We start from the raw sequence: 44988 nt of genomic DNA on the forward strand, positions 1-44988 counted from the left end.
AGATTGAACTCGTGCGCGCCCACGACACGTTGCGGGAGAACCAGGTGCTGCGGCGCACCTGCTACGCGGACCTCAACCGGGACGCCCGGCAGTTCACCACCGCACTCAACCGGCATCTGCACACCATGCGGGAACGCGGCGTCGAGGACGCCGACCGGGTCGCACTGGACGCCGCGAAGGACGCCTTCCGCGACCGGTACTCCGAGGCGCAGATGATCGCCCCCGATCCGGTCCTCGCGCCCGCGACGCGGGTCCACCAAGCCCTGACCGCGGTCTACGGGCAGGCGAAGCGGCTGGAGCGGGGCATGCCGGACCCGGGGGAGTCGACGGAGTCGGCCGGCGAGGCCCAGGATGCGATCTGGGTTCCGCTGCGCGAGATGCGGGCGGCCATGCGCGCGGACCTCGGCGTGAGTTGAGTCCGCCGCCGTCCGCGCGCGAGGTCCGAGCCCCGAGCAGGTGGAGGCCGTCGTACGGGACTCCGCCGCCTCGTCCCCGGCAGGCAGCTTCCGTTCGCCGGGCGTCCGGTCGATCGGGCCGCCCTGGTCGGCGTGTTCCTGGCGCGGCCCGCGGCCCGCAGCCCGCAGCCTGCGCTGAGCGGACCGCCTCCGCGTCAGCGCGTCAGCTGCGGGCCGGCGATGACCACCTTGCCGACGTCGCACCCCGCTTCCACCTTGAGCCGCAGGCGCAGGGCGCCGCTGACATCCACCCGCTTGGTGAGGGGACTGCCCAGCGAGACCAGCTCGGAGAAGGCGGCGGGCTGGCCGTCGAGCGCGATGGTGACCCGGCCCTTCTCGTGGGTGGAGCCGTCGTCGATCCCGGCCGTGAAGTCCAGGTACTTCCACTCGCGGTTGAGGTCGAACTCGGCGGTCGCGTCGCCGTTGCAGCCCAGGTCGGCGATGAACGCGGCGCCGTACTGCTTGGTGTTGATCTTCGCCGCGCCGACCGTGAACTCGCCCAGTCCGTTGACGGCGTTCATCACGGTCAGATCGGCGGCGTTGACGCCCGGAGCGACGCCCCCCGGGGGCTTGGAAGCCGTACCGGTGGGCTGGGTCAGGGGCGTGTCGTCACCGGTCGCTGACGGGCTCGGGGACGAGGAGGCGGACGGGGTCGGCCGGTCGGGGGCGCTCGAGCCCGCCGCGCCGGCCGGCTTGTCGCTCCCGGCCGCCCGGTCCGCCCCCTGGTCCTTGTCCTTCAGCAGCTGTACGCCGACCACCGCGAGGCCGGCCAGCACCAGCACCGCGGCCACCGAGCCCAGGACCAGGCCGGTGCGCCGCTTCTTCTTCGGGCGCGCGGGCTCCGGGGAGGGGGCGGGGGCCGGGCTCAGGTTGTACGTCGGCCCGTGCCCCGCGGGCACCGCGGACGGCTCCGGCTGCGGGGCGGGGACCGGGGCGGGCGCCGAGGCGGTGGCCGGCCCCGACTGCGCGGGCTGCACCGGCTGGGCGGTCGGGGTGTACGCGGGCGGCGCCGCGGCCACCGGAGGGCCCTGCGGAACCGCCGTGGGTGGCGGCGCGACCGGCTGCGGCGGGACCACCGGCATTGCGGCCGCCGGCGGTGCGACCACCGGCGGCGGGGCGGCCGGCCGGGGCGGGGCCCCCTGCGCCGCCTGCTGCGAGGTCGCGGTGGTCGTGGACACCACCGCGCGGCGGACGTCCTTCATCCAGCCGGCCAGATTCACCGGCCGCTTCCCCGGATCGGCCGCGTAGATCGAGGCGATCCGCGCCCGCTGCTCGGCGTCCAGCACGGAGATCTGCGGCAGCGCGGCCAGCGCCTGCGCCAGCTGCTCCGGAGTGGCGGGCGGGGACTGCCCGCTCAGCAGGAAGTACGCGATCGCCCCGAAGGCGTACCGGTCCGTGCCCGGGGTCCGCTTGCCGTCGAAGACCTCCGGCGCCGCGTAGCCGGGGGTGAACCACACCTCGGCCGTCTGGTGGTCGGCGGTCAGTTTGCTGAGGCCGAAGTCCACCAGCGTGGCCTGGCCGTGCGCGTCGACCATCACGTTGCCGGGGGAGAGGTCGCCGTGGACGACCTGGCGCCCGGACGGGGTGGCCTTCCCCGAGTGCAGCCAGTCCAGTACGTCGGCCAGCTGCTCCAGCGTGCGCATCACCTCACGCCGCTCGGCGGCGGTGGCCAGGGTCCGCTCGGCCCGCCAGTCACGCAGGTCGAGCCCGTCGACATGGTTCATGACGAGCACGAGCGCCCGCCCGGTCAGGGTCGAGGACTCCCCGGGCCGGTGGATCGGCGGCCCCTCGAAGTGCTCGCGGACGCCCACGACACCGGGGCGGTGGACGAACCGCAGCAGCTCCGCCTGTTCGTTCCACTTCTGGCTGATCCGGTCGAAGATCTCCGGCGTGATGGTCGTCTTGGAGTCGAGCACCTTGACGACCACGGGCTCGGATCCACCGGCGAGTTCGATCTCCGCGAGATAGAGCACGGCCTCCCCGCCGCGCCCGATCGAGCGCAGCAGGCGGTACCGGTCGGCCGCCGAGTCCGGACCGATGTGCAGGTTCTGACTGGTCAATGTCCCCCACCTCAAGGTGCTTTGAGAGGGCATCAGCTTCCCGGGGGGAGGCGCGCGAGGTCAATGGGAATCGGGAATCCCCGTGGGTGTTCACTCTTTTCGTCCGCGAGCCCGGGGAGCGCCCGCGTCCGGACACGCCGCCGGGCGCCCGGCTCGCGGAACCACCCGGTGGGCTGGTTCCGTTCGCCGGACGCCCGGTCGAAGGGGCGGTGCGGGTCAGGCGGTTGCCGACGCGGCCCCGGGAGCGCTGAAGAAGGCCAGCCGGGCGGGCTTGGCCGGGAGGTAGACCTCGGGCAGGTCGATCTCCGGGAGGACGACCTCCGGTCCGAGCACGAAGCCGGTGCGCTCCATGCGGGCGATGGCCTTGACGTTGCGGGCGTCCGGTTCGACGACCACCCGGCGCGCGGAGCCGTCGGCGAAGACGAACCCGATGAAGGCGGCCATCAGGGCGCCGGTGAAGCCGCTCTCGGCAGCCCCCTCGATCGGGCCGATGAGAAGGTGCACGCCGACGTCCCCGGGCTGGACCTCGTAGCACTCGCTGACCCGGTCCTCGGCGCAGTCGTACGTCTGGAACAGTGCGACCGGCGCGCCGTCGCGGCTGACCATGAAGGCGTGGTGGGTCGTGCGGCAGTCGACGTCCTCGTAGATCTCCTGGACCAGTTCGCGGCTGGCCTCGCCCATGCCCCAGAAGCGGGCGCGCTCCTGCGTGACCCAGCTGTGGATCAGCGCGGAGTCGGCGGCCGGGTCGACCGGGGTGATGCCGACGGTGCCGAAGCCCTCGACGACCTGGCTGTGCACGGGCGCTCTGACGGAGGGGGCGGAGGTCATATCGATTCCTTGGTGAGACGGGTCCAGTCGGTGACGACGGGGACGAGTTCGCACTGTGCCCACAGGGGCAGCTGGTCGCGGTGGTGGGGTGAGCCGGTGACGCCGTCCGCGCCCAGCGGGACCGCCCAGAGGCTGTCCTCGCGGCGGGCGAGGTCCCATACGTAACGGGCCGCCGACGCGCGGGCGGTGAGGTCGGTGAAGCCGGGGACGGTGGAGGTGGCGTTCACGCAGTCGTGGTCGCCGCCGAGGCCGGGCCACTGCGGCGCCTCCGGGTCGGGCACGGCCTGCCACGGGGTCAGGCGGTGCACCTGCGACCAGGGGGTGTCCGGGGTGTCGGCCGCGGCCGTCTCCTCCAGGGCGGCCCGGACGCGCGCCGCCCGGTCGAGGCCGGGGACGAGGGAGGTGGTCAGCAGGCCTTCGAGGGCGTAGCCGATCTTCGGGACCAGGTACAGCCAGGGGTGGAAGACGGCCGGGCCGGTGGGCGCGCCCCACAGGCCCTCGAAGACGGGGTCGGCGGCGAAGCGCCGTACGGTCGCGCTGCGGAAGGCCGAGAAGACCGTGGCATCGGTGCTGTCGGCCGCCATGTGCCGGTCCCAGGCCAGCAGCCGGGTCCGCAGGGCCCGCGCCGCCGGGGTCAGGCCCTCGAAGCCGGGCAGCAGGGCGAGCAGGGGCGCGGCCGAGGCCAGGTGCGTGTCCCGGTGTACGTCGGCCATCGCCTTCGGGGACCAGTCCGCGGAGCCGCTGAGCAGCTCGCGGATCCGGTTCGCGCGGTGCGGGGGAGCGAACTCCACGCCGAGCGGAGAGGCGATCCCGCGCGCGTTCGCCATGACGGCGAAGCCCTGCACCGGCTCGGCGGGGGTCGGGGCCCAGCCCTGCCAGGCGTGCTGCGGGTCCCAGGCGGGCACGGGGCGCAGCCGGTTGGCGCGGTGGCGCAGTGGCACGGCGCCCGCGACGCGGTGCAGCAGCCCGCCCTCGGTGTCGGCGGCGTGGACGACGTTGACCGGCTCGGCCCAGTCGTCGAAGGCGCGGTCGATGTCTGCGACGGTACGGGCGCGCAGGAGCGCGGGGAGGGCGGCGAAGCCGAGGTCCCGGCGGACCCGGGGCGGGTAGCGCAGGGAGAGGGTCTGGGCGCTGCCGTCGGCGTGCGCGTCGGCCCGGGCATCGGCCCCGAGGTCGCCGTCCGCGTGGATGATCACGGGGCCGCGGGGGGTCTCCAGGATCTCCACCTCGATGTCCTCGCCGTCGGAGACGGTGATGGTCTCGGTGTGGCGGGCGACGGGCTCCCAGGCGCCGTCCGCGCCGAGGGCCTCGACGGCGCCGTCGTCACCGCGGCGCAACTGCTCGACGTACAGGTCCTGGTAGTCGGACATCGCGTTGGTGATCGCCCAGGCGGCGCTGCCGGTGTGCCCGAAGTGGCCGAGCCCGGGGACGCCGGGGACGGCGAGGCCGAGGACGTCGTAATCCGGGCAGGAGAGACGTATCTGCTGGTAGACGCCCGGGTCCTCGATGAACCGGTGCGGGTCGCCCGCGATGATCGCCGAGCCGGAGGTGGTCCGGTCGCCCGGCACCAGCCAGCCGTTGCTGCCGGCGGTGCCGGGGCCGTCGGTCGCGAAGAGGGTGACCGCCTCGTGGCCGAGGGCACGGGCGACGCGCTCGCGCCACAGCTTGGTGGCGAAGCCGGCGAACAGGATGTGCGTGGCGATCCAGATGGCGAGCGGAACCCACGGCTCCCAGGGGGCGGGGGTGAGGCCGGTGCGGGCGAAGCGCTCGTCGCGGGCGGCGCCGGCGGCGAGCCCGTCATTGACGCCGTCCACGTAGGCGCGGACCCAGGCCGCGGTGGCCGGGTCGTCGGCCTCCATGGCCTCGTAGCAGCGGCGGGCCGTGTCGGCGAGCCGGGACTGGCGGGCGAAGCGGTCCCAGGTGACGGCCTCCGCCCCGAGGAAGGAGGCGCTGGAGCCCTCGGCCCGGTGCCGTTCGACCTCAAGCTGCCAGGCGCGGTCGAAGGCGGTGACGCGGCCCTGGGTGTGGACGAGGCTCAGTTCGTCGGCGGCGCGGAGGTGGGGGATGCCCCACTGGTCGCGGTGGACACCGTAGGATTCCGGGGTCTGCGCGCAGGGCTCGCCCCGGTTCATTCCGCAGGACTGGGCGTCGCCGCTCTCGCTGCTGGCACTGCTCACGCTGCTCACACTCTTCCCCGACGTGCGTTTAGGTTAGGCTGACCTAACTATAGGGGTGTCGGGGGAGGGGTTGGACATGGCTGTCAGCAAGGGCTGGGAGGGCGTGGTCCTCAAGCTCATGCGGGGCAAGGACTTCACGTTCACGGTCACGGGAGCGGAAGACGTGACGGAGGACTACCGCCGGGTGAGCTTCACGGACGGCGGGCTGCTCGCTGCCGCCGGCGAGTCGCTGCACCCGACGATGTGGGTGCGCGTGTGGTTCCAGGGCGCGGGCAAGCCGCACCAGCGGGCCTACACGCTCGTGGACCCGGATCCGGAAGCGGGCACCTTCAGCTTCGAGTTCGCCCTGCACGACGGCGTCGCCAGTGACTGGGCGCGCGCCGCCAAGCCGGGCGACACGGTCGACGCGACCGTCCAGGGCACCGGCTTCACCGACCCGGAACCGTCACCGGAGCGGCTGCTCGTCATCGGGGACGCGGCGTCCCTCCCGGCGATCAACTCGCTGCTGGACACGTACCCGCAGACGCCGGCGACGATCTGGTTCGAGACGCAGCACGACTCGGACGAGCGGCTGCCGATGCGCGTGGAGCAGGGCCGGCACGACATCCGCCGGGTGCGGCGGGACGGTACGGCCCTGGCAGACCGGGTGCGTGCCGAACTCCCCGAACTGGCCGGGGACCCGGAGTCGGCGTACGTCTGGCTGGCGTGCGACACCGTGACGACGCGCGCCCTGACGGCGTACCTGCGCAAGGATCTCGCACTGCCCAAGCACCGGGTGAACGGGCTGGGTTACTGGCGGCCGGGGGCCTGAAACGCCCTGCGGCCCACCGGCCCGTCCGCCGTTCCTGGGGTGTGGACGGGCCGCAGAGCCGTCGGACCGGCTGCCGGTCGGGCCGAGTGCGGCCGCGACGGCTGCCGCTCGGACGGGCTACTGGATGGACACCTTGCAGGCGCTCACCGCGGTTCCGTTGGTCACACCGCCCTTGGTCAGGCCGCTCACGCACGTCTCGTGCTCACCGGAGTACCCGGCGGAACACGCCGCGCGGACGGACTCCGGGGCCTCGCCGCCCTGCAGTTCGCGCTCGACCTGGTTGATGCAGGCCGAGACGTCCGCGTGGGCGGCGGGGGCCGTGAAGGCCGCCCCGCCGAGCACGAGGGCCAGGCCGCTGAGGACACCTGCGATACGGGTCGACGTGCGCATGGGACGCACCTGCTCTCCGGGATCGTCGCGCGGCCCGGGACCCGGAGGTGGCGGATCCGCACGGAAACAGCGCCGAGCGCACGCGGCCCGCGTACGGCCGCAGGGGCCGGACCCTGGGCCCGGACCGGCTCGGCAGGGATTCCCCTCCTCCGTCCGACGCTAGAGCAGCCCCCTGCCCCACGCACCCGGTGAGTTCGTTTCCCCCGGTCAGAGCGGTCCTGCTGGGCCGTCTCCTCCGGATCTTGCCCGACCGGCAGGATCCGGAAGAGAAGACCTACGCGCCGGTCGCGCCGTCGATCGCCTCGCGGAGGAAGTCGGCGTGGCCGTTGTGGCGGGCGTACTCGTGGATGAGGTGGAGCATCACCAGGCGCAGCGAGGCCTCCTCCTTCCAGCTCGGCACGTACCCCGTCACGTCCAGGGACTCGGCGGCGGCCTCGATGCGGCGGGCGTGCGCGACCTCGTCCTGCCAGGCGGTGAACGCCTCGTCCCGGCCGGAGCCGCAGGCGTCGTAGGCGGCCTGGAAGTCGTGGGTGTCCGACCACAGGTGGGGGAGGTCCTCGCCGTCGACGACGCGGCGGAACCAGTGCCTCTCCACCTCGGCCATGTGCCGGACCAGCCCCAGCAGGGACAGGGTCGACGGGGGTATCGAGGCACGGCGCAGCTGCTCGTCGGTCAGGCCCTCGCACTTCCATGCGAGGGTCGCCCGGTGGTAGTCGAGGAAGATCCGGAGGGTCTCGCGTTCGCCGCCGGTCAGGGGCGGGCCGATGCGTTCCATGGGGCGGTCCTGTCTGTTGGGTCCGAGCGGGAAAGGCGCCGGCCGTTCCCCGCCGTCGGTCGTGAATCCCGGCACGGCGCACAGCGCACCGTGCACCGCTCTCCCGCGTTACGAGGCGGCGGAGGTCCACATGTACGGCACCGTCACACCCAGCACCCCGAAGCCCAGCCGCTCCAGGATCGGACGGCTGTTGTCCGACGCATCGACCTGGAGGTACGGGATGCCGAGCTCCGCCGCCAGGCGGGCGCGGTGGGCCACCAGCAGCCGGTAGATGCCGCGGCCGCGCCACTGCGGGACCGTACCGCCGCCCCAGAGGCCCGCGAAGGACGTGCCCGGCCGCATCTCCATCCGGGCCGCGCTCACCGGGGTGTCGCCCGCCATCGCGAGCACCGCGGCGATGGTCTCCGGCTCCTCACGCAGCCTGCTCAGCAGCTGCTCCCGGATCCGGGGGCGCTCGGTCCCGAAGGCGCCCGCGTGGGCCTGCATCATCAGGTCGACGCCGGCCTCGTCCGTCACGACGCGCAGCGTGATGCCCTCCGGCGGCTCGACCGGCAGCTTCGCGAGCTCGGACGTCAGGCCCACCATCAGCGTCTCGGGCGGCTCCGGGACGAAGCCCGCCCTCCGCAGCCGGTCCCCGAGGTCCGCCGGTCGGTCGTGGCCGTACAGCTTCCACTCGAACTCCGGACAGCCGCGCCCCTCGAAGAACGCCACCTGCGCCGCGATCTGCGCGTCCGCCGTCTCCTCGTCGAGGTCCGACCAGAGCACGGCGTTCCACCCGAGCCCGGACACCGTGTGCCGTACGACGGCTCCCGCGCGCTCCACGGTCGCCTGCGGGGCGTCCGCCTGCGCACCCTCGCGCACCTCGGCGTCGAAGTGGGCGCGCACCTTCATCAGTTCATCACGATCTATCGTCATAGCCCCAGCTCACCAGTGTGGGGGCGGCTGCGACAACTGCATTAGCCTCACCCCCGTGAACCACGACTCCGCCATCTACACCGGTAAGGCCACCCCCGATGCCGCCGCCGACCGCGGCTGGCTCCTCGGCCATTTCAAGGACCCCGCCGATCCCCGCCACAGCGAGGACGTGGAGATCAAATGGGGTGTTCATCCGAAGGGCGACGAGCGGGAGCGGTGGGCGACCGCCGAGCGGCGCACCGCACTGCTGGTGCTGATCAGCGGCCGATTCCGGCTGGAGTTCCCGGGCCGCACCGTCGTCCTCGCCGAGCAGGGGGACTACGTGCTGTGGGGGCGCGGAGTCGACCACTCCTGGTACGCGGAGGAGGACGCCGTGGTCCTCACCGTGCGGTGGCCCTCGATCCCCGGCTACCGGGTGGACGAGCCCGAGGCACGAGACGGGCTCGAGGCGCGGGATGAGCTGGACGCGCGGGACGCGGACGCGCACATGGACGCGCGGGACGCGGACGGGCACACGGACGCGCACGGCGCGCTCCAAGAGCGGTGTGAGGCCGGGTGCTCGGGCCTCCCGGCGCTGTGACGATGACCACGAAAAGGGCCAACGATCACAAAACGCTGAGATCGTGGAGGGTGTGGACCATCTGTGCCGAACCGCCGCGGGGTGATCCCCCGGACCCCTCGGCCGGGCCTTCACGCGTTCATGCGTTCTTTGCGGCGGGCTGACTCCCGGTAAAGATCCGAACCACCAGGGAGCACCTCCGTTGGCCGTAATCGCACGCTGGTGCATGCGCCACCGCCTGCTCGCCGTGCTCATCTGGCTGCTCGCACTGGGTGGGAGCGCGGCGGCCGCGGTGAGCGCCGGATCCGCGTTCTCCAACGACTACGAGGTCCCCGGCACCGAGTCCGGCAAGGCGAACGCCCTCCTGCGCGAGGGCTTCCACGGGCAGGGCGGAGACACCGACACCATCGTGTGGCGGGCCCCGGACCGGCAGAGCGTGCGCGCCCCGGACATCGAGCAGCGCATGACCCGGGCACTCGACGCCGTCGCCGAACTCCCCGGCGTCGGATCGGTCGCCGGACCCTACGGTCCCGACCCCGAGAACGCCGCACGGATCAGCCCCGACGGGCGCACCGCCTACGCCGTGGTGACCTTCGACCAGCAGGCCGACTCCGTGCCCAAGGCCCGGGCCGGGGCGGTGGTCGACGCGGCGAAGAACCCGACCACCGAGGCCGGCGGCCTCCAGGTCGAACTGGGCGGCCGCGCCATCCAGCTCACCGAGGCCCCCACCGCGCACCTCGCCGAGGTCATCGGCGTCGCCGTCGCGGCCCTGGTCCTCTTCCTCGCCTTCGGCTCGCTCGCCGCGAGCCTGCTGCCCATCGCGACCGCCCTGGTCAGCGTGGGCACCGCCTATTTCGGCATCACCCTCCTCGGGCACGCGATGCCGGTCGCCGACTTCGCCCCGATGCTCGGCACCCTCGTCGGCCTCGGCGTGGGCATCGACTACGCGCTGTTCATCGTCACCCGGCACCGCAAGGCCCTGGCGCGGGGCAGCACGGTCGAGGAGGCGGCCGCGAACGCCGTCGCCACCACCGGCCGGGCCGTCGTCTTCGCCGGCGCCACCGTCTGTATCGCGCTCCTCGGCATGCTGGTGCTGCGGCTGAACTTCCTGAACGGCGTCGCGATAGCGGCCTCCGTGACGGTGGTCCTGACGGTCGCCGCCTCGGTCACCCTGCTGCCCGCCCTCCTGTCGCTCATAGGCATGCGGGCCCTCTCGCGCCGCGAACGCCGCAGGCTCGCCGCCGAGGGCCCGCGCTCCGAGCAGACCTCCGGCTTCGCCGCCCGCTGGTCCGCCTTCGTCGAGCGGTACCCCAAGCTGCTGGGTGTGGTCGCCACCGCCGTCATGCTGGTGCTGGCCCTGCCCACCCTCTCCCTCCACCTGGGGACGTCCGACCAGGGAAACAACCCGGCCACCTCCACCACCCGGCAGGCCTACGACCTGCTGGCGGAGGGCTTCGGCCCCGGCACCAACGGTCCGCTCACCGTCGTCGCCCGGCTGGACGGCGCCGGCGACCGGCTCGCCGTGGACCAGCTGGCGCAGGCCCTGCGGACGACCGAGGGCGTCGCCTCCACCGGCCCCGCTGTCCTCAACCGCAGCGGCGACACCGCCGTCCTGACCGTCGTACCGCAATCCGCGCCGCAGTCCCGGGCCACGAGCGACCTCGTCGACACGCTCCGCCGGGACGTCATCCCCCGCGCCGGGCAGGGCAACTCCATGAAGATCCACGTCGGCGGTGTGACGGCCGCCTACGACGACTTCGCCGAGGTCATCGTCGGGAAGCTGCCGCTCTTCGTCGGCGTGGTCATCGCCCTCGGCTGCGTGCTCCTGCTGCTGGCGTTCCGGTCCATCGGCATCCCCCTCAAGGCGGCGGCCATGAATGTGGCGGCCGTGGCCTCCTCCTTCGGTGTCGTGGTCGCGATCTTCCAATGGGGCTGGGGCAGCGAGCTGCTGGGCCTCGGCAGCGCCGGCCCGATCGAACCCTTCCTGCCCGTGATCATGGTGTCCGTCCTGTTCGGACTGTCGATGGACTACCAGGTCTTCCTCGTCAGCCGGATGTACGAGGAGTGGCTGGAGACCGGCGACAACAAGCGGGCCGTGCGCGTGGGCCTCACCGAGACCAGCCGCGTCATCAACTCGGCCGCCGTCATCATGATCTCCGTATTCCTGGCCTTCGTCCTGAGCGGCGACCGGATCATCGCGATGTTCGGCATCGCGCTCGCCGCGGCCGTGGCCCTCGACGCCTTCGTGCTGCGCACCCTCCTCGTCCCGGCCCTGATGCACATGCTCGGCGGAGCCAACTGGTGGCTGCCGGCCTGGCTCGACCGGCGCCTGCCGCAGATCAGCATCGAGGCCCCCGAGCGCCGCCCGGACGCGAGCCTTCCGAGGCAGCGGCCCGTCGCCGACCCCGTCGCCGACCAGGACGGCGCCGAGCCCGCCACCGCCTCGCGCTGATCAGGCCACGGCCGGCGGATTCTCAGAAAACTCTCAGACGGGGCGCCTACGGTGCCCCGCATGGACACCACGAAGACCCCCGCCCCGAACGCCCCCGAGGCGGACACCACTGCGGTCGACCTCGAAAAGGCCGAGACCCCCCAGCCGGCCGAGGCCAAGGCCGACTCCGCTGTTACCGCAGAGGCCACCGACACGGACTTGGACGACGACGAAGCGTTTGCCGACGACGAGGCCGATGACGCGGAGCCGAGCCACGTGGGATCCGCCGCCTTCGCGGTCGTCGCCGCGGGTCTCGGCGTCGTCGCCCTCAGCGGCAGCTGGGTCGCGGGCATCGTGTCCGAGCGCTCGAGCGTCGCCGCCCGGCTGGAGCTGAGCCAGGCCGCGGACGCCAACGCGCAGATCGCCGCCCAGTTCGTCGACCCGTGGCACACCACCGCGATGGTGAACGGCATCTTCTCCGCCCTCGCCCTGATCATCGCCACCTTCGTGCTGGCCCTGCCCGCCTTCAGCAGCCCCGAGCGCAGGCTCCCCACCTGGGTGCGGTCCGTCTCCTGGGCCGGCATCGGACTGGGCGCCCTCGGCGTCCTGCTCTTCGTCCTCATGTACTTCGACCTCCTCCTCGCCATTCCCAAGGCAGCGGGCGCGGGCGCCTAGGCAGTGCCTTAGGTCCTCACGGACCGGTCCGGGGCCCCGCGGCCCCGGACTAAGGCCCCCGGTCCCCGGCGGATGCGGCATGCGACCGATGTGCCGGCACCCCCTGGGACGCGACTCTTGGATCACACCGAACGAGGTGCCCGAGAGACGTGACCAGGGAGTACGAGATGTTCGAGTACGAGATCGCCACCGCCGTGCGCAGCGCCGACCTCATCCGCGAGGCGGCCGAATACCGCACGGCCCGGGCTGCGCGCAAGGCGCACCGTGCCTCCTCGCCCGACCAGGAACCCCGAAGGCGGGTGCATGCCTTGCGCCGCCGGTCCACCGGCGCCGCCTGCTCCGCTCCGCGCACCGCGTGACCTGACGCGTGAGCAGAGGCGCACCGGCGACGAGTGCCGCCGGGCAGGACGTCTGTGCGATGCTCGGCGGCGTGGAGAGCAGATCTGTCAGCCCGGTGTTCGTCGGCCGCGCCGACGAACTGGCCGTACTCACCGACGCACTGACCCGAGCCGCCGGCCGGGAACCGCAGGCGATGCTCATCGGGGGAGAGGCCGGAGTCGGCAAGACCCGCCTCACCGAGGAGTTCCTCTGCGAGGCGGACCGCCGCGGCGCCGTCGTCGCCGTCGGAGGCTGTGTGGAGATCGGGGCGGAGGGGCTTCCCCTCGCCCCCTTCTCGACGGCGCTGCGCGCCCTGCGCCGACTGCTGCCCGAGGAGCTGGCCGCCGCTACCGCCGGCCAGGAGGACGACCGCGACCCGCTGCGCGCCGCCTGGTTCTGGACCGAGCGCTCCCGGCTGATCGCCGGCCTCGGGCGCAGCGACGGCTGGGAGGAGATCGCCAGGGCGCAGGAACTCGTCCGGGGGCTGCCCCCGTCCCAGGTGCACGCCGAGGTCCTGGTCCGGGCCGCGGGCTGGGGCATGCTCCACAAGCCGGGCCCCGGCAACCTCGCCGCCGCCGAACGCGCCGTCGAGTACGCGCGCATGGTCGGCGCCGAGGAGACCGAGCTCAACGCCCGGATCACGGTGGGCTGCCTGCTCACCGACTCCGGCGATGCCGCGGGCGGCCTCGCCGAGATGCGCGCGGTCGGGGAAAGGGCCACGGAACTCGGGCTCACCCTGCTGGCCGGTCGTGCTCATATCAATCTCACCTCTCAGTTGGAAAGCCTGGGCCGGTCCCGCGAAGCCGTGGAACTGGCCGAACAAGGGGTCGAACCGGTCCGCAGGTCCCGGCTCCTGGACAGCGAGGCCTGGGTCTGCGGGAACATGGCCGAGAGCCTGTACAGCCTCGGCCGCTGGGACGAGGCCGCCGAGGCGGCCCGGCGCACCCTGCTCGTCGGCCAGAGCGCGGCGCCGCGCGGCTCCGCCTCCGCACGGCTGGCCTACCTGGCCCTGGCCCGCGGCGAGTTGACCGAGGCGGCCCACCAGCTCGCCGCGGCCCTCACCCACTTCGGCACCCACGAGACCCAGCCCCAGCACCGGATACCGCTGTCCCGCCTCACGATCGGACTGGCTGCAAGCGAGGGCCGGATCGCGGACGTCCGCACGGAGACGGCCGCGGCCGCCGCCTACGGATTCCCTCTCGGGCAGCACCGCTACGCCTGGCCGCTGCTGCTCGCCGCCGCCTCGGCGGAGGCGGACGCCCGGGGGCTGCCCGCCGCCGAGGCCGGCCGGGACGCCGCCCTCGCCGTGCTGCGCACCGCCGCCCGCTCCCTCGCCACCCCGGTCCCGGTGTGGACCGCCCACGCCGAGTACGTCCGGGCCGAGCTGCTGCGGGCCGAGGCCCGGGACACCCTCGCCGACTGGGTCGCCGTCGAGCGGGCCGTCCGCCCGCTGGAGCGCCCGTACCTGCTGGCCAGGGCCTGCCACCGGCTCGCGGAGGCCCTACTGGCCGCCGGCGACCGGGATCCCGCGGCCGCCCTGCTCCGCGAGGCCTACGCCACCAGCGAGCGGATCGGCTCACGCAGGCTGCGCGAGGACCTGGCCCTGCTGGCCCAGCGCGCCCGGCTTCCGCTGACCGACACCGGGTCGCCCGCCGGCCCGCCCGCACCCCGGACCGACCCGGTCGAGGCGCTCGGGCTGACCAGCCGCGAGCGGGACGTGCTGCGCCTGGTGGCGGCCGGCAGCACCAACCGGAAGATCGCCGAGGAGCTCTTCATCTCCCCGAAGACGGCCAGCCCTTCGGCCGCTATCGGGGACTGCTGGTCACCGCACCGTCAGGGTCAGGATCCGGTCGTCGCCCGACTCCGGCGACCCACGTCCGTCCGTCTCGCTCGTGACCAGCAGCATGCGGTCCCCGCCGAGGGGCACCACCGTCCGCAGCCGTCCGTACCGGCCCTCCAGGAAGGCCTCCGGCTCGGCCGCCAACTGCGCACCGGCCAGGGGGATCCGCCAGAGCCGCTGTCCCTTCAGCCCGGCCATCCAGATGGAGCCCTCCGCCCAGGCGATCCCGCTCGGCGAGGCCTCGTCCGTCTTCCACACGGCCACCGGATCCCGGAAGCCGGGCCTGCCGGCCTTCCCCTCGGCCTCGGGCCAGCCGTAGTTGGCGCCGGGCTCGACGAGATTGAGCTCGTCCCAGGTGTTCTGGCCGAACTCGGCCGCCCACAGCCGCTTGTCCTTGTCCCACGCGAGGCCCTGCACATTGCGGTGCCCGTAGGAGTAGACGACGGAGTCCGCCTCCGGATTGCCCTGCACCGGATCCCCGTCCGGGGTCATCCGCAGGATCTTGCCGCCCAGCGACTTCTTGTCCTGTGCGAGCCCCTTGTCGCCGGTCTCGCCCGTCCCCGCGTAGAGCATCTTGTCCGGGCCGAAGGCGATCCGGCCGCCGTTGTGGATGAGGCCCTTGGGTATGCCCCGGAACACCGTGTCCGGCGCGCCCAGTTGCTGTCCGGGTGGTCTCTGCTCGTCATAGCGCAGCCGGGCGATGCGGTTGTCGGACTCGGTCGTGAAGTACGCGTACACCAGCCGGTCCGACGCGAAGTCGGGCGACAGGGCGAGGCCCATCAGCCCGCCCTCCCCGCCCGGGGCCACCCCCGGCACCTTGCCGATCTGCGTCACCTGGCCCGAGCCCGCGGCGACCCTGCTGATCGTCCCCTTGTCCCGCGAGGCGACGAGCAGGTCCCCGCCCGGCAGGGGAGCCACACCCCACGGCGACTCCAGTCCCTTGGCGACCTCGCCGGTCACCGTCACCGTCCCCTTCGCGGGCGGTCCCGTGGGCTCCGCCGAGGCGGACGGTCCCCCCGAGGGCCCCGGTGACCCCGATCCGGCCGCGGCCTTGCCCGGTGGAGAGCCGCTTGGCCCCGCGTCCGGGGCGCTCTGCGGCGCGCATCCCGCCGTCAGCAGGGCGCCGCAGCCGGCCAGCGCCAGCGCCGCCAGCACACCCCGGCGCCGCCCGCCCGCGCCCACCGACCCCGCCTGCCCGGGAGAACTTCCGTATCGCATCGCCCTGCTCCCTTCCGGTCCTCCGATCCTGCCTTCCATCTGTCTCAACAGCTTCGGCAGTTCCCGAAGTTCCACCACTCGTACACTCGATCGAGTGGTCGTGGAGCCGGCCCGTTCCGGCCCCGGGTCAGTCCCAGGCTCCCACTTCGACCGGGAGGGCCGCGATCTCGACCAGGTCCCCGGCCGACAGCCGGACCTCCGCCGCCCGCGCGTTCTCCGCCGCCCACGGCGCCCGGTCGGCCCCCGGCACCGGCACCACGTGCGGACCCTGGGCCAGTACCCACGCCAGCGCCACCTGCGCGACCGTGACCTGCGGACCGTGCCGCCGCGCCACCCGCCGCAGCCCCGCCAGCAGCACCTGGTTCGACGCCATCGCCTCGGCTGTGAACCGCGGATGCCGGGCCCGCACGTCCTGCGGCTCGAAGCCCTCGCCCGGCGTGAGCGTCCCCGTGAGGAACCCGCTGCCCAGCGGCATCGCCGCCAGGAACCCCACCCCGCGCGCCGCGCACCAGGGCAGCAGCTGCCAGGCAGCCTCCGGCGACCACACCGACAGCTCCGCCTGCACCGCGCTCACCGGGAACACCTGCTGCAGCCGCTCCAGATGCCGCAGCGTCGTGCGGTACCCCCGGTCCCCGCTGCGCCCCGCCCCCGGCCCGGCCCCCGCGCCGAGCGCGCAGAAACCCAGCGCCCGCACCTTGCCCGCGCCCACCAGCTCCGCCATGGCGCCCCAGGTTTCCTCCACCGGCACGTCGGGATCCACCCGGTGCAGCTGGTAGAGGTCTATGACGTCGGTCCGCAGCCGCCGCAGCGACGCGTCGCAGGCCCTGCGCAGATAGCCGGGCCGCCCGTCGGCGACCACGTGCTGCTCACCCGCCCGCAGTCCCACCTTGGCCGAGACGAACGCCTCGGACCGGCGATCCAGCAGCACCCGCCCCAGGAGCAGCTCATTGGTGTACGGCCCGTACACATCGGCCGTGTCCAGCAGGTTCGACCCCAGGTCCAGCGCCGTGTGCACGGCGGCCAGCGACTCGTGCCCCCGCCGGCGCGAAGGCGCGTACGCCCAGCTCATCGGCATACAGCCGAGGCCCACGGCGCCCACGGTCAGCGCTCCCGCCCCGATCGACCTGCGCTCCACCCCTGCGTCCCCCTCCGGCTCCGGCCCTCAAACTAACGGCTTGATCCGGATGCCTTGGCATAGCCTCGTGATCATGACTGCAATGACCCCGGATGTCTGGCTTCCGTTCCCCGCCGAGGAGATCGAGGGCCTCCCCGATTGCTTCCGGTACCGCCTCTGGGACGGCGAGGACGCCTTCCCGGCCGATCCGGCCGACTGCGTCTTCTACGTGGCGCCCTACATGAAGTCCGCCGAGGTCACCGTGCGCCCGCTGGCGGCGATGCCCGCCGTCCGGGTCGTCCAGACGCTGACCGCCGGAATCGACCACGTCCTGGGCGGCCTCGGCGACCTGCGCCCCGGCGTCCGGCTGTGCAACGCCGTCGGGGTCCACACGGCCAGCACCGCCGAGCTCGCCCTCGCGCTGACCCTCGCCTCCCTGCGCGGCATCCCCGGCATGGTCCGCGGCCAGGACCGGGAGGAGTGGCGCTCCGGGTTCTACGACGCACTCGCCGACAAGTCGGTTCTGATCATCGGCTACGGATCCATCGGCTCGGCCGTCGAGGACCGGCTCGTGGCCTTCGAGGTCGGGCCGGTCGCCCGGGTGGCGCGTACGGCGCGGGCCGGCGCCCGCGGGCCCGTGCACGCCCTCGCGGATCTGCCGGCGCTCCTGCCGTCGGCCGATGTGGTGATCCTCGTGACCCCGCTGACCGAGACGACCCGCGGCCTGGTCGGCGCCGACTTCCTCGGCCGGATGAAGGACGGCGCCCTGCTGGTGAACGTGTCGCGCGGGCCCGTCGTCGACACCGAAGCCCTGCTGGCGGAGGTGGAGTCGGGCCGGTTGTGCGCGGCGCTGGACGTCACCGACCCGGAACCGCTGCCCGCCGGTCACCCGCTCTGGCATGCTCCGAATGTCCTGATCACACCTCATGTCGGCGGCAGCAGCTCGGCGTTCGAGCCGAGGGCCAAGCGGCTGCTGGCCCGCCAGCTCACCCGGTTCGCGGCCGGAGAGCCGGTGGAGCACACGGTGTTGATCACCGCGTGACGGGCGACGCGCACGCTCCGCAGTCACCCGAATGCGCTCGGTGCGATCAACTCCCCAGTCGGTAACGGAGAGTAGAGGGACTATGCCCCTGAGTGACGAAAGTGGTGTATCGTCCGGAAGAAGGGGCTGCGCCGCGAACGTCTGGCGCTGGGGAGTGATCGGACACTTTGGGGGGCGACGGGCGATGTACGGCCAATGGACGAAGGATCCGACGCGGCACAGCCGCCGGAGGCGACGCTGCCGAAACTGGGCTGCACCCGAACCAGCCGGCGAGGGGGGCCGGTGAGCACCCCGGGGGTGGCGCTCCTGAACCGGCCGTCCGTCTCCGGCGGAGGCAAAGGTCTGGCGATGCAGCTGCTCCTCGCGGTGGTCAGCGGCGGGTACGCCGTGGGCGCCGCCCTCAACTGGGGCTCGGAGGAAGTCGCCGAGATCATGGGCGACTTCGGGCTCAGCGCGGCCGGCCTGCTCGCCGCGGTCTCCTGCTACTCCTACGCGAGGGCGATCGACAGCCGCGAACGCCCCGCCTGGCTGCTTTTCGCCTTCTCCTCCCTCATGGGCGCCTGCGGCAACGCGGTCTGGGGCTGGTACGAGGTGATCCTCGGCGAGGAAGTGCCGAAACCCTCGCTCGCCGACTTCGCCTTCCTCTGCTTCGCCCCGCCCGCCATCGTGGGCCTGCTCGTCCTCGCCAAACGCCCGGTCACCCGCGCCGGCTGGGTGTGCCTCGGACTTGACTCCTGGCTCATCGGCGGCTCCCTGCTCACCCTCTCCTGGAGCCTGGCCCTGGCCCACGCGGCGCGGACCGCCCAGTCCGGCGCCCCCGGCAGCGTCCCGCGCGCCGCGCTCTCCCTCGCCTATCCACTCCTGGACATCGCGCTCGTCTCGATGGTCCTGGTGCTGCACTTCCGGCGCAGCGAGACCAACCGCTCCGCCGTCAACACCGCCATCGCGGCACTGGCCCTGACCGTGCTCAGCGACGCCCTGTTCACCTCGCCCCTGCTCAGCGCCGAATACCAGTCCGGACAGCTGCTCGACGCCGGCTGGTTCGCGGGCTCGCTGCTCCTCGCGTACGCGCCCTGGGGCGCCCGGCGCCTGCACCCGGGCCCGGAACCGGCCGGGCGCCCGCGCGCGGACCGGACGCACAGCCGCCCGATCACCGGCTCCCTGCCCGCCCTCACTCCGTACCTCGCGGCGGCCGTCTGCACCCTCGGCATCCTCTACAACGTCGTGGACGGCCGGAAGGTGGACCGGATGGTCGTCTTCACCGGCTGCACGGTCGTGCTCGCCCTCGTCATCCGCCAGGGCATCATGCTCCTCGACAACATCGCGCTGACCCAGGAACTGGCCCAGAAGGAGAACCACTTCCGCTCCCTGGTGCAGGGCTCCAGCGACGTCATCATGATCGCGGCCCCCACCGGAACCCTGCGCTACGTCAGCCCCGCCGCCGCCGGGGTCTACGGCCGCGAGGCGGAGGAGCTGGTCGGCTCCGAGCTCGCCACCCTGATCCACCCCGACGACCTCGGCCGGGTGGTCCACGAGGTACGCCGCTTCCTCGCCGCACCGCCCACCGAGGAGCCCACCACCCGCATCGAGTGCCGCTTCAAATCCGGCGGCGGCGAGTGGCTCAATGTGGAGTCCACCGTGAACCGCCACCAGGGCGGGCTCATCCTCAACAGCCGCGACGTCACCGAGCGGGTCCGGCTCCAGGCCCAGCTCCAGCACAGCGCCGAGCACGATCCGCTGACCGACCTGCCCAACCGCGCGCTGTTCACCCGGCGCGTGCGGCAGGCCCTGAGCGGACGGCGGGCGGGCGACCACAGCACCGCCGTGCTCTTCATCGACCTCGACGGCTTCAAGGCCGTCAACGACACCATCGGCCACCAGGCCGGTGACGAGCTGCTCATCGAGGCCGCGCGCAGGCTCCAGGACTCGGTCCGGGCCGGGGACACCGCGGCCCGCCTCGGCGGCGACGAGTTCGCCGCGCTGATCCTGGGTGACGGCAGCCGCGACCCCGGCGCCCGCGAGTACCAGGTGCGCGAGATCGCCGACCGGCTGCGCACCACTCTCGCCCAGCCGTACCGGATCGGCGGCAGCGAGGTGCGGGTCGCCGCGAGCATCGGCGTGGCCTTCGCCGACCCCGGCATCACCCCTTCGGACCTGATGCGCAACGCGGATCTCGCGATGTACCGGGCCAAGGCGGGCGGCAAGGACCGGGTCGAGATGTACGCCCCGCAGATGCAGGCCGAGGTGGTGCGCAAGGCCGAGCTGGCGGGCCGGCTGCGGACCGCGCTGCACGAGGGCGAGTTCGCCCTGCTGCACCAGCCCGTGGTCTCGCTGACCACCGGGGAGGTGGCCGCTGTCGCCGCGCAGGCCCGCTGGCGCTCCGCCCAGGGGATCCTCTTCACCCCGGCGGAGTTCCTGCGGGTCGCCGAGTACAGCGAGGGGGGAGCGGGCGGTGCGGGTGGCCACGGCGCCGCCGGCCAGGACGCCTCGCGCACCGCCGAGCTGGGGCGCTGGCTGCTGGAGCAGGCCGTGGGGCAGGCCGCCGACCGGCACCGGGCCGGGCACGACGTCCCCGTGGCCGTACGGATGACCGCCCAGCGGCTCCTGGACCGGTCCATGCCGCTCGGCGCGGTGGAGGCCCTGCTGACCCGGCACGGACTGCCCTCCGGGGCCCTCGTGCTGGAACTCGCCGTATCCGATCCCAGAGTGCCCTTCGACGACCTGGAGCGCCGCCTGGCGGCCCTGCACCGGCTCGGGGTGGGTATCTCCCTGGACGGCTTCGGCAGCGGCTACGCGGCCATCAGCGCCCTGCGCCGCCTCCCCGTGGACATGCTCAAGCTGGACCGGGGCCTGGTGGAGGGGGTGGTCGAGTCCGCCCGACTGCACAAGATCACAGCCGGTCTCTTGCGGATCGCAAACGACCTCGGCATGCGGTCGGTGGCGGACGGGGTGGACCTGCCCGAGCAGGTCCTGGCGCTGCGCGCGATGGGGTGCACGCACGGCCAGGGAATGGCCTTTTCCGGACCGCTCGACGAGTACAGGCTGCGCCGTGCGCTGGTGCGCGGTACGTTCCCAGTGCCGGGCGGAGCGGCCCAACCAGCACTGGCCGGCGGCTCCCCCGGGGGGTCGATGGCCCTGCGCAGAGGCTCACATAATGAGACGCCCGTCCCACCTACTTGACATCACCCTCCCGCCAGAGGGAGGGTCAGTGCCATGCGCACCCGAATTCTCGTACTTGGAAAGCGCGTCGGCTGAAGCCGGGACCTGCATGTCCCCGCTCAACACCCCCGACGCGCTCCCCTCGCTTGCCTCCTGGCACGAGGGGTTTTTTGTTGCACTGGCACAGAGTCGAATCCGCGTAGAACCCTCAGCTTCGAGAAGAGAATGCCGATGACCGAGCAGGCCACCGGGGCCCACCATCCGCAGCCGCGGCCCCGTTCCGGCGGACAGCAGTCCGCCGCAGTTGAGCACGTCACGGGTGCGCAGTCCCTCATCCGCTCTCTCGAAGAGGTGGGGTGCGACACCGTTTTCGGTATTCCGGGCGGCGCCATCCTTCCCGCGTACGACCCGATGATGGACTCGAAGAGGGTCCGTCACATCCTGGTCCGCCACGAGCAGGGGGCCGGCCACGCCGCCACCGGCTACGCGCAGGCCACCGGCAAGGTCGGCGTCTGTATGGCCACGTCCGGCCCGGGCGCCACCAACCTGGTCACCCCGATCGCCGACGCGCACATGGACTCCGTCCCGCTCGTCGCGATCACCGGCCAGGTCTCCTCCAAGGCGATCGGCACCGACGCCTTCCAGGAGGCGGACATCGTCGGCATCACGATGCCGATCACCAAGCACAACTTCCTGGTCACCAAGGCCGAGGACATCCCGCGGACGATCGCCCAGGCCTTCCACATCGCGGCCACCGGCCGCCCCGGCCCGGTCCTGGTCGACATCGCCAAGGACGCCCTGCAGGCGAAGACCACCTTCTCGTGGCCGCCCACCCAGGACCTCCCCGGTTACCGGCCGGTCACCAAGCCGCACGCCAAGCAGATCCGCGAGGCCGCCAAGCTCATCTGCCAGGCCAAGCGCCCGGTCCTGTACGTCGGCGGCGGCGTCATGAAGTCCGGCGCGACCGCCGAGCTGAAGGTCCTCGCCGAGCTGACCGGCGTCCCGGTCTGCACCACCCTGATGGCGCTGGGCTCCTTCCCCGACAGCCACCCGCTGCACGTCGGCATGCCGGGCATGCACGGCAGCGTCACCGGCGTCACCGCGCTGCAGAAGTCGGACCTGCTGATCGCGCTCGGCACCCGCTTCGACGACCGCGTCACCGGCAAGCTGGACAGCTTCGCCCCCTTCGCCAAGATCATCCACGCCGACATCGACCCCGCCGAGATCGGCAAGAACCGCGCGGTCGACGTCCCGATCGTCGGTGACGCCCGCGAGGTCATCGCCGACCTGATCCAGGCCGTCCAGGCCGAGCACACCGAGGGCAACGCCGGCGACTACACCGCCTGGTGGAACGACCTCAGCCGCTGGCGCGACACCTACCCGCTGGGCTACGACCTGCCCGCCGACGGCAGCCTCTCGCCCCAGCAGGTCATCGAGCGGATCGGCGCGCTCGCGCCGAAGAGCACGATCTTCGCGGCGGGCGTCGGCCAGCACCAGATGTGGGCCTCGCACTTCGTCAAGTACGAGGAGCCCCGCACCTGGCTGAACTCCGGCGGCGCCGGAACCATGGGCTACGCGGTCCCGGCCGCGATGGGCGCCAAGGTCGGCATGCCCGAGCGCACGGTCTGGGCGATCGACGGTGACGGCTGCTTCCAGATGACCAATCAGGAACTGGCCACCTGCGCCCTGAACAACATCCCGATCAAGGTCGCGATCATCAACAACGGTGCGCTGGGCATGGTCCGCCAGTGGCAGACCCTGTTCTACAACCAGCGGTACTCCAACACCGTTCTGCACGCCGACGAGACGGGCCACGGCACCGTCGGCTCCCAGCTCGGCGAGTCGATCGCGCCCCGCAAGGGCACCCGCGTCCCGGACTTCGTCAAGCTGTCGGAGGCCATGGGCTGCGTGGCGCTGCGCTGCGAGGACCCGGCCGACCTGGACAGGGTCATCGCCGAGGCCAACGCGATCAACGACCGTACCGTCGTGGTCGACTTCATCGTCCACGAGGACGCCATGGTGTGGCCGATGGTCGCCGCCGGCACCTCCAACGACGAGGTCATGGCAGCCCGGGGCGTCCGTCCCGACTTCGGCGACAACGAAGACGACTGAGCCGAGAGAGCCCGAGAGAGAGAACGCCCCACATGTCCAAGCACACGCTCTCCGTCCTGGTCGAGAACACGCCCGGCATCCTCGCCCGGATCGCCGCGCTGTTCTCCCGCCGCGGGTTCAACATCGACTCCCTCGCGGTCGGCGTCACCGAGCACCCCGACATCTCCCGCATCACCATCGTCGTCAACGTGGAGGACCTCCCGCTCGAGCAGGTGACCAAGCAGCTGAACAAGCTGGTCAACGTGCTCAAGATCGTCGAGCTGGAGTCCCACAACGCCATCGAGCGCGAGCTCGTCCTGGTGAAGGTCCGCGCCGACAACGAGACCCGCTCGCAGATCGTCGAGATCGTCCAGCTGTTCCGTGCCAAGACGGTCGACGTCTCCCCGGAGGCCGTCACCATCGAGGCCACCGGCGGCACCGACAAGCTCGGCGCGATGCTCAAGATGCTGGAGCCCTTCGGCATCAAGGAGCTCGTCCAGTCCGGCACGATCGCCATAGGGCGTGGCGGCCGGTCCATCACGGACCGCAGCCTGCGCGCGCTCGACCGCAGCGCCTGACGCCGGGCCCGACCGCCCGGACCGGCACAGCGGACACGTAAGCCGGGTCGGACACGCTCTGCTCGCATAGCGAGACCGAGAAACTCAGATTCCGTTCCCCGCCGTACGGTGGGAGCAACACCAGCGCACCAAGGAGATATCCCAGTGGCCGAGCTGTTCTACGAGAACGACGCCGACCTGTCCATCATCCAGGGCCGCAAGGTCGCGGTCATCGGTTACGGCAGCCAGGGCCACGCCCACGCGCTGTCGCTCCGTGACTCCGGCGTCGACGTCGTCGTCGGTCTGAAGGAGGGCTCGAAGTCCAAGGCCAAGGCCGAGGAGCAGGGTCTGAAGGTCGTCCCCGTGGCCGAGGCCGCCGCTTGGGCGAACGTCATCATGATCCTCACCCCGGACCCGCTGCAGGCCGAGATCTACGAGGAGTCCATCAAGGAGCACCTCGAGGAGGGCGACGCGCTCTTCTTCGGTCACGGCTTCAACGTCCGCTACGGCTTCATCAAGCCCCCGGCCAACGTGGACGTCGCCCTGGTCGCCCCGAAGGGCCCGGGCCACCTGGTGCGCCGTCAGTACGAGGAGGGCCGCGGCGTTCCGTGTATCGCCGCCGTCGAGCAGGACTCCACCGGTTCCGCCTTCGCGCTCGCGCTCTCGTACGCGGCCGGTATCGGCGGCACCCGCGCCGGCGTCATCAAGACCACCTTCACCGAGGAGACCGAGACCGACCTGTTCGGTGAGCAGGCCGTCCTCTGCGGTGGCGCCTCCGCCCTGGTCAAGGCCGGTTTCGAGACCCTGACCGAGGCCGGCTACCAGCCGGAGATCGCGTACTTCGAGTGCCTGCACGAGCTGAAGCTCATCGTGGACCTCATGTACGAGGGCGGCCTGGAGAAGATGCGCTGGTCCGTCTCCGAGACCGCCGAGTGGGGCGACTACATCACCGGTCCCCGCGTCATCACCGACGCCACCAAGGCCGAGATGAAGAAGGTCCTCGCGGAGATCCAGAGCGGCGAGTTCGCCAACACCTGGATGGCCGAGTACAAGGCCGGCCTGCCGAAGTACAACGCGTACAAGAAGGCCGACGAGGAGCACCTGCTGGAGACCACCGGCAAGAAGCTCCGCAAGCTGATGAGCTGGGTCGACAACGACGAGAGCTGATCTCGTGACGGCGGGGCCGGGACACCTGGAGTCCCGGCCCCGCCGTGCATCACCGGACGGGTTTTCGCGCCGGGAGACCGGCCCCGGGAGGCGCGGCTTGTCCACCCTGGCCAACCACGGACGGGTGATCCTTCCGTACAGGCGGAAATCCGGCCCGTCAGCGCCACTACACTGCTCAACACATACGCGTCAGGCCCACAGTGTCGTGCGTCTTCCACGCGGCTACCCCCTCCACCGCCTGCGGCCGTCGGGACGGCCGTCCGCACTGGACTTGTGAGGACCCACGTGAGCTCGAAACCTGTCGTACTCATCGCCGAAGAGCTGTCGCCCGCCACCGTGGAGGCGCTCGGCCCCGACTTCGAGATCCGCCACTGCAACGGCGCCGACCGCGCCGAGCTGCTGCCGGCGATCGTCGACGCCGACGCGATCCTCGTCCGCTCCGCCACCAAGGTCGACGCCGAGGCCATCGCCGTGGCCAAGAAGCTGCGGGTCGTCGCGCGCGCCGGTGTCGGTCTGGACAACGTGGACGTCTCCGCCGCCACCAAGGCCGGCGTGATGGTCGTCAACGCCCCGACCTCGAACATCGTGACCGCGGCCGAGCTCGCCTGCGGCCTGCTCGTCGCGACCGCCCGCAACATCCCGCAGGCCAACACCGCCCTGAAGAACGGCGAGTGGAAGCGGAACAAGTACACGGGTGTCGAGCTCAGCGAGAAGACCCTCGGCGTCGTCGGCCTCGGCCGCATCGGCGTCCTGGTCGCCCAGCGCATGTCGGCCTTCGGCATGAAGGTCGTCGCCTACGACCCCTACGTACAGCCCGCGCGCGCCGCCCAGATGGGCGTCAAGATGCTGGCGCTGGACGAGCTCCTCGAGGTCGCCGACTTCATCACCGTGCACCTGCCCAAGACCCCCGAGACCCTCGGTCTCATCGGGGACGAGGCCCTGCACAAGGTGAAGCCGTCCGTCCGCATCGTCAACGCCGCCCGCGGCGGGATCGTGGACGAGGCCGCGCTGTACACGGCCATCAAGGAGGGCCGCGTAGCCGGCGCCGGTCTCGACGTGTACGCGAAGGAGCCCTGCACGGACTCCCCGCTCTTCGAGCTCGACCAGGTCGTCTGCACCCCGCACCTCGGCGCGTCCACGGACGAGGCCCAGGAGAAGGCCGGTGTCTCGGTCGCCAAGTCGGTGCGCCTGGCCCTCGCCGGTGAACTCGTGCCGGACGCGGTCAACGTCCAGGGCGGCGTCATCGCCGAGGACGTCCGTCCGGGCCTCCCGCTCGCCGAGAAGCTCGGCCGCATCTTCACCGCCCTCGCGGGCGAGGTCGCGGTCCGCCTCGACGTCGAGGTCTGCGGCGAGATCACCCAGCACGACGTCAAGGTGCTGGAACTCTCCGCCCTCAAGGGTGTCTTCGAGGACGTCGTCGACGAGACGGTCTCCTACGTCAACGCCCCGCTGTTCGCGCAGGAGCGCGGCGTCGAGGTCCGGCTGACCACCAGCTCGGAGTCCCCGGACCACCGCAACGTGGTGACCGTGCGCGGCACCCTGTCGGACGGCTCGGAGGTCTCGGTCTCCGGCACGCTCGCGGGCCCGAAGCACCTTCAGAAGATCGTCGGCATCGGCGAGTACGACGTGGACCTGGCGCTCGCCGACCACATGGTCGTGCTGCGCTACACCGACCGCCCCGGCGTGGTCGGCACCGTCGGCCGCGTGCTCGGCGAGGGCGGTCTGAACATCGCGGGCATGCAGGTCGCCCGTGCCGAGGCGCACGGCGAGGCGCTCGCCGTCCTCACCGTCGACGCCGCCGTACCGGCGGAGGTCCTCGCGGACATCGCCTCCGAGATCGGCGCCGTCTCGGCGCGCACGGTCAGCCTCGCCTGAGCCCGCCAGGGTGACGACGTGACGGAAGGGCCCGGGGAGACCCCGGGCCCTTCCGCGTTCGGCCGGCGACGCGCCGCCGCGAGCGATTCAGTTGTACGTCGCCTCGTGGAGGCGGTCCCCGGCCCCTGATGCGGGCTCCGCCGCGGGCGGGGCGGGTGCTTCGATCCCCCGCATCACAGCGGCGGCGAGCACGGCCGCCCCGAGCAGCAGCGCCGCACCGCCCCAGGCCGCGTACTGCATTCCGTGGACGAACGCCTCCCGGGCCGCGGCCAGGACCTGCTCGCCGGCCGCGCCGCCCACCTGGTGGGCGGTGGCGACGGCCCCGCCCAGGGTCTCCCGTACCGCGGGCTCGGCGCCGGAGAGGTCGCCGCGGTAGACCGCGGTGCCCAGGCTGCCGAGGACGGCCATGCCGAGGGCGCCGCCGAACTCCGTGCCGGTCTCCAGCAGGGAGGCCGCGGAACCGGCCTTCTCGGCGGGGGCCGAGGCGAGCGCCATGTCGGCGACCAGGGACAGCACGGCGACGATGCCCGAGGCCAGCACCCCGGCGCCGGTCAGGATCAGCCACAGGGAGTCGGTGTCCACCAGGCTGATCAGGACGAAGCCGGCGGCGGCGAGGACGAACCCGCCGGCGATGGCGTAGGCCCGGTCCAGCTTCTGGGCCAGGGCGGCGGAGACCGGGGCCGCGGCGCCGATGACGACCGAGGGGGCGAGGCTCCACAGGGCGGCTTCCAGGGTGCCCATGCCGAGCACCGACTGGAGGTACTGGGTGGTGAAGTAGGCCGAGCCCATCATGGCGAACGCGGCGACGCTGTTCAGGCCGATGCCCGCCCCGAATCCGCGGCCCCGGAAGAGCGCCCGGCTCACCATGGCGTCCTCGCGGGAGCGCTGGCGGCGGACGAAGACGTACCCGAAGGCCAGGCCGGCGGCGAGGCTGACCAGGTAGAGCGGCTCGAACCCCTCGGCGGCGATCTCCTTGAGTCCGTAGACGACCGGCAGTACGGCCGCCATGGACAGCGGCACGCTCAGCAGGTCGAAGCGGCCGGGGGCCGGGTCCTTGAACTCCGGTACCAGGAGCGGGACCAGGAGCAGCAGGAGCAGCATCGCGGGCACGTTGACGAGGAAGACGGAGCCCCAGTACCAGTGGTTCAGCAGCACCCCGCTGAGCACCGAGCCGAGGGCGATGCCGCCGGTCATGGCCCCGGACCAGATGGCGATGGCCTGCCCGCGCTGCTTGTCGTCCTGGAAGAGGTTCCTTACGAGGGCCAGCGTGGACGGCATCAGGGTCGCGCCGCCGACGCCGAGCAGGACACGGGCCGCGATGAGCATCTCGGCACTGGTGGCGAAGCCGGCGCCGATCGAGGCGAGCCCGAAGGCGGTCGCGCCGATAAGGAGCAGCTTGCGGCGGCCGATCCGGTCGCCGAGCGAGCCCATCGTGATCAGCAGGCCGGAGAGGGCGAAGGCGTAGCTGTCGAAGATCCAGAGCTGTTGGGTGGAGCTCGGGTGCAGCTGGTCGGTGATGGCCGGGATGGCGAAGTAGAGGACGGAGACGTCCATCGAGACCAGGAGCAGCGGCAGCAGGAGGACGGCGAAGGCGGTCCATTCGCGGCGGCCGGCACGGCGCGCTGTGGCAGCGGGGTTTGTCATGAGCAGGAACGTACAGACGTATTAAACGTTTGTCTATGACGAATGTGTGGGACTGTTGTCTTGGACGCTTGTCTTGCTACCGTGGGGGACATGGGACATCGCGAAGATCTGCTCGAAGGCGCCAAGAAATGCCTGGTCGAGAAGGGGTTCGTGCGCACGACCGCGCGCGACATCGTCAGTGCCTCGGGGACCAACCTGGCCTCCATCGGCTACCACTACGGTTCGAAGGACGCCCTCCTCACCGAGGCCTTCATCGGACTGATGGAGGAGTGGGGCGCGGTCTTCCAGTCCGGCCTCGCCGGTGAGGGCGGATCGCTGGAGCGCTTCCGGGCCCTGTGGGAGGGCGTGCTGGCCCAGCACGAGAAGTCGGGTCCGATCTGGGCGGCCAGCCTGGAGGTGGCTCTCGGAGGGGACCGGCGGCCGGAGTTGCGGTCGAGGCTCGCGGCCTCGCAGGCCGAGGCGCGCCGGGGGCTGATCTCGATGCTCACCGACACCCCGGAGGACCGGCTCGACGAACGGGACGTCCGGACCCTGGGCGGTTTCTACCAGGCCCTGTTGAACGGCCTGATGATCCAGTGGCTCTTCGACCCCGAATCGGCGGCCACCGCCGAGGAGTTCACCGAGGGAATGCGCCGCGCCGCCGAGGCGATGACCCGGACCCGGGACTGACCGGAGCCGGAACCTCCGTCAGGCCGCGCCCTGTCCGAGTCCTGCGGCGCCGGCTGACCGCCCCGCGTCGGCCCGGGTCCCGTCGGCGGGACACGACGGGTTAGGCCAGGCGGGAGGCCTTCAGGGCCATGTGGAGCAGCAGGCGGTCCTCGCCCTCGTTCAGGTCGAGGCCGGTCAGCTGCTCCACCCGGCCCAGGCGGTAGTAGAGGGTCTGGCGGTGGATGCCCAGGGCGGCCGCCGCGCGGCCCGCCTGGCCGGCGCAATCCAGGAAGACCTCGGCGGTGCGGGCGAGTTCGCGGTGGGCCGGGGTCAGCAGGGTGCGGGCCGCCGGGTCGTCCACGGGGTCGGTGGCGAGGCTCGCCAGCAGCCGGTACGGGCCGATCGTCGACCACTGGGCGACCGGGCCGAGCCGGGGCTGGGCGACGGCCGCCCGGGCGGCGGCGACGGCCTGCTCCCAGGCGGCGGGCAGGTCCGCGAGGCCCCGTACGGGGTCGGCCACGCCGGCCGTCACCCGGGGGCCGGTGGCGGCGCCGCCCGCCGGGTCCGCCGCGCGCGGCAGCAGCCTGGTCACCGCCGCCAGGGCCGGGGTCAGCGCGTCCGTCGAGCGCAGCCGGAGCAGTACCGCCAGGGCCGCCTCGCCCGCCGGCTCCGCACCGGGCCCGGCCCCGATCCGCTGCGGCACGACGCACACCGCCGCCGCGCCCGGTACCGAGGCCGGAGCCTCCCCGGGCCACGGCGTCACGCAGACCGCCGCGTGCGGTCCGTCCCCGCCGGGGCCGAGGGCCACCCGTAGCGCGGACACCGCCATGTCCTGCTGCCAGCCCCGGCCTGCCGTGAGCACCGCAAGGAACTCCCGCGACAGGTCGGCCCCGGCCTTCGCCTCCTCGGCGAGCAGCACCCCGATCCGCTGGGCCACCTCCATGGCCGCGTCCAGCGCCGCCGGCCCCGGCCCGGGCAGGCCGGGCTCCTGGTCCAGCAGCCATACGTAGCCCTGCACGATGCCCCGGTACCGCACGGGCAGGCAGATCCGCCCCCGGAACACCCCCGCGTCGGGCGCGGCCGGGATCCGGACCGGGCCGGTGGCACGGGCGATGCCGAAGCCCTCGAACCAGGACCGGACGTCCGCCGTCGACTGGCGCGTCAGGATCGAGCGGGTCCGCACGGGATCCATGGCAGCGTCGTCGTCGCTGTCGTGGGCGCCGAAGGCGATCAGCCGGAAGTCCCGGTTCTCCAGGGTCGCCGGGGCGCCGAGCAGCGCGGAGATCTCGTCCACCAGGTCCTGGTAATCGCCCTTCACGCCGACATTCTCCCACTCCGACGGGCGCCCTTCAGACAGATGTATGAGATCCGGGACACGGATGCGTGACAGCTGTCGATGGCAGAGGATCGAAGCGATCCTTAGGTTTCACGGTGGTTTCACTTGCGCTTTTCTTCTGCCACCCGCTGGAGGTGCCCCCGTGCTGGGTCCCGTGATTCTCGCCGCTTCGCGCAGCGACAAGATGCGTCGTATCGTCTCCGCCGCCCCGGTGACCAAGCCCGTGGTGAACCGGTTCATCCCCGGCGAGACCGTCGACCAGGTCATCCCGATCGTCGAGGAGCTCACGCGGGCCGGCCTCGAGGTCACCCTCGACGTGGTGGGCGAGGACATCACCGAGGTGGAGCAGTCCCACGCCGCCCGGGACGCCTACCTCCAGCTCATCGAGCGGCTCGCGGAGCTCGGCCTCGGCGAGAAGGCCGAGATGTCCGTCAAGCTGTCGATGTTCGGCCAGGCGCTGGAGGACGGCCACGAGCTCGCCCTCGCCAACGTCCGCCCGGTCGTCGAGGCCGCCGCCGCCATCGGCACCACCGTGACGCTCGACGCCGAGGACCACACCACCCTCGACTCGATGTTCGCCATCCACGAGGAGCTGCGCCGCGACTTCCCGCAGACCGGCTGCGTGATCCAGGCGTACCTTTTCCGTACGGAGGCCGACGCCCGGCGCCTGGCCGCCGCCGGCAGCCGCGTGCGCATCGTGAAGGGCGCCTACAAGGAGCCCGCCGAGGTCGCCTACCAGGACAAGGCGGAGATCGACAAGGCGTACGTCCGGATCCTGAAGACCCTGATGGACGGCGAGGGCTACCCGATGATCGGGTCGCACGACCCGCGCCTGATCGCCATCGGACAGGAGCTCGCCCGCAAGGCCGGGCGCAAGCTGGACGAGTACGAGTTCCAGATGCTGTACGGCATCCGCAGCGAGGAGCACCTGCGGCTCGCCGCCGAGGGGCACCGGATGCGCGTCTACACCGCGTACGGGACGGACTGGTACGGCTACTTCATGCGCCGCCTCGCGGAGAAGCCGGCCAACCTGCTCTTCTTCGTCCGCTCGATGATCACCAAGAACTAGCCAAGAACTAGGTCAAGGAGTTACCAGCCCCATGGATGCTGTGACCCAGGTCCCCGCTCCGGTCAACGAGCCGGTCCACTCGTACGCCCCCGGCACCCCGGAGCGCGCGCGCCTCGAAACGCAGCTCAAGCAGCTGTCCGAGAACCCGATCGACCTTCCGATGACGATCAACGGCGTCAAGCGGATGGGCGGCGGCGAGCGCTTCGACGTGGTCCAGCCGCACGACCACAAGTCGGTGCTCGGCACCTACGCGAACGCCACCGAGACCGACGCGCAGGAAGCGATCGACGCCGCCCTGGCCGCCGCCCCGGCCTGGCGCTCGATGTCCTTCGACGACCGCGCCGCGATCATCCTGCGCGCCGCCGAGCTGCTGTCCGGCCCCTGGCGCGAGAAGCTCGCCGCCTCCACCATGCTGGGCCAGTCGAAGACCGCGCAGCAGGCCGAGATCGACACCCCGTGCGAGCTCGTCGACTTCTGGCGCTTCAACGTCCACTTCGCCCGCCAGATCCTCGCCGAGCAGCCGGTCGCGAACTCCGCCGGCGTGTGGAACCGCAGCGACCACCGCCCGCTCGAGGGCTTCGTCTACGCGATCACGCCGTTCAACTTCACGGCCATCGCGGGCAACCTGCCGACCGCCCCCGCCCTCATGGGCAACGTGGTCCTGTGGAAGCCCTCCCCGACGCAGACCCACTCCGCGATCCTCCTCATGGAGCTCCTGGAGGAGGCCGGCCTGCCCAAGGGCGTCATCAACCTGGTGACCGGCGACGGCATCGCGGTGTCCGAGGTGGCCCTGAACCACCCCGAGCTGGCCGGCATCCACTTCACCGGCTCGACCAAGACCTTCCAGTACCTGTGGAAGACGGTCGGCAACAACATCGAGAAGTACAAGTCCTACCCGCGGCTGGTCGGCGAGACCGGCGGCAAGGACTTCGTCGTCGCGCACCCGTCCGCGGACCGCGCCGTCCTGAAGACCGCCCTGACCCGCGGTTCCTTCGAGTTCCAGGGCCAGAAGTGCTCGGCGTCCTCGCGCGCCTACGTCCCGGCCTCGATCTGGAACGACGGCTTCAAGGAGGCCTTCGCGGCCGAGGTCGACGGCATCGCCATGGGTGACGTCCGCGACCTGACCCACTTCATCGGCGCCGTCATCGACGAGCGTTCGTTCGCCAAGAACAAGGCCGCCATCGACCGCGCGATCGCCGACCCGACCTGCGAGATCGTCGCCGGTGGCACCTACGACGACTCGGAGGGCTACTTCGTCCGCCCGACCGTCATCGCGTGCACCGACCCGGAGAACGAGGTCTTCACGACCGAGTACTTCGGCCCGATCCTCGCCGTGCACGTCTACGAGGACGCTGACTTCGACGTGATGCTCGCGCAGATGGAGTCCGTCTCGGCGTACGCCCTGACCGGCTCGATCATCGCCGCCGACCGTTACGCGGCCGCGGACGCGATGGAGAAGCTCCGCTTCGCGGCGGGCAACTTCTACATCAACGACAAGTCCACCGGCGCCGTCGTCGGCCAGCAGCCCTTCGGCGGTGGCCGCGCCTCGGGAACGAACGACAAGGCGGGCGCCGCGTCGAACCTGATGCGCTGGACCTCGACGCGCTCCATCAAGGAGACGCTGGTCGCGCCGACCGACTACGCGTACCCCCACATGGGCTGATCCGGCCCCGCACAGCCCCCGCCCCCGCTCCGGTACCCCCAAGTCCGGAGCGGGGGCGGTCTTCATTTCCCCGACCCGCAACTCCTGCTAGCCTGAAAGCAGTTGTCGTGTACGGCGACACGCTCCAGTACTCGGGCCCGGTGACCCGAGGGAGCGAAGGGCTCTCGCGAGTTCCCGTGCGGGGTGGGATGTTTGCCAGGAGATACGAGACCTCTACGCGTCCGTGCCGGGACGACGCCCGGGGAGACGTATGTCCAGGCGCACCGACAACCGCCACCGCGTGGCGACCATCTGCCGTGAGGCCACCGGCCTGCCGCATCGCACCTGCCTCGATTGGGCCGAAGCCGGACTGATCACCCGCCACCGACCGGTGCCGGAGCCCGAGGACGGGGCGCAGCGCGCCTTGGAGTCGCTCATGGTGGCCGAGCTCGCCGACGGGCTCAGGGAACGCGAGCGCCTCGACGGGGCCCTGTTCGGTTTCACCGCCGCCCGGCCGTCCCCCACCGGTCTGACCCTCGCGCTGCATCCGGCGATGGCCGACCGGGTCCTTTCCACCGTGCTGCCGCGCATCGACCACCAGTACGGCGGACTGCGCGGGGTACCGGGGCTGCGCATCGCCGCGACGGGCCGGGGCTGGACGCTGACCCAGGTGCAGGGCCGGGCGGCGGTGGCGCTCGTGCATCCCGATCCGCACTGGAGCCCGGCGCTGCCGGAGCACGGCGACGGACTGACACAGGTGTGGCGGCGAAACCGCCACCGCCTGCAGCCCGCCGAGGCGGCGGAGCTGGAGGAGCGCGTCGGGGCAGGGGGCGATCCCGGATCCGTCGGGGCGCAGGACTGGCTGAACAGCAGGCTCCTGAGGCGCCCACGGCTGCTGGGCGCCGCCGGCGCCGCGCACGGATCGGCGAACGTGTACACCCACGGCGGCGGGGACGTGGTCGTCGAGTGGTGCTGCGGCGTGGAACGGGAGGCACTCGAGCGGCGGCTGCGTCGCAGCGGCCTGGCGCAGCCGCCGGACCGGATCGCCGAGAGGCTGCGGGACCAGCCGTGGTTCCCCGGCGAGATCGCGATGGGCGGAGCCTTCGTCACCCTGCGGCGCGGGCCCTGCTACGCACCGGAGGCCGCGGCGAGGAGGGCGAGCGGATGCTGACCGCGGCGATCGTGACGGCGGCTGTGCTCGGGGTCAGCAAGGTCGTGCGGGACTGGCTCATCCTGCGGCAGGTGCGGGCGGCCATGGAGGCGGGCACGGCGCAGGACCGGGTGCGGATCGGGATGCGGCTCGCCGAGGCGCTCGGCGGCGGGCAGTCCGGGCCGCCCCCGGAGCCGCCCGCCGGGGAGGTCGTCACACCTCGACGATCACCTGGTCCAGGGACTTGCGCAGGAGGTCCGGGACCTCGCAGTCGCCCGCCGGGTAGCCCACGGGGATGACGGCGAAGGCCTTCTCGTTCTCCGGGCGGTTCAGGACGTGACTGAGGAAGCGCATCGGGCTCGGGGTGTGGATGAGCGCCGCCAGCCCGGACAGGTGCAGGGCGGACAGGAGCATGCCGACCGCGATGCCGACCGACTCGTCCACGTAGTAGTGCTTGTGCTTCGTGCCGTCCGGGCCGAGCCAGTAGCGCTGCTGGAAGACCACGATCAGCGCCGGGGCGTCCGTCAGGTGGGTCTTCACGGCGTCCGTGCCGATGGGGCGCAGGGCGGCGAGCCATTCGTCGCCGAGGCGGCCGTCGTAGGACAGCTGCTCCTCCTGCTCGGCGGCCGCGCGGATCTGCTGCCGCACGACCGGGTCCTTGACCAGGACGAAGGTCCACGGCTGCTGGTGGGCCCCGGAGGGGGCGGTCGCCGCGCACGCGACGGCGTCCCGGACCACCTGCTCCGGTACCGGGTCGGGGGAGAAGTGGCGTACGGTCCGCCGCTCGTCCATCCGGGCCCGCAACTCGGCGGCGCGCGCCAGGGATTCGCGCTGCGGCATCCGCTCGGGGCGGTAGGGGGCGGGACGGTACGGCTGGCCGTGGATCGGGGTCCACTGCTGGGTGTTGGGCGACATGGGCCGAGTCTGCCCAGGCACTGGTCCAGACCGCTAGAGCCGCTTCGGCCGATGGCGGCCGGTGTGCGGCGTTCGGCGTCCGCAATGCGGTCCCGGTCCTTGGTACGTTCGCGGGATGAGCGACGGGGACGCGGCCCGGGACCTGTGTGCCCGGGAGCCCGGACCTCCGCACCTGGTACACCGACCGGCTGGAGCAGTGATGGACACGCGGACCGCGCACACCTCGGAGCTGACGGCCGACGAGCTCCGCGAGGTCCGGGAGCTCCTCGACGCGGCCTTCGGCGGGGACTTCGCCGACGAGGACTTCGAGCACGCCCTCGGCGGGATGCACGTCCTGGTCCGGGACGCGGGCGGGGACCTCGTCGCGCACGGCAGTGTGGTCATGCGACGGGTCGTCCACCGGGGCCGGGCGCTGCGGACCGGGTACGTCGAGGCCGTGGCCGCTCGGGCCGACGCGCGGCGGCGCGGCCTGGCCGGGCAGGTCATGGCGCGGCTGGAGCAGGTCGTCGAGCGGGCGTACGTGCTCGGCGCGCTGTCGGCCTCGCAGGACGGGGCGGCGCTCTACCTGGGGCGCGGCTGGCAGGTGTGGGGCGGGCGGATCGGCGCGCTCTCGCCGGACGGGCCCGTGCGGCTCCCCGAGGAGGAGGGGTCCACGTACGTGTGGGCGCCGCCCGGCGGGATCCTTCCGGACCCGGCCGGGCGGCTCGACTTCGACTGGCGCGACGGGGACGTGCTGTAGCTAGAACCCCGAGATGCTGGGGGCGCCCGACTCGATGTGGCCCGTGCAGCGGCGCGACCAGGTGCCGTCGGAGTCGGCCAGGATCGTGAAGTCGTACCAGCCGTTGCTGTAGGCCACGGCGTTGAAGTAGTCCTCGCGCGAGGAGTTCGCCGGGACCGTGTAGGTCCAGGGGCCGTCCGTGCGGTAGGCGTTCGAGCGGATCGTGAAGGTGACGGGGGAGCCGGAGACGTTCTTCATCCGGAAGTAGACCGCCGTCTTCCCGGTGCCCGGCTCGACCGCGAAGCGGGCCGCCACCTCGATGTCCTTGCCCGGCTTCGACGCGTCGCCGATGAAGCGGCGCAGGAAGCGGTTCGGCCCGTGCATGGAGATGTCGTACTTGCCCGAGCCGTGGCCGAGGCCGATGTTGAAGTAGTCGCTGCCGGTGGTGCCCGGGTCGACCGTGTACTGCCAGGCCGCCGTGTCCCGGTGCTGGTGCGGGTGGATCGAGAAGTGCGCCGCCCGCTTCGCCTCGGCGCCCTGGTTGGACATCGAGAACCAGGCCAGGATCTTGCCGGCCGCCCCGAACTCGAAGCGGTCCAGGTTGCCGTTCACCTGGTAGGGCAGGGCCCGCGCCGGACGGGTGCCGGGTTCCTGGGCGGGGAGGGCGTTGTCCTGCGGGGCCGGGTTGGGGAGCGGGCCGCAGGTCGACTGACCGATGACCTTGGCGGTGGACGGGAGGCCCTCGGGCACCCCGTGGACCGGGTGCGCGAAGTCGAAGACGCCCGTCAGGTCGCCGACCACCCTGCGGCGCCAGGCGCTGATGTTCGGGCAGGTGGCGGGGGTGCCGAGGGCGGCCGTCCACGTCTCCATGAACCGCAGGACGGACGTGTGGTCGAAGACCTCGGAGCTCACCCATCCGCCGCGGGTCCACGGGGACATCACGATCATCGGGACGCGGAAGCCGAGACCGATCGGCGTGCCGTCGATGTACTCGCCGGGGGTGCCGGGCGGGGCGACCGGCGGCGGGACGTGGTCGAAGAAGCCGTCGTTCTCGTCGTAGTTGAGGAAGAGGACCGTGGAGTCGAAGACCTCCGGGTTCGCGGCCAGCGCCCGGTGGACCAGGTCCACGAAGTGCGCGCCGTCGCCGGGCGGGGCGTAGGGGTGCTCCGAGAAGGCCTCGCTGGCCACGACCCAGGACACCTGGGGGAGGGTGCCCGCGACGGCATCGGCGCGTATCGCGGCCGCGATGTCGTCGGGGGTGGAGCCGGTGACCCGGGGCACCGAGCCCATGCCGCGGTCCCACAGCGGGTTGCCGGGGGCCGCGTCCGTGAACTTCTTGAAGTAGGCGAGCCCGTTGTCACCGTAGTTGTCCTGCGCGTTCTGGTAGACCTTCCAGGTCATCCCGGCCCGCTGGAGGGCCTCCGCGTACGTCTCCCAGGTCAGCCCGGACTCGTCGCCCCCGTCCTTGCTGGACGCGTCGACCTTGCCGCTCCACAGGAAGGTGCGGTTCGGGCCGGTCGCGCTGAGGGTGGAGCAGAAGTAGGCGTCGCAGATCGTGTAGTGGTCGGCGAGGGCGTAGTGGAAGGGGATGTCGCCCCGGTCCAGGTAGCCCAGGGTGCGGGTGTTGCCGACGCCGAGGACCCAGTTGTCCATCCGGCCCTTGTTCCAGGCGGCGTGCTGCGAGGTCCAGCTGTGCGGGAGGTCGCCGTTGCACTGGGCCAGTGTCTCGCTGTCCACGCCGCCCGCCGGCGGGGTGGCGGAGAGCTTCCACGGGTACTGGCGGCCGCCCCAGTTGGGCTGGTTGAACATGCCCCAGCCGCCCGGGATGTTGCCGGCGGCGCGGTCGGCGAAGCCGCGGACGCCCTTCAGCCTGCCGAAGTAGTGGTCGAAGCTGCGGTTCTCCTGCATCAGGATCACCACGTGTTTCACATCGGTGATGGTGCCGGTCGCCGCGGCCGCGGCCGCCGTGGTCGGCAGGGCCGCGGGCAGGGTGGCGCCCGCCACGAGCCCGGCGCCGATTCCCACGAAACCTCTGCGGCTGATCGGTGTCACTGGCCTCTCGCCTCCAACTCAAGTGCCCCGCTGGCACAACGACGGCAAGAGTGGCGGTGCCAGGGTCAAAGGTCTACATCCGTGCGGTAAGAGTTCGGTGAACATAGGGGTGGCTGGAATCAGCCATCGATCCGGACCAGCATCTTGCCCAGGTTGTCCCCTCGGAGCATGCCCAGAAATGCCTCCACCGTCCGGTCGAAGCCCTGGAAAACGGTGGTGTCGGTACCGATCCGGCCGCTGCGCAGATGAGGTACGAGGAACTCCTCCAGCTCCGCCTGCAGATTGGTGTGATTGCGAACCAATACCCCTTCCAGGCGGAGTGACTTGTGTACGACCTCGAAGAGGTTGCGGGGCGCGGCGGGCGAGCGGTCCCCGTTGTACATCGAGATCGCGCCGACCCGGGCGATCCTCCCGTACTCGCGCAGGGAGTCGATCGCCCCCTCCAGGTGGTCCCCGCCGACGTTGTCCACGTAGACGTCGATACCGTCCGAGGCGGCCTGCGCGAGCTGCTCGCCGACCGGGCCGTCGTGGTAGTCGAAGGCCGCGTCGAAGCCGAGTGCGCCGGTGAGGTGGCGGACCTTGGCCGCCGATCCGGCGCTGCCGATGATCCGCCGGGCGCCCATGAGCCGGGCGATGTGGCCGGTGGCCGTGCCGACCCCGCCCGCGGCCGCGGAGACGAAGAGGTCCTCTCCCTCGCGCAGCGCCGCCGTCCGGGTGAGGGCGGCGTACGCGGTCAGACCGGTGCCGCCGAGGTGGGAGAGGTACGCCTCCAGCGGAACGCCGTCGTGGTGGCGGAGCCTGCGCGTCCCGTCCACGCCGAGGGTGACCAGGGCGTGGGTCCGCCAGCCCGCGCGGTGGAAGACGAGGTCGCCCTCGCGCAGCCCCGGGTCGCGGGAGGCGAGCACCCGGCCCACCGAGCGTCCCTCCAGCGGGGTGTTCAGCTCGAATCCGCCCTCGCCGCCGTCCATCAGGCCGCGGTGGTAGGGGTCCACGGAGAGCAGGAGGTTCTCCACGAGCGCGGTGCCGGGCCCCGGCTCCGGGACGGGGGAGGACGCGTAGGTGAAGTCCGCGGCGGTCGGGAAGCCGGTGGGGCGGGCGATCTGGTGGACGGCGTGAGCGGTGTTCGTGGTCATGGACCCGACGCTAGGAAGGAATGGGAGGCCCGGGCAGGGGGTTGCGCTCATGGAAGCCGGACCTGCATGAATACCGCTCATGGAACGAGGTGGAAGCGCCCATGGCGGGAAACACTGCCGATCTGTTGCTGCCCCAGGAACTGCGGATCCTGGACGCCGTCGCCGACAGCGGCGGCTTCTCCCGCGCCGCCGTCGCGCTCGGCCTCACCCAGTAGGCCGTCTCCCACTCCGTGCGGGGCAGCGAGGCCAAGGTCGGCGCGGTGCTCTTCGACCGCGGCCGCGCCGGGGCCAGACCCACGCCGGCGGGGGAGCGGGCGGTCGCCCTCGGCCGCCGGATCCTGCGGATGTACGAGGTCCTCGGCGCGGAGGTGCGCGGCGCGGGCGCCGGGACGGGCCGTGACACGGTGGAGGGCGTGCTGCGTATCGCCGCCTTCCGCAGCGCCGCCCTGCACCTGCTGCCGCCCGCCCTGGAGCGGCTCGCGGCCCGGCACCCGGGCATCCGCCCCGAAGTCCGCGTGGTGCGCGAGATCGGCGCCGGCGCGGCGGGGGAAGTGGCGGCGGGCCGCGCCGACCTGGGCATCGCCACGCTGGGCGGGTCGCAGGACCCACTGCCCGGCCTGCTGACCGGCGTGCTCGCACGGGAGGCGTACCGGCTGGTCCACCCGGCCGGACACCCGGATCCGAAGGGGCTGCCGCTGATGGACTGGGACGAGAACTGCGGCTCCCGCACCCGCTCCTGGTGGCGGGCCCAGGACTGGATCCCGCGGGCCACGGTCAAGGCGGAGGACGATGCGATGGTGCTGACCATGGTCGGCCGCGGGCTCGGCATGGCGATCATGCCCGAGCTGTCGCTGAGGGAGGTCACCGAAACGGTGGACATCACCGATCTGGGCCCGGAGGGGCCGGTGAGGCAGGTGGGATACGTCACGACGCCGGAATCGGCGTCAACTCTCGCCGTAAGGGCGCTGATCAGGGAACTTCGCTCCGAGAGGGGCTGAAACGGACCCGCGGTGCAGGGCCTTTCGAGGGGCCTCGCGTCTCAGATAGTAGGAAGCCCGAGTATTTGCCGAGACATACAACGGGACCTGCCTTAGCTTTGTAGAAGCCGAACGTCTCGCCGATCCGGCGAATGGCGGTCGAGAGCGCGCGCCCCTGGCAGGCAACCCCTGCGGCGCACTGCTCCCCGCCTCTTCCGGCGCCTTGAAGGAACCCCTCATCCGTGGCTTCGCCACGCCGTGATCTCAAGGAGTCGATCACCATGACCGCTTCCACCGCCACCCGCCGCGTCCGCCACAGCTCCGCCTCGGCCGACGACCGCAAGAACGCCGCCGCCGCCCTGCAGCGAGCCCTCGACCGCCGTGACAACGGCGGCTCCACCGGCCACTGACCTGCGACGCCCGCGGGCATTCTGCGTCCACCGCGACCCACCTTGGTCCACATGGTGGACGCAGAATGTCTGAGGGCTGGGACACGGAGTACGGTTTCGTCATGTCGACCAGCATCAATCTCGCAGTGATCCCCGGTGATGGCATCGGCCAGGAAGTCGTGGCTCAGGGACTCAAGGTCCTTACCGCGGTCCTGCCCCAGGATGTGAAGCTGGAGACCAAGCCATACGATCTCGGGGCCCAGCGCTGGCACCGCACCGGTGAGACCCTCCCGGACGCGGAGCTCGAAGCCCTGAAGCACCACGACGCGATCCTGCTCGGCGCCATCGGCGACCCGTCGGTCCCGTCCGGTGTGCTGGAGCGCGGTCTGCTGCTGAAGCTCCGCTTCGCCTTCGACCACTTCATCAACCTGCGCCCGTCGAAGCTGTTCCCGAACACGGCCAGCCCGCTCGCCGGCCGTCCGGAGATCGACTTCGTCGTGGTCCGCGAGGGCACCGAGGGTCCGTACACCGGCAACGGCGGCAGCCTGCGCACCGGCACCCCCGCCGAGGTGGCCACCGAGGTCAGCATCAACACCGCGTACGGCGTCGAGCGCGTCGTCCGCGACGCGTACGAGCGGGCGAACGCCCGCCCCCGCAAGAAGCTGACGCTGGTCCACAAGAACAACGTCCTCGTGTACGCGGGCCACATGTGGAAGAACATCTTCGACAAGGTCGGCCAGGAGTACCCCGAGGTCACCACCGACTACCTGCACGTCGACGCCGCGACGATCTTCTTCGTCACCCAGCCCGAGCGCTTCGACGTCATCGTCACGGACAACCTCTTCGGTGACATCCTCACCGACTTGGCCGCCGCCGTGACCGGCGGAATCGGCCTGGCCGCCTCCGGGAACATCAACCCGACCGGCGCCTTCCCGTCCATGTTCGAGCCCGTCCACGGCTCGGCCCCGGACATCGCAGGCACCGGCAAGGCCGACCCGACCGCGACGATCCTCTCCGTCGCCCTCCTGCTGCGCCACCTCGGCCACGAGGCCGAGGCCGCCCGCATCGAGGACGCGGTCACCGCCGACCTCGCGGAGCGCGACGGAACCTTCCGCTCCACCGACGCGATCGGCGACGCCCTCGCCGCTCGAGTAGCCGGCTGACCCGGCAGCTCCACCTCAGGAAGCCGCCGGGTCACAATGGGACCCGGCGGCTTCTCCTGTGCGGCCCCGGGTGCCACCATCTCCCCTGGGCCGCACTCCCCGCTTCTCCGAAGCCTGCCTGCGCGCGATAATCGAACGCGAGGCCGCGGAATGCGGGGAAGCTCGGACGTCCTAGTACGCCGTGAGCGCGGTCCGCCATACACAACCGGTGAAGGACAAGCACTCATGACGACGCCCACGATCGAGCTCAAGCCCTCCTCGAACCCGCTGTCCGATGCGGAGCGCGAGGCGATCCTGGCCAGCCCCGGCTTCGGCCGCCACTTCACCGACCACATGGTGACGATCAAGTGGACCGAGGGTCGCGGCTGGCACGATGCCGAGCTGGTCCCGTACGCGCCGCTCGCCATCGACCCGGCGAACATGACACTGCACTACGCGCAGACGATCTTCGAGGGCCTCAAGGCCTACCGCCAGCCCGACGGCACCGTGGCCACCTTCCGCCCCGAGGCCAACGCCGCGCGCTTCCAGTCCTCCGCCCGCCGCATGGCCATGCCGGAGCTGCCGACCGAGCTCTTCATCGAGGCCTGCGACGCGCTGATCAAGCAGGACCGCGCCTGGGTGCCGGACTCCGGCGAGGCCTCGCTGTACCTGCGGCCGTTCATGTTCGCCTCCGAGGTCGGCCTCGGCGTCCGCCCGGCGAACGAGTTCCTCTTCATCGTCATCGCCTCGCCCGCCGGCGCGTACTTCCCCGGTGGCGTCAAGCCCGTCTCCGTCTGGCTCTCCGAGGACTACGTCCGCGCCGTCAAGGGCGGCACCGGCGCGGCCAAGACCGGTGGCAACTACGCGGCCTCGCTCGTCGCGCAGGCCCAGGCCGCCTCGCACGGCTGCGACCAGGTGGTCTGGCTCGACGCCGTCGAGCACCGCTGGATCGAGGAGATGGGCGGCATGAACCTGTACTTCGTGTACGGCGACCGCATCGTCACCCCGGAGCTCACCGGCTCGCTCCTCCCGGGCATCACCCGCGACTCCCTCCTCACCATCGCCCGCGACCTCGGCTACACCGCCGAGGAGGGCCGCCTGACCACAGAGGACTGGCAGCGCGACAACGCGAACGGCACCCTCACCGAGGTGTTCGCCTGCGGCACCGCCGCCGTCATCACCCCGGTCGGCTCGGTCAAGTCCGAGCGCGCCAACTGGACCCAGGGCGACGGCGAGCCGGGCCAGGTCACCATGCGCCTGCGCAAGGCGCTGCTGGAACTCCAGACCGGCCACAGCGCCGACACCCACGGCTGGATGCACCCGCTGGGCTAGTCCCCACGGCTCTGCGTACGCAGGCCCGCGCTCCGGAACTTCGGGGCGCGGGCCTGCGTACGTACGGGGGTGCTCAGGCGTTCGCCGGCTCCTCTGCGGTGGTGACCGCCGGTACCGGGGCGGGGGAGCGGCGCGCGGTGAGGGCGGCGTACACGAGTCCGCCCGTCAGGCCGGAGAGGACGAAGGAGCAGTCCACGCCGCCGGTGAGGGCGAGCAGCGGGCCCTCGTAGGAGGGGGTGGTCACGGCGAGCAGGCCGATGCCCGCGCCGATCGCCCAGGAGGCGGTCGCCGCGAAGTTCCAGCCGGAGCGGTACCAGTAGATCCCGCCCACCGAGCGGCGGTTGAAGACCTGGAGCGCGTCGGCGTCGTAGCGCCCGCGGCAGCGCACGTACCCGATCAGGGTGATCACGGCCCACGGGGTGCCGATCGCGGTCAGCACCAGCACGAACGAGGTCATCGCGGACTGCACGTCCCACTCGAAGGAGCCGATGAACACGAAGGCGGTGGCGACGGCCGCCGCGACCAGGGTGGCCGTGGTCCGGGTGGCCTTCGGCACGATCGCGTCGAGGTCCAGTCCCATCGAGTAGAGCATCAGCCCGGCGTTGCCGACCGAACCGGCCGCCGCGGCGGCGAGCAGCGGGACCAGGTACCAGAAGGGCGCGGCCTCGACCAGAGGACCGGCGTACTCGGCCCCGGCCCGGGCGGCGAGCGCCGTGTAGGTGCCGAACAGCTGAGGGATCAGCAGGCCGAGGAGCAGGCCGAAACCGGTGGCCCAGAGCACCTTGCGGGAGCTGTGCCGGCGCGGGGAGATGTAGCGGGTGTAGTCGCCGAGCAGGGTGATGAAGGCGACCGGGCCGCTGAGCCCGGCGGCGACGGCGGCGAGGATCCAGGTCGGCCAGAAGGAGCCGAGCAGATACGCGGTCTCCGGCGGGGCGGCGGCGGTGAAGTCCCCGGAGTACGCGAAGACGCCGATGGCCAGCAGGACCACCATGCCGATGGCCAGGATCTTGCTCAGGCGCAGCAGCAGCCGGTAGCCGAAGACGGCCGCGACGACCGTACAGGCGGCGAGGAGGCCGTACATCACGGCCCGCGAGACACCGGTGTCCGGCAGCCCGGTGAGGCGGGAGAGGGTGCCCACCATGACGTCGCCGCCGATCCACAGGGTGAGTGCCGTGTAGCCGAGGGAGAGCAGCAGTCCGACCACCGAGCCCACGAGCCGACCGCGGACTCCGAACTGCGCGCCGCTGGAGGTCGAGAGGTTGGTCGCGGTGCGCAGGGAGACGAGCGCCAGCGGCGCGGTGAAGGCGATGCCGACGAGCGTGCCGGTCACGATGGCGGTGACCGAGGGCCACAGCCCCAGTCCGAAGGACGGGGGGAGCCAGCCGAAGACGATCACACCGAGGCACAGGTTGGAACCGAGCAGGATCGAGATCAGGTCACGGGGACCGCTCGTCCGCTCCTCCTCGGGGATGGTGTCGACTCCGCGCTGTTCGATGGGCATGGGGGACTCCCTTGGCAGGGCGGGGATGGTTGCGCTTGTTTGAGCGACACTCAATGTGACTCAAAGGCTGCTCCAGGTCAATGATTCCCTGCAAGGAAATGAAGAGTTAGAGTGATGCTCTAACCCATCGACTCAAGAGGTGGTGGATCGGCGTGCGGCTGACCCCTACGGAGCGCGACCGGCTGCTGCTCCGCAGCGCTGCGGAGCTGGCCAGGGCCCGACGGGCCCGTGGCCTGAAACTAAATGTCCCGGAGGCCACCGCGCTGATCGCGGACACGGTCTGCGAGGCGGCGCGCGACGGCAAGCGGCTCGCGGAGGCCATCGAGGAGGCCCGCAGCGTGCTGGGGCCCGGCGATGTCCTGCCGGGCGTCGCCGACGTGGTCAGCGAGGTGCACGTGGAAGCCGTCTTCGACGACGGGTCCCGCCTCGCGGTGGTCTCGTCCCCCATCCAGGGCGCGGTCCCGCTCGGCGACGACGCCCCGGGCGCGGTCGTCCCGGGCCCGGGCGCTCCCCAGCCGGAGCCGGTCCTGCACCTGCGTGTCCGCAATACCGCCGCGGTGCCGGTGAGCGTGACCTCGCACTTCCACTTCTTCGAGGCGAATCCGCGGCTGGACTTCGACCGGGCCGCGGCCTACGGGATGCGGCTGTGCGTCCCCGCGGGCTCGTCCGTACGGTTCGACCCCCACGGCGAGGGCGAGGTAGGCCTCGTCCCCATCGGCGGCGACCGCATCGCGATCGGCTTCGCGGGGCTGGTGGACGGACCCCTGGACGCACCCGGAGCCAAGGGTGAGGCCCTGCGCCGCGCGGCGGCCTGCGGCTATCT

At 72.0% G+C, this 44988-nt stretch carries 34 protein-coding genes and 3 pseudogenes (1 of these 37 running past the window's edge); 23 read left to right on the forward strand and 14 right to left on the reverse strand.

All coding sequences use genetic code 11. From position 1 onward, the window contains the following. Positions 1-416, forward strand: partial view of a hypothetical protein gene (locus tag ACIQZO_RS21910; protein WP_403628442.1) — the 3' portion only. 100 nt of this gene lie to the left of the window's left edge; 416 of the gene's 516 nt are visible here — the last part of the coding sequence; its start codon lies off the left edge, out of view; it ends in the stop codon at positions 414-416. Positions 417-610: 194 nt separating this feature from the next. Here ACIQZO_RS21910 and ACIQZO_RS21915 read toward each other — a convergent pair whose 3' ends face one another. From ACIQZO_RS21915 to ACIQZO_RS21925, 3 genes are all read right to left on the reverse strand, one after another. Continuing rightward, complete coding sequence (locus ACIQZO_RS21915) at positions 611-2515, reverse strand: protein kinase (RefSeq protein WP_403628444.1); 1905 nt, start codon at positions 2513-2515, stop codon at positions 611-613. A gap of 216 nt (positions 2516-2731) precedes the next feature. After that, positions 2732-3343, reverse strand: a complete 612-nt coding sequence (locus ACIQZO_RS21920; RefSeq protein ID WP_403628446.1) for a GNAT family N-acetyltransferase — start codon at positions 3341-3343, stop codon at positions 2732-2734. Further along, positions 3340-5475 (reverse strand): penicillin acylase family protein, encoded by a 2136-nt coding sequence (locus ACIQZO_RS21925; protein ID WP_403628518.1) that lies wholly within the window; start codon positions 5473-5475, stop codon positions 3340-3342. The genes ACIQZO_RS21920 and ACIQZO_RS21925 overlap by 4 nt, the downstream gene beginning before the upstream one ends. Positions 5476-5596: 121 nt before the next feature. Here ACIQZO_RS21925 and ACIQZO_RS21930 point away from each other — a divergent pair, with 121 nt between their 5' ends. Further along, on the forward strand, positions 5597-6331 hold the full coding sequence (locus ACIQZO_RS21930) for a siderophore-interacting protein (RefSeq protein WP_403628448.1): 735 nt from the start codon (positions 5597-5599) through the stop codon (positions 6329-6331). A 117-nt stretch (positions 6332-6448) separates the two neighbouring features. On the opposite strand, the gene ACIQZO_RS21935 is transcribed toward ACIQZO_RS21930, so the two are convergent. The 3 genes from ACIQZO_RS21935 to ACIQZO_RS21945 all read right to left on the reverse strand — a co-directional run bounded on the left by ACIQZO_RS21935 (position 6449) and on the right by ACIQZO_RS21945 (position 8411). Continuing rightward, positions 6449-6721: a hypothetical protein gene (locus ACIQZO_RS21935; RefSeq protein WP_403628450.1), complete on the reverse strand. Its 273-nt coding sequence runs from the start codon at positions 6719-6721 to the stop codon at positions 6449-6451. 274 nt (positions 6722-6995) lie between these two features. Then, a complete protein-coding gene (locus ACIQZO_RS21940; protein ID WP_403628452.1) occupies positions 6996-7496 on the reverse strand; it encodes a DinB family protein in 501 nt (166 codons plus the stop codon). 108 nt (positions 7497-7604) lie between these two features. After that, entirely contained in the window at positions 7605-8411 is an 807-nt protein-coding gene (locus ACIQZO_RS21945; protein ID WP_403628454.1) for a GNAT family N-acetyltransferase, read from the reverse strand. Between the two features lie 55 nt (positions 8412-8466). Here ACIQZO_RS21945 and ACIQZO_RS21950 point away from each other — a divergent pair. The 5 genes and pseudogenes from ACIQZO_RS21950 to ACIQZO_RS21970 all read left to right on the forward strand — a co-directional run. Then, positions 8467-8844: pseudogene (locus ACIQZO_RS21950) on the forward strand (signal peptidase I); the annotation flags it as partial. A gap of 328 nt (positions 8845-9172) precedes the next feature. Next, on the forward strand, positions 9173-11422 hold the full coding sequence (locus tag ACIQZO_RS21955) for an MMPL family transporter (RefSeq protein ID WP_403628456.1): 2250 nt from the start codon (positions 9173-9175) through the stop codon (positions 11420-11422). 60 nt (positions 11423-11482) lie between these two features. Continuing rightward, positions 11483-12076 carry a hypothetical protein gene (locus ACIQZO_RS21960; protein WP_403628458.1) on the forward strand — a complete coding sequence of 198 codons (594 nt, stop codon included), beginning with the start codon at positions 11483-11485 and terminating at the stop codon, positions 12074-12076. Between the two features lie 149 nt (positions 12077-12225). Then, complete coding sequence (locus ACIQZO_RS21965; protein WP_403628460.1) at positions 12226-12435, forward strand: hypothetical protein; 210 nt, start codon at positions 12226-12228, stop codon at positions 12433-12435. A gap of 59 nt (positions 12436-12494) precedes the next feature. Continuing rightward, positions 12495-14201 (forward strand): annotated as a pseudogene (locus tag ACIQZO_RS21970) (AAA family ATPase); the annotation flags it as partial. A 75-nt stretch (positions 14202-14276) separates the two neighbouring features. Here ACIQZO_RS21970 and ACIQZO_RS21975 read toward each other — a convergent pair. Together ACIQZO_RS21975 and ACIQZO_RS21980 are read right to left on the reverse strand one after the other, a co-directional pair. Then, positions 14277-15512 (reverse strand): PQQ-dependent sugar dehydrogenase, encoded by a 1236-nt coding sequence (locus ACIQZO_RS21975; protein ID WP_403628520.1) that lies wholly within the window; start codon positions 15510-15512, stop codon positions 14277-14279. Positions 15513-15639: 127 nt separating this feature from the next. Beyond that, positions 15640-16647 carry an aldo/keto reductase gene (locus tag ACIQZO_RS21980; RefSeq protein WP_403628462.1) on the reverse strand — a complete coding sequence of 336 codons (1008 nt, stop codon included), beginning with the start codon at positions 16645-16647 and terminating at the stop codon, positions 15640-15642. A gap of 73 nt (positions 16648-16720) precedes the next feature. Here ACIQZO_RS21980 and ACIQZO_RS21985 point away from each other — a divergent pair, with 73 nt between their 5' ends. From ACIQZO_RS21985 to serA, 6 genes are all read left to right on the forward strand, one after another. Further along, positions 16721-17668, forward strand: coding sequence for a 2-hydroxyacid dehydrogenase (locus tag ACIQZO_RS21985; RefSeq protein ID WP_403628464.1), 948 nt, complete (start codon positions 16721-16723; stop codon positions 17666-17668). A gap of 348 nt (positions 17669-18016) precedes the next feature. Then, positions 18017-20848, forward strand: coding sequence for a putative bifunctional diguanylate cyclase/phosphodiesterase (locus ACIQZO_RS21990; RefSeq protein WP_403628522.1), 2832 nt, complete (start codon positions 18017-18019; stop codon positions 20846-20848). Between the two features lie 204 nt (positions 20849-21052). After that, entirely contained in the window at positions 21053-22939 is a 1887-nt protein-coding gene (locus ACIQZO_RS21995) for an acetolactate synthase large subunit (protein WP_403628466.1), read from the forward strand. 32 nt (positions 22940-22971) lie between these two features. Beyond that, entirely contained in the window at positions 22972-23496 is a 525-nt protein-coding gene (ilvN, locus tag ACIQZO_RS22000) for an acetolactate synthase small subunit (protein WP_267824446.1), read from the forward strand. 144 nt (positions 23497-23640) lie between these two features. Then, on the forward strand, positions 23641-24642 hold the full coding sequence (gene ilvC / locus ACIQZO_RS22005; RefSeq protein ID WP_403628468.1) for a ketol-acid reductoisomerase: 1002 nt from the start codon (positions 23641-23643) through the stop codon (positions 24640-24642). 285 nt (positions 24643-24927) lie between these two features. Next, a complete protein-coding gene (serA, locus tag ACIQZO_RS22010) occupies positions 24928-26517 on the forward strand; it encodes a phosphoglycerate dehydrogenase (RefSeq protein ID WP_403628470.1) in 1590 nt (529 codons plus the stop codon). Positions 26518-26604: 87 nt separating this feature from the next. On the opposite strand, the gene ACIQZO_RS22015 is transcribed toward serA, so the two are convergent. After that, positions 26605-28161 (reverse strand): MFS transporter, encoded by a 1557-nt coding sequence (locus ACIQZO_RS22015; protein WP_403628472.1) that lies wholly within the window; start codon positions 28159-28161, stop codon positions 26605-26607. Between the two features lie 90 nt (positions 28162-28251). On the opposite strand from ACIQZO_RS22015, the gene ACIQZO_RS22020 reads away from it, so the two are divergent. Beyond that, a complete protein-coding gene (locus ACIQZO_RS22020) occupies positions 28252-28830 on the forward strand; it encodes a TetR/AcrR family transcriptional regulator (protein ID WP_403628474.1) in 579 nt (192 codons plus the stop codon). A 100-nt stretch (positions 28831-28930) separates the two neighbouring features. On the opposite strand, the gene ACIQZO_RS22025 is transcribed toward ACIQZO_RS22020, so the two are convergent. Beyond that, positions 28931-30127 carry a PucR family transcriptional regulator gene (locus ACIQZO_RS22025; protein WP_403628476.1) on the reverse strand — a complete coding sequence of 399 codons (1197 nt, stop codon included), beginning with the start codon at positions 30125-30127 and terminating at the stop codon, positions 28931-28933. Positions 30128-30287: 160 nt separating this feature from the next. On the opposite strand from ACIQZO_RS22025, the gene ACIQZO_RS22030 reads away from it, so the two are divergent. The 3 genes from ACIQZO_RS22030 to ACIQZO_RS22040 all read left to right on the forward strand — a co-directional run bounded on the left by ACIQZO_RS22030 (position 30288) and on the right by ACIQZO_RS22040 (position 34027). Next, the gene (locus tag ACIQZO_RS22030) at positions 30288-31214 is read left to right on the forward strand and encodes a proline dehydrogenase family protein (protein WP_403628478.1); all 927 of its coding nucleotides are present in this window, start codon (positions 30288-30290) and stop codon (positions 31212-31214) included. 31 nt (positions 31215-31245) lie between these two features. After that, positions 31246-32877 (forward strand): L-glutamate gamma-semialdehyde dehydrogenase, encoded by a 1632-nt coding sequence (gene pruA, locus ACIQZO_RS22035; RefSeq protein WP_403628480.1) that lies wholly within the window; start codon positions 31246-31248, stop codon positions 32875-32877. Positions 32878-33127: 250 nt separating this feature from the next. Then, positions 33128-34027: a hypothetical protein gene (locus ACIQZO_RS22040; RefSeq protein WP_403628482.1), complete on the forward strand. Its 900-nt coding sequence runs from the start codon at positions 33128-33130 to the stop codon at positions 34025-34027. A 192-nt stretch (positions 34028-34219) separates the two neighbouring features. Here ACIQZO_RS22040 and ACIQZO_RS22045 read toward each other — a convergent pair whose 3' ends face one another. Beyond that, on the reverse strand, positions 34220-34921 hold the full coding sequence (locus tag ACIQZO_RS22045) for a nitroreductase family protein (protein WP_403628484.1): 702 nt from the start codon (positions 34919-34921) through the stop codon (positions 34220-34222). Between the two features lie 199 nt (positions 34922-35120). Between ACIQZO_RS22045 and ACIQZO_RS22050 the strand changes: the two genes are divergently transcribed. Beyond that, on the forward strand, positions 35121-35660 hold the full coding sequence (locus ACIQZO_RS22050) for a GNAT family N-acetyltransferase (RefSeq protein WP_403628486.1): 540 nt from the start codon (positions 35121-35123) through the stop codon (positions 35658-35660). Here ACIQZO_RS22050 and ACIQZO_RS22055 read toward each other — a convergent pair whose 3' ends face one another. After that, the gene (locus ACIQZO_RS22055) at positions 35661-37691 is read right to left on the reverse strand and encodes a phosphocholine-specific phospholipase C (RefSeq protein WP_403628488.1); all 2031 of its coding nucleotides are present in this window, start codon (positions 37689-37691) and stop codon (positions 35661-35663) included. It lies immediately after the preceding gene. A gap of 119 nt (positions 37692-37810) precedes the next feature. Further along, positions 37811-38824 carry an NADP-dependent oxidoreductase gene (locus ACIQZO_RS22060; protein ID WP_403628490.1) on the reverse strand — a complete coding sequence of 338 codons (1014 nt, stop codon included), beginning with the start codon at positions 38822-38824 and terminating at the stop codon, positions 37811-37813. Positions 38825-38925: 101 nt separating this feature from the next. Between ACIQZO_RS22060 and ACIQZO_RS22065 the strand changes: the two are divergent. The 4 genes and pseudogenes from ACIQZO_RS22065 to ACIQZO_RS22080 all read left to right on the forward strand — a co-directional run bounded on the left by ACIQZO_RS22065 (position 38926) and on the right by ACIQZO_RS22080 (position 42664). Beyond that, a pseudogene (locus ACIQZO_RS22065) lies at positions 38926-39822 on the forward strand (LysR family transcriptional regulator). 260 nt (positions 39823-40082) lie between these two features. After that, positions 40083-40211 (forward strand): hypothetical protein, encoded by a 129-nt coding sequence (locus ACIQZO_RS22070; RefSeq protein WP_257789859.1) that lies wholly within the window; start codon positions 40083-40085, stop codon positions 40209-40211. A gap of 101 nt (positions 40212-40312) precedes the next feature. After that, a complete protein-coding gene (locus ACIQZO_RS22075) occupies positions 40313-41353 on the forward strand; it encodes a 3-isopropylmalate dehydrogenase (RefSeq protein ID WP_403628492.1) in 1041 nt (346 codons plus the stop codon). Positions 41354-41578: 225 nt separating this feature from the next. Then, the gene (locus ACIQZO_RS22080; RefSeq protein WP_052872307.1) at positions 41579-42664 is read left to right on the forward strand and encodes a branched-chain amino acid aminotransferase; all 1086 of its coding nucleotides are present in this window, start codon (positions 41579-41581) and stop codon (positions 42662-42664) included. A 73-nt stretch (positions 42665-42737) separates the two neighbouring features. Here ACIQZO_RS22080 and ACIQZO_RS22085 read toward each other — a convergent pair whose 3' ends face one another. After that, complete coding sequence (locus ACIQZO_RS22085) at positions 42738-44165, reverse strand: cytosine permease (RefSeq protein WP_403628494.1); 1428 nt, start codon at positions 44163-44165, stop codon at positions 42738-42740. A gap of 152 nt (positions 44166-44317) precedes the next feature. Here ACIQZO_RS22085 and ureA point away from each other — a divergent pair. After that, on the forward strand, positions 44318-44988 hold a 671-nt coding region (ureA, locus tag ACIQZO_RS22090), incomplete at its 3' end, for an urease subunit gamma (protein WP_403628496.1).

Source organism: Streptomyces sp. NPDC097617, assembly GCF_044761485.1.
In the GTDB taxonomy this organism is placed as follows: domain Bacteria; phylum Actinomycetota; class Actinomycetes; order Streptomycetales; family Streptomycetaceae; genus Streptomyces.

Coding starts and splice junctions, on each gene's coding strand:
- ACIQZO_RS21920 (WP_403628446.1), bottom strand. CDS start 3,343: ATGACCTCCGCCCCCTCCGTCAGAGCGCCCGTGCACAGCCAGGTCGTC.
- ACIQZO_RS21925 (WP_403628518.1), bottom strand. CDS start 5,475: ATGAACCGGGGCGAGCCCTGCGCGCAGACCCCGGAATCCTACGGTGTC.
- ACIQZO_RS21930 (WP_403628448.1), top strand. CDS start 5,597: ATGGCTGTCAGCAAGGGCTGGGAGGGCGTGGTCCTCAAGCTCATGCGG.
- ACIQZO_RS21935 (WP_403628450.1), bottom strand. CDS start 6,721: ATGCGCACGTCGACCCGTATCGCAGGTGTCCTCAGCGGCCTGGCCCTC.
- ACIQZO_RS21940 (WP_403628452.1), bottom strand. CDS start 7,496: ATGGAACGCATCGGCCCGCCCCTGACCGGCGGCGAACGCGAGACCCTC.
- ACIQZO_RS21945 (WP_403628454.1), bottom strand. CDS start 8,411: ATGACGATAGATCGTGATGAACTGATGAAGGTGCGCGCCCACTTCGAC.
- ACIQZO_RS21960 (WP_403628458.1), top strand. CDS start 11,483: ATGGACACCACGAAGACCCCCGCCCCGAACGCCCCCGAGGCGGACACC.
- ACIQZO_RS21975 (WP_403628520.1), bottom strand. CDS start 15,512: ATGCGATACGGAAGTTCTCCCGGGCAGGCGGGGTCGGTGGGCGCGGGC.
- ACIQZO_RS21985 (WP_403628464.1), top strand. CDS start 16,721: ATGACTGCAATGACCCCGGATGTCTGGCTTCCGTTCCCCGCCGAGGAG.
- ACIQZO_RS21990 (WP_403628522.1), top strand. CDS start 18,017: ATGCAGCTGCTCCTCGCGGTGGTCAGCGGCGGGTACGCCGTGGGCGCC.
- ACIQZO_RS21995 (WP_403628466.1), top strand. CDS start 21,053: ATGCCGATGACCGAGCAGGCCACCGGGGCCCACCATCCGCAGCCGCGG.
- ilvN (WP_267824446.1), top strand. CDS start 22,972: ATGTCCAAGCACACGCTCTCCGTCCTGGTCGAGAACACGCCCGGCATC.
- ACIQZO_RS22015 (WP_403628472.1), bottom strand. CDS start 28,161: ATGACAAACCCCGCTGCCACAGCGCGCCGTGCCGGCCGCCGCGAATGG.
- ACIQZO_RS22020 (WP_403628474.1), top strand. CDS start 28,252: ATGGGACATCGCGAAGATCTGCTCGAAGGCGCCAAGAAATGCCTGGTC.
- pruA (WP_403628480.1), top strand. CDS start 31,246: ATGGATGCTGTGACCCAGGTCCCCGCTCCGGTCAACGAGCCGGTCCAC.
- ACIQZO_RS22040 (WP_403628482.1), top strand. CDS start 33,128: ATGTCCAGGCGCACCGACAACCGCCACCGCGTGGCGACCATCTGCCGT.
- ACIQZO_RS22045 (WP_403628484.1), bottom strand. CDS start 34,921: ATGTCGCCCAACACCCAGCAGTGGACCCCGATCCACGGCCAGCCGTAC.
- ACIQZO_RS22050 (WP_403628486.1), top strand. CDS start 35,121: ATGGACACGCGGACCGCGCACACCTCGGAGCTGACGGCCGACGAGCTC.
- ACIQZO_RS22060 (WP_403628490.1), bottom strand. CDS start 38,824: ATGACCACGAACACCGCTCACGCCGTCCACCAGATCGCCCGCCCCACC.
- ACIQZO_RS22070 (WP_257789859.1), top strand. CDS start 40,083: ATGACCGCTTCCACCGCCACCCGCCGCGTCCGCCACAGCTCCGCCTCG.
- ACIQZO_RS22075 (WP_403628492.1), top strand. CDS start 40,313: ATGTCGACCAGCATCAATCTCGCAGTGATCCCCGGTGATGGCATCGGC.
- ACIQZO_RS22080 (WP_052872307.1), top strand. CDS start 41,579: ATGACGACGCCCACGATCGAGCTCAAGCCCTCCTCGAACCCGCTGTCC.
- ACIQZO_RS22085 (WP_403628494.1), bottom strand. CDS start 44,165: ATGCCCATCGAACAGCGCGGAGTCGACACCATCCCCGAGGAGGAGCGG.